The sequence below is a fragment of the Collinsella sp. LCP19S3_A7 genome (assembly GCF_052121995.1).
In the GTDB taxonomy this organism is placed as follows: domain Bacteria; phylum Actinomycetota; class Coriobacteriia; order Coriobacteriales; family Coriobacteriaceae; genus Collinsella.
This window is the reverse complement of the sequence record NZ_JBQKDE010000015.1, coordinates 1-49543: the sequence shown is the minus strand read 5'-3', so window position 1 is coordinate 49543 and position 49543 is coordinate 1. Positions and strand designations below refer to the sequence as shown.

Below are 49543 nucleotides of genomic sequence, written 5' to 3'. Positions count from 1 at the left end.
GCTAAGCCCCATCGCGCCGAGAGTACTGCGGGGCCAGCCCGTGGGAGGCCAGGGCGCCGCTGACCGGTGGACGGCACCGAGCCGTGCGCTTGGACTGAGAAGGGGGAGGCCTCGCGGCCTCCCCCTTTTTCGTTTGGGCGTTGTAAACCTAAAGCCCCTACGGCTTAATTGTCTTTTCTATTTGAAGAAAATAAAACGAATGACCAGCGCGATTGCCGCGATGGCAATGATCAAGAGCGCGATTTGGAGTCGTTGCTGTTTGCGTCGTCTGTTAGACGATATAAATATCGATTTTCCTTGCTTCGGAGTCTCTAAATAGCGGGCAGAATGCGTTAGGGTCTGCTTAGGGCGAGGCTCTCTTCGTTGTTGCTTAGCGGGTGTTTGGGCCTGCTCCTGGTTGCATGCGCTGTTTTTGGATAAGGGGGCATCTTTGAGATGCGCCGATTCGCTCGGTGCGACGCCCATATGTTTGCGACCTGATTGAGATTCTTCAAGGGTTTGATAACGATTGCGAGTTACATATTCAGGCTCTGTATCGTCAATAGGCTCTTGGGAAATATGGGGACGATGGTAGCGTATGGTCTGCGGATAGGTTGATTTATCGTTCTGCATCTGATCATACGAATTGTCGGAGGCTTGATCGTCCATGATGCCCTTAGGTTGTCATTAATATTGTGTATACGCTCATTGTAAGCCCCAGCTTTTTTTAGCTAGGGCACATTTGGTATTTAAGGCACGGTTCAAAGAACCTTGACCTCATTAAACCTTAGTCACATAGACTTAGATATGCTTATAGATAGAGACTCAAAAAACTTTATATCAAAATGTATATATAAGAAATGGATGGGCATATATTAAAGCGTCAAAAGAAGTCCCTGCCACCTAGAAGATGGCTCGGCAGTCCCTTAAAGGAGTGGTAGTCATGGCAAGCATGGTTCCTTATCGTTCGGTTTTTGGTGTTCGTCCCTCTGCTAGCTCGTTGTTCGATCTGTTTGATGATATGACCGATCTGGCAAACAACTCGATCGCCTCCAAGGCGTTTCCCGTTGATGTTGAGGACAAGGGCGACGGTTACGAGGTTAAGGCCTATTTGACCGGCGTTGCAAAGGACGACATAGACGTTGAGCTCAATGAGGGTCGTCTTTCCATTAGCGTGAATGTTGAGGAGAGCGAAGAGAACAAGGACAAGAACTACCTGCAGAAGGAGTTTTGCTCTTACAGCGCGACGCGCGGTGTGTACCTGAAGGATGCTTCGAGCGAGGGCCTTTCTGCAAAGTATGCTGACGGCATCCTTACCGTTACGGTTCCTAAGATTGTCGAGAAGAAGAACGTTACGAAGATTTTCATCGACTAACGTTATCGGCCATTAACATCGGTGCCTGAGCTAAGGGGGCTGGGAAGCGATTCCCGGCCCCCTTTTCTATTTGAGACGGCCTACTGAATGGTCATGGGCCGATATTGCCCGGCGGGACGTATTGTGAGTTTATGTGGCCCCTCAACGCGGGTGGCGGTGCTACCAAGCTCGTTGTCGAGTGTTGCCCCAAGTGAGCTTGCGTAGCTTTTGACGGTAAGGCTTGGGCGATTGTTGTCTTGGCTAATGTGCATCGCGATAAGCTGCTCGGTGCGATCGGTTACCAGCGCGCGTGCGGCATCGGCGGCCTGATCGTTGGAGAGATGCCCTTTTGCAGACAGGATGCGTTCCTGAAGAAAGCGAGGATAGTCTCCTTGACGCAGCATGGCTACATCGTGGTTGCTTTCGAGCGCGAGAACGCGACAGTCCCTGAGCGTATCGATGGCATGCTTCGACAACTCGCCGGTGTCGGTGGCAAAGCCAACCGAATCACCCTGGGCATCAAAACGGTAGCCGACAGGATTGACAACGTCGTGCGATGTCGAATACGTTTGAATGTGGACCCCAGCAATAGAGAGGGCGTCACCTGGGTCGAATTCCTCAACAGACAGATGTGCAAGGCTTTCCTTTGATGCGAGCGTGCCCCTGCTGGAAAAGACCGGTCCGTTCCAATGTTTGCACCACACCTCAAGCCCCTTAATGTGGTCGCTGTGCTCATGGGTGACAACAAGGGCGGACACGTCGTCTGCCGAAAGGCCGAGCTCAGCCATGCGTTTGAGCGTTTCGCGGCGGGACAGTCCGTCATCGACCATGATGAGCCCCTGCGGGCCCTCGATGAGTGCGCAGTTGCCTTTAGAGCCGCTGCCGAGGATATGAAGGTGCAGGCGAGACATAAGATTCCAAAGGATACAATGAGTGCTGACGAATAGAGGAGGAAGCGAATGCCAACGGTATCACAGCATTACGGACACCATGCCGTACCCGGGGCAGTCGATGAGACCCGGACGAGGCAGCAGGCTGCTCCTGTGGTGCTCATGGTATCAGGCGGTGCGGACTCGACGGCACTGCTTCTTATGGCGTGCACATCAAAGCTGGATATCCAAGATGGACGCGGCGTTGCCCCCATTGCTCGCGAGCGCCTACATGTGCTTCATGTAAACCATCACCTGCGAGGCAAGGCGTCCGACGGCGACGAGGCCTTTGTGCGCGAGCTCTGCGCACAATATGGCTTGCCGCTGTGTGTGGAGCACGCCTATTTTGATGGGGAGTCGGGCAATATCGAGGCGGCTGCGCGCGAGGTGCGTTATGCCGCGGCGCGAAGGTATGTTCGTGAGCTTTGTGCCAAGATGGGGGCGCCGAGAACGGCGGCGCGCATCTGTACTGCCCATACCTCTTCAGACCGCGCGGAAACATTTTTGATGAACGCCATTAAGGGGTCGGGCCCTGCTGGGCTCTCGAGCATTCCCCGCCGAAGGAATATTGTGGTACGCCCCTTGCTCGACCTAACTCATGGCGAGCTTGTGGGCTATCTGCAGGTGCATGGTCAGCCGTGGCGCGAGGACGAGACCAACGAAGATATCTCGTATCTGCGAAACTACGTTCGCCACCGGGTAATGCCAGTGCTGGCGCAGCGTAATGCGAGCGTGTGCAAGACGATTGGTGCCGCCTGTGAGATCTTGGGTGATGAGGATGCGTTTCTATCCCAGTTGTCGGCACAGGCGTTTCGAAGCTGCCTGCGCAAAGAGGCAGCGGGCGCGCTGGTGCTTGATGCCAGACGCCTTGCTGCGGCCGAGGTGGTAATCGCGCGGCGCATCGTGCGACTGGCGATTAAACGCATCGATCCGGACGCTCGCCCAGAGATGCGCCATGTGGAGCGAGTCCTCTCCTGTGTTGCCGAGGGTGCGGGTTCGGTTACGCTTCCGGCGGGGATTGACGCACGTGTTGAGTTTGGCATGCTGGCGTTTAAGGCGCCGGCGGCTCGTGAGGGCTTGGTTGCGGACTGGATTACCATACCCGGCCGTATGTCGTTGGGCGGGGGACGTATGCTGGTCACAGAAGCGATATCCGTTGAGCCGGGATGCGATATCGTGCGCCGCGCCCGTGAGTTTGCGGCTGCTGGGGAAGTGGCAGCTTTGGTGGACGCGGCTGCCCTGGGTTTTGCCAACAGCGATAGCGAGCGGATCTTGGCGGGCTCGCGCGGCGAGGTTCCTGCCGAGGGGCGATTGGCGCGCCTGTGGGTGGACGGTCCCGCACCGGGAGACGTGATGTGCCCGTTAGGCATGAGTGGCCGAAGCAAGAAGGTATCCGACTTGTTGTGCGAGGCTCGTATTCCCGTTTCCGAGCGTACCGGCGTGCCCATGGTAAGGACGGCACCGGGGGGTGTCGTGGTGTGGGTCGCCGGAGTTCGCGCGGACGAACGCTTTAAGTGCACGGCGGCGACGCGTGTGGCCTATCTGCTTCGCGTGGTTGACGCGGATTAGCCCCTCGCACCAGTTTTTCTGTGCGGCGTTGACGGTATTCCCGCGCTGATGGTGCACGGGCTGGAAAATATACCCCGTGCGCTGCTAGAATGTGTAGTTCGCGTCCATACGGCGGTGTGTGGGCGATTAAGCACAAGAAAGGGTTGTCATGGCTTCTCAACATCCGGATATCGAGAAGGTTCTGTTTACGCAGGAGGATATCGACAGTATCGTCTCTCGCCTGGGCGAGGAGATTACGCGCGACTACGCGGGTAAGGATCTGGTGCTGATTGCGGTCTTGCGCGGCGCCGTGGTCTTTATGGGCGACCTGATGCGAAAGATCGAGCTGCCGACCAATATCGATTTCATGGCCGTTTCGAGCTATGGCGACGGTGTGAAGTCCTCGGGCATCGTGCGTATCATCAAAGACCTTGATATCGATATCCGCGGTCGTGACGTGCTGATCGTTGAAGACATTCTGGACTCGGGCCTGACGCTCAAGTATCTGATGAAGAACCTCGAGAGCCGCAAGCCCGCTTCTCTGGAGGTCGCCGCCTTCCTGTGGAAGGACGTTGAGGACCGCATCTCGGCCATTACGCCCAAGTATGTTGGAACCCATTGCCCCGATGCCTTTGTGGTGGGCTACGGCCTCGACTATGCCGAGCGCTATCGTAACCTTCCGTATCTGGGCATTTTGAAACCGGAGGTTTATTCGTAAGATGCCCGACGACCGTAACGACTACAATTCCCAGACACCCCGGGACCCTAAGATTCCGGGGATGCCCGGAGGCAAGAAACCCACACGTACGGGCTGGCTGTATTTTCTTTTGGCTTGCGCACTTCTGGGCTATGCCTTCTTTAATATGGGTTCCGGCTTTGCCAGCTCCAGCAATACCGTTAAGCTCGCGACGAGCGAGATGGTGAGCGCCATCAAGCAGGATCGCGTCGAAGATCTGACCTATACGGTTCAAGACGGAAGCGTGACGGGTCATTACTGGAAGGCGAAAAAGGACAAGGGCGACACGAGTGAGCTCAAGAGCTTTTCCTCGACCTATGTCGGCTCCGATTCGCTTGCCGAGCTCATGGCGGAGCATCCCGACACTAAGTACATCGTCAACACCAACGACCCCGATTTTTGGGGCGACTTGGCGATGAGCGTACTGCCGACGATTGCCCTGATCGCCATCATGTTCTACTTTATGCGCCAGATGATGGGCGCCAATAATAGGAACATGCAGTTTGGCAAGACCAACGCCAAGACCAACGAGGCTACGCGTCCCAAGGTCAAGTTCGAAGACGTTGCCGGCGTGGACGAGGCTGTTGAGGAGCTCGAAGAGATTCGCGATTTCTTGAGCGATCCGGACCGTTATCGCAAGCTGGGTGCCAAGATCCCGCGCGGCGTTTTGCTGGTGGGCCCTCCGGGTACCGGTAAGACGCTACTGGCCAAGGCCGTTGCCGGAGAGGCCGGTGTCCCGTTCTTTAGCATCTCGGGCTCTGACTTTGTCGAGATGTTCGTGGGCGTCGGCGCCAGCCGCGTGCGCGACCTCTTTAAGGAGGCCAAGTCTCAGGCTCCGTCGATCATCTTCATTGACGAGATTGATGCCGTGGGACGTCAGCGCGGAGCCGGTCTGGGCGGCGGTCACGACGAGCGCGAGCAGACGCTCAACCAGCTGCTGGTCGAAATGGACGGTTTTGAGGAAAGCGAATCGGTCATCCTGATCGCCGCGACCAACCGCCCCGATATTCTGGATCCGGCATTGCTGCGCCCCGGTCGTTTTGACCGCCAGGTTACGGTCGACCGCCCGGATGTGAAGGGGCGCGAGCAGATCTTGCGCGTGCATGCCGAGAACAAGCCAATGGATGAGGACGTTAAGTTTGAGAAGCTCGCCCAGATGACCGTTGGCTTTACCGGTGCCGATCTGGCAAACCTGCTCAACGAGTCCGCACTGCTTGCCGCTCGCCGTCATCGCTCTGTGATCTCGATGGACGAGGTCGAAGAATCGATGGAGCGCGTGATTGCAGGACCGCAGCGCAAGGGGCGCGTGATGACCGAAGCCGAGCGCACCACGATTGCCTACCACGAGAGCGGTCATGCTCTGGTGGGTCACATCCTGGAGCACTCCGATCCGGTTCACAAGATTTCGATTGTCAGCCGCGGTCAGGCTCTGGGCTATACGCTGCAGCTTCCGCAGGAGGATCACTTCCTCAAGACCAAGAACGAGATGCTCGACGAGCTTGCCGTGTTCTTGGGCGGTCGCGTTGCCGAGGAGCTCATGTGCGATGACATTACATCGGGCGCGAGCAACGATCTGGAGCGCGCGACCAAGATGGCGCGCGAGATGGTTACGCGTTTGGGCATGAGCGAGGAGCTGGGCACGCAAGTGTTTGGCGAGGCGCAGCATCAGGTGTTCCTTGGTCGCGATTATGCCGATCACCAGGATTACTCCGAGGAGACGGCGCGCCGCATCGATATCGAGGTTCAGCGCATCATGCGTGAGGCCCATCGCCGTGCTGTTGAGATTTTGGATGCCCGTCGCGATCAGCTCGATCTGATGGCGAAGGTGCTGCTTGAGCGCGAGACCGTCGAAGGCGACGCCGTGAACGCCCTGCTCGACAACGACTGGGATGCCTACCTTGAGCGCGAGGGCGACATTCTGGCAGCCAAGGAGGAGCGCAACGCCAAGGCGGGCGGCGTGCCGACCAAAAAGCGCACGCCTCGTATGAGCGAGGAGGAGCTGGCAGCTGATGCCGCAGCTTTTGCGCAGGCGGCCATGCAGGAAGATGCCGAAGTCGCATCCGATAGCGCTGACGATGTCGAGGCTGCTGACACAAAAAAGGCCGATGGCGACACCGAGGCCGACGAGTAGTCTTTGTCGCGAGAGCCTCCGCGGGGAAAACCTGCGGAGGCTTTTTCTTTTGAGCGATATGGGGCCATCTGTTGATTGGGGACAGACTTAAATGAGCGTTTTCACGCATTTAAGTCTGTCCCCAATTAACATTGCTGCGGTACTTTGCTTGACTAAAGCGTACAATACCGCCTATGCGAAAGGGGAACAGATGATCAACGAAACCATGTTTGCTCGCGGCGCGGAAAGCTCTATCATCCGCGAGATCTTTAGCTATGGACTTGAACGCAAGGCACAGATCGGTGCGGAGAACGTATTCGATTTTTCGCTGGGCAACCCGAGTGTTCCGGCGCCCGCTGCCGTGGCGGAGTCCATCAAAAAGGCCTTGGAGCTGCCGAGCGACCAACTGCACGGATACACGCCCGCACCAGGCCTGCCGCAATGTCGTGTCGCTGTGGCCGAGTCGCTCAACCGTCGTTTTGGCACGAGCTATGAGGGTAAAGATGTCTTTATGACCGTGGGTGCGGCGGCTTCGCTCACCTGCACGCTCAACGCTGTTACCAATCCCGGTGACGAGGTCATTGTTATCGCCCCGTACTTTCCGGAGTATCGCGTGTGGATTGAGAAGGCCGGCTGTACGTGTGTCGAGGCACCCGCCGATGAAGACACGTTCCAGCTGAGCGTGGGCAACGTGCTCAAGGCGATTACTGATAAGACGGCGGCCGTCATTATCGACTCGCCCAACAACCCGACCGGTGCCGTATATACGCGCGACACGCTGACGCGACTGGCCAATGTTCTGCGCGAGGTCAATGCCAAGCGTGATCCCGAGAATCCGATTATGCTCATCTCGGATGAGCCGTACCGCGAGATCGTGTACGGTGCCGAGGTGCCCTGGGTACCCTCAATCTACGAGAACACCGTCGTGTGCTATTCGTATTCCAAGTCGCTGTCGCTGCCGGGTGAGCGTGTGGGTTGGATTTTGGTTCCCAACACCAATCCGCAGGCTGCTCGCCTTATGCCGGCCGTCGCCGGTGCCGCCCGTACACTGGGTTTTGTGTGCGCACCGGCGCTCTTCCAGCGCGTGATTATCGACTGCATCGATGAGCCGAGTGATGTCGAAGCCTATGCTCGCAACCGAATGGCGCTCACCGACGCATTGGCGGAGTACGGCTACACCTACGTTGAGCCGGACGGCGCTTTCTATCTGTGGGTGAAGGCGCTCGAGCCCGACGCAAACGCTTTTTGCGAGCGTGCAAAGAAGTACGAGTTGCTCGCGGTGCCTTCGGATAGCTTTGGCATGCCGGGTTGGTTCCGCTTGGGTTATTGCGTGAGTTACGAAACGATTATCAATTCGCTACCAGCTTGGAAACAGTTGGCGGACGAGTATCGTTAAAAGCAGAGCGCTCTGCCTACAATGTTTTACGTGAAACGGGGTTTGGTGTTAAACCGGACCCCGTTGTCATGGACGTTGTGTCTTTGGGATGGAGCGGTTTTACGACTATCGAAGGCTATGCGTACAATGAATATACGCGACGGCCATACCAGATAAGGAGACCTGATGCCCTACCTGCTTTCCTGTGACATTCATACCCATACGATGTTCTCTGCGCATGCATATTCGACCATTGAGGAGAATGTGTACTGGGCGGCAGAGCGTGGCCTGCAGGTGCTTGGATCTGCCGACCATCTGAGCTCTATGGTTACGGCTTGCCCCAATGACCTGCGCAGTTACCAGTTCTTTATCAACCAGGATATATGGCCGCGCATTTGGAGCGGCGTGTTGGTGCTGCGTGGCGCCGAGGCCGATATCGTTTCGCTGGACGGAAGTCTGTTTGGCGAGGACACTCCTGTCACGCTCGATATTGCCGGCGATTCGTACAGCCGTCAGCATTCGCTGTTCGATCGGGTTACGCGTAATTTGGATTATTTGGTTGCAAGCGTGCATAATCCGCAGTTCGCTGAAGGCGCGACGCTGGCCCAGACGACCGAGATGTATATCAATGCTCTGGAGCACCCCAAGGTGTTTATGCTGGGGCATACGGGTCGATCGGGCGTGCCGTTCGATATCGACGAGGTGTTGCTTGCTGCTAAGGCTAAGCACAAGATCATTGAGATCAACAATCACAGTCTTGAGCATGGCGCGGATGCCGAGCATTGGGACGTGTGCCGCAAGATTGCCGAGCGGTGCGCCGAGCTGGGCGTGGGGATTGGCGTCTCGACCGATGCGCACATTGGTATGGCAATTGGTAAGCTCGACCAAGCGCGCAAGATGCTCGACGAGATTCACTTTCCGCTGGATTTGATCGTGACGCGCGACCGTGAGACGCTACTGCGCGAGATGGCGGCAGCCGGCGTGTGTGACCTGCGCAAGAGGATGTAGCGGAGTTCATAAACCAAGTAAGGGGGCGGCCCAGACGGGTCGCCCCCTTCTTGTACCGGTGGATTAGCGGCGCTCGAGGACCGCTACAGTTTCGGTGTGGTCGGTATGGGGGAACATGTCGACGGGCGTGATCTTGAGCAGGCGATAGCCACCGTCGAGGAGCTGGTGCAGGTCACGCTCTTGGGTCACAGGGTTGCAGCTGATATAGGTGATGCGGCGAGGTCTAAGCGCGCAGGCGGCTGCGAGGAACTCGGGGGTAGAGCCGGCACGCGGCGGATCGATGGAAAGGACGTCGATGCGCTCGTTGTTGTCGGCGGCATCTAGGATGTAGTCGGTGGCATCGTCGGCCATAAACCAGGCGCTGCGGGTAAGACCGTTGAGCTCGGCGTTGCGGCGTGCGTCGGCAATGCCCGCCGGGTTGCGCTCCACGCCAAGTAACATGATGCCGATGCCCTTGTTCTGAGCTTCTTTAGCTGCGCAAAGACCGATGGTGCCGCTGCCGCAGTAGGCATCCATGAGAACATCGCCCTGGTGCAGATCCATACCGTCGATAGCGAGCTGGTAGAGCAGCTCGGTCTGCTGCGGGTTGGTCTGGTAGAACGCAGTGGGGGAGATATCGAACTCGCAGCCGAGTAGCTGGTCGCGCATGCATTCAGCGCCATACACGATGTGGGTTTCCTCACCCAGGATGGCGTTGCCAGGGCGTCCGTTGATGTTTTGGGCGACGGTGACGATACGCGGATCGAGTGCGGCGATGGCCTCAAAGAATTCCTGCGCATGCGGCAGGTCGCGCTGGGCGGTAACGAGGGTGATCATGATCTGGTCGGTGCGCCAGCCGCAGCGAACGACGGCATAGCGAAGCAGGCCCAGATGCTTGTCCTCGTTAAAGGCGGGAATGTGCAGGCGCTCGGCCTCACGCGCAATGCCGTTAAGAATCTGACGGGCTCCCGGTGCCTCGACGGGGCATTCGGGAACAGCGACGATTCTGTGCGTGCCGCGCTCAAAAAAGCCGCAGCGGACAGCGCCCCCTTTGCCGGGGGCAAAGGGAGTGGCGGCCTTATGGCGAAAACCACGCGGCGCAGGATATTTGCCCGGGTCGCCCAGAGTAACGTCCATACCGCGAATGGGATCGACGGTTATGCCCTCACGCTCGCAAAGAGCAGCAAAAAGTTCATCCATAGCAGCCTGCTTGGCCGCCAGCTGCTTCTTATAAGGCCTGTTGAGCGCCGTGCATCCACCGCAAGCTTTCATGATGGAACAGGGCGACTTGGGATCAACGGCCTTATGAGCGGACCGGGACGACTCTTTATGCGAGCGCTTGGAACGAGCTTGAGGCGCCTTATCCTCGCCCCGACGAAAGCTGGGGCGCTTGGCCTTAGCCTTGCCTTTGGCTGGCCTGCCCTTCGCATCCTGAGACGACTTGGATTTCTTGGAAGATTTTTTCTCCTCCGACCCCTCAGCCGCCTCGATCAAAGCACGGCGAGCCTTACGCTCTGCACGAGATTCTGCCATGAAGTAACCCCACTAATTTATAAATTGAAATCTGAAAGCATTGTACCGTACCAAGCTAGCAGACGATATACAAGCGTCCACTTCACGTTAGTGATAAGTCCAACGACGTTTGCCCGGCGCGGGCGGGGAGCGGCGCGCAATTAAGTTTATCGCGAGTTCCGCACGCAAAGGAAAGCACTTAATGTGCTTTCCGTCTTGCGCAGGACTGTAGAGCAGGAAACTTAATTACGCGCCGCTCCCCGCCCGCGCTGGGCAACTTCTCCCTTGTACTCTATCAAGGTAAAGTGTATGATTCTGGACGTTACATGAATCACTTTACTTAACTAAAGTGCCATCAAGGGGGAATACCATGAATACCGATATGTCTCGTCGTCAGTTTGTTGGTCTAGCCGGCTCGCTCGCCACGGTGCTTGGCCTTGGTCTTGTCGGCTGCGGCGGTGGTGCCGACAAGGGTTCCACTGCCGGCTCTGCTGCGGCAAAGGACGCCAAGGGCGCTGTGGAGTCTAAGAAGCTCGTGGTGGGCTTTGACAAGTCCTATCCTCCGTATGGCTTTGTGGGTGACGATGGCGAGTACACCGGCTTTGATCTCGATTTGGCCAAGGCAGTTGCCGATAAGCAGGGCTGGGAGGTCAAGTACGAGGCCATCGACTGGGACGCCAAGGATACGCTGCTCAACTCGGGCGCCATCAACTGCATCTGGAACGGCTTTACCATGGAGGGCCGCGAGGACGACTACACGTTCTCCGAGCCGTACATGCTCAATGAGCAGGTGCTGGTGGTCAAGAAGGATGCGGGCATCAAGAGTTGGGACGACCTTGCCGGCAAGACCGTGATTACCCAGACCGATTCTGCCGCACAGGATGTGCTAGAAGGTGACCAGAAGGATCTGGCGGCGACGTTTGCCACGCTCGATACCATCGGCGAGTACAACACGGCTTTTATGCAGCTCGAGAGCGGCGCGGTCGATGCGGTGGCTTGCGACCTTTCGATCGCCCAGTATCAGCTTGCCGCCAAGCCCGATGCCTATACGCAACTTGACAAGCCGCTGTCCAGCGAGCACTACGCCGTTGGCTTTAAAAAGGGCGACACCAAGTCGGCCGACGCCGTGACCGAGTCGCTCAAGGCGCTCTATGAGGACGGTACAGTCAAGGACCTGTGCGACAAGTATGCGAGCTATGGTCTGTCCTTCGATAACTGGGTTTTGAAATAGCCACAGCACCCAACCTTGCGGCTCCAACCCTCCTCGCGTACCAAAGTACGCTTCGTCGGGCTTGTCGCTCGCAATCTTGGGCACTGTGCCTATTTCAATTAACACCTGGTGTTCTGTTGCTGTGAAAGAGAGCTTGGGTTGTCTATTCAGGTCATGATGCAGATGCTTGGCCAGGGTTTCTTGGTCAGTTTGCAGTTGTTTTTGCTCACGCTGTTGGGCTCGATTCCCTTGGGAATTCCCGTGGTGTTCATGCGTATGAGCAAAATCGCGCCGCTGCGTTGGATTGCGCGCATCTACATTTCGGTCATGCGCGGTACGCCGCTCATGCTGCAGATGTTTGCCATCTACTTTGCTCCCTATTATGTCTTTGGTATTTCGCTCACGCCCGATTCCAAGTGGACAGCGTGCGTTGTGGCATTCATCATCAACTATGCCGGCTACTTTGCCGAGATCTATCGCTCGGGTTTGCAGTCTATCCCGCGTGGTCAATATGAGGCCGCCGAGGTGCTGGGTTACTCACGCCTGCAGACGTTTTTGTACATTGTGATGCCGCAGGTCGCCAAGCGCATTTTGCCGGCGATGGGCAACGAGATCATCACACTGGTCAAGGACACGTCGCTGGCGTTTGCCATCGGCGTGGGGGAGATGTTCTCGACGGCCAAGGCACTGGTTGCCTCGCAAGTGAGCATGGTGCCGTTTGCGATTGCGGCACTGATCTACTGGGTCTTTAACTTTGTGGTCGAGATGCTGCTGGGCGCCGCCGAAAAGCGACTTGACTACTACCACGACTAGCCTGTTCCGTCGTGCTTTTCAAACACATGGAGGTTCCCGTGTCCGGAACGGTAATGAATATAACGAGCGCGCGCAAGGCGTTTGGCGGCAATGAGGTGCTCAAGGATATCTCGCTCGAGGTAAAGCGTGGCGAGGTCGTGGCGATTATCGGACCTTCGGGCGGCGGTAAGTCAACGCTGTTGCGCTGCGCCACGCTGCTCGAGACGCTTGACGGCGGCTCGCTTTCGTTTGGTGATCTAGCCGTTGCGACGGATGCGGGATCGGGCACGGTGTATGCGAAAGGCGATGTGCCCAAGCAGGCGCGCTCGCGCTTTGGCCTGGTGTTTCAGAACTATAATTTGTTCCCGCACTATACCGTGATGAAAAACATTACCGACGCTCCGATCCGCGTGCTCAAGCGCCCGCGCGAGCAGGTCGAAGCACGTGCGCGTGAGTTGATCGCGCAGATGGGGCTTACGGGCAACGAGAACAAGGTGCCATGCGAGCTTTCGGGCGGTCAGCAGCAACGTGTGAGTATTGCGCGCGCCTTGGCGCTCGATCCAGAGATCTTGTTCTTCGATGAGCCGACCTCGGCACTCGATCCCGAGCTAACGGCCGAGGTGCTGCGTGTCATTAAAGACCTTGCCGCGCAGAATATGACGATGGTGATCGTGACCCATGCGATGCAGTTTGCGCGCGATGTTGCCGATCGCGTGGTCTTTATGGACGGCGGTCGCATCGTAGAGGAGGGTCCTGCCGAGCAGGTTATCGGCCATCCGCGCGAACGGCGCACGCGCGAGTTCCTGAGCCGTATCGAGGGCTAGGCTCAAGTAGACATTGAGGCGAAACCGCTGCAGGTCTTATGGCCTGCGGCGGTTTTTATTTGCGCCGATGGGGCTTAATAACCGCCTCAGGCGTTTGCCCCCTCCTCTCGCCGCCCGTATTCATACGTGCGCCGAAAGGTGTGCATGGACAGTCGCCCGCGAGGGTAGGGTGGTGGCATAGGACATTTGGAGGGTGAGCCGGATCGGCTGCCGACCATGCTGCTCCCGGGACGGCATCGACCGCGAACTCTCCCCGTTGGCGTCGCGCATTGCGCGCGGCCCTGCAAGGAGGTCATCATGGGTGCTCCCAAGACCGGTAATGTAAGGAACGTGGTGCTCGTAGGCCAAGGTGGGGTGGGCAAGACTTCACTCGCCGAGGCCATGCTCCACCTTTCCGGCAAGACCGCCCGCCTGGGCGGCCACGACGGCACCAAGCCCACGCTCGACTATGACCCCGAAGAGGTCAAGCGTGCGTTTTCCATCTCGACGACCATTGCGCCGATCGACTGGAAGGGTGCGCGCATCAATGTGCTCGATGCCCCGTGCTACCCCGATTTTATCGGCGACGCCTTTGCCGCGATGAGCGTCTGCGAGACGGCTCTGTTTGTGGTCGACGCCGAGGCCGGCCCGCAGCCTACGACGGTTAAGCTCTGGTATGCCGCCGAGGACCTGCGTCTGGCGCGTGCGGTGTTCGTAAACCGCCTGTCGCGCTCCGAGGCCAGCTTTGCGACCACGATGGACCTGCTGCAGGAGCGCTTTGGCACGCGCCTGGGCGCCGTGACCCTTCCCTGGGGCGAGGGCGAGGACTTTGACGGTATCATTGACCTGGTGCGCATGAAGGCGCGCCATTGCAACGGCGCCGAAGCCGTTGAGTCGGAGATTCCCGAGGAGTATCGTGCCCAGGCCGAGGAGGCCCATGACCATCTGTGCGAGCTGGTGTCCGAGGCTGACGACGAACTGATGATGAAGTACTTGGAAGGCGAGGAGACGCTGACGCAGGAGGAGCTTGAAGGCCTGCTGTCGAAGGCGATCGCCGAGCGCATCTTTGTGCCGGTCTTTGCGGGCGATTGCATTAAGGAGCAGGGCGTCAACTCGCTGATGGACGACATCGCCACGTACTTCCCGGCGCCGACCGACTATGGTGAAATGCCGCTCATCGACGGTGATTCGCTCAAGATCTCGAGCGACGATGACCGCCCGGTGGCGTTTGTGTTTAAGACCCTGGCCGATCCTCAGCAGGGTCGCATCAGCTTCATCAAGGTGCTGACGGGCACGCTTGAGCCGGGCCTTGAGCTGATCAACGCGCGCACCCGCAAGAGCGATCGTCTGGCTCACCTGTATGTGATGTGCGGCCGCGACATGACCGAGGTCGGTCACGCCTATGCCGGCGATATCATCGTGGCGCCCAAGCTGGCGGCCGAGACGGGCGATACGCTCTCGATTACCGGCAAGGTCGAGGCTGCGGCGTTTAAGTTCCCCAACTCGCAGTACCGCATCGCCATCGAGGCCGAGAATCGCGGCGACGAAGAGAAGCTCTACACGTTTATCGAGAAGGCATGCAAGGCCGATCCGACCATGAGCATCGACCGCGACGAGGAGACCGGCCAGACCATCATTTCGGCGGTGGGCGAGGCGCAGGTTTCGGTCCTGCTTAATCGTCTTGAGGACCGTACCAAGGTCGCGGCCAAGAGCGTGCCGATTCGCATCCCGTATCGCGAGACCATTCGTCGCACGGCAAGTGCCCAGGGCCGCCACAAGAAGCAGACCGGCGGTGCCGGCCAGTATGGTGACTGCTGGCTGCGCGTAGAGCCGCTCATTGGGCCCGACGGTACGAGCGACGGCTATGAGTTTGTGGACGAGGTCGTAGGCGGCCGTATTCCGCGCTCGCTGATCCCTGCCGTGGACAAGGGCGTCCAGGAGACCATGAAGGACGGCATCATTGCCGGCTATCCGCTCACGGGCATTCGCGTCGCGGTGTACGACGGTTCGTACCACAGCGTCGACTCCAACGAGATGGCATTTCGCGCGGCGGCTCGCATCGGCCTGCGCAAGGCATGCGCCGATGCCGACCCGGTGGTGCTGGAGCCCATCGAGGAAATCACGGTGACTATTCCCGAGAGCTACGCCGGCGCCGTGATGGGCGACATCTCGGCCTCGCGCGGTCGCGTGACGGGCATGGAGACCGATGAGCGCGGAGACACCGTGGTCATCGCTCAGGCGCCTCTCGCCGAGCTGACGGATTACTCGACGCGTCTGCGCTCCATCACGCGCGGCACGGGCGACTTTACCATGAAGCCCGCCGGCTACGAGCAGGTGCCTTATGACGTTCAGGCCAAGCTGGTCGAGCTGTACAACGCGGGAAGGTAGCAAGCCCGCGTGTAGCGTCGCGCGACATAACCCCAATTTGGGTTGGGGGCGGTTGTGGCCCGCTCCGGACAAGGTTCCGGAGCGGGCTTTTCTTCTGCGACGAGCCGTTTGTCTAACGCTGTATCATTCGGCGCGCGATGCGAGCCGGGCGCTCGGAGCCTGCCCACCTCCCCGGTGACAAAAGCGACGCAATTGGGGCACGCGGGTGACTCTTGGGCGTATGAGGGGCTCGGACGTGCACACCGCGGGTGACAAAGCGCCCGTTAAGCGGTTTGCCCATACCTCCTAAACTAAAAGGCGTAGAGAAACGACAACAAACGAGAGGAGGCAGACATGGCACTGTTCGATTCGACACACACGCTCGATGCCGTCGACGCCGCCGACCAGAACGCCGTCTTCGAGGCCCTCGCCGCGAAGGCCGTGGAACTGGGCGTCGCCGCCGATGCGTCCGCTATCGTCTCCGACCTTCATGAGCGCGAGGCCGAGGCTTCTACGGGCTTTGGCAACGGCGTGGCTGTCCCGCATACCAAGAGCGCCAACGTCAGTACCCCCGCCATTCTCTTCGCGCGCCTGACCGCGCCCGTCGAGTGGCGCGCGCTCGACGACGCTCCCGTCGACACGGTCATCAACATCCTTGTCCCCGAGAGTGGCAGCGACACCCATCTGCAGCTGCTCGCCAAACTGGCGCGTCGCCTCGTGCACAAGGATTTCGTCGACCATCTCAAGGGCGACTCCATCGAAGACGTGTGCGCCCTCATCCAGGGCGTCGTCGGATAGCAGGTAATGTTCAACCCCGTGTGAAAGGAAAGAGGGGAGAAGCATATGGCAAAGTCAATCGTGGCCGTCACCAACTGCCCGGCCGGCATTGCACACACCTACATGGTGGCCGAGGCGATCAAGACGAAGGGCATCGAGCTGGGTTATGAGGTTCACGTCGAGACCCAGGGTGCCAGCGGCGTCGAGAACAAGCTTACGCCCGAGCAGATCAAGGAGGCCGACTACGTCGTCCTCGCGCTCGGTCGCGGCATGAACGATGACGATCGTGTTCGCTTCGACGGCAAGAAGGTCGTTGAAGTGCCCGTTTCCGAGGCCCTCAAGCGCATCGACAGCCTTATGGGCAACCTTGAGAGTGAAGCCAAGGTCTTCCAGGCTTCCGCGGTCAAGCTCGGCGCCAAGCAGGAAAGCGTCACCACCGGCATCATGAGCTACCTCATGGCCGGCGTCTCCGCGGCCCTGCCATTTGTCATCGGCGGCGGCGTACTCATGGCCATCGGCTCCATCATGGCCCAGTTCGGCGCGCCCAATGTAGCCCCTGGCGACGGCCAGATGGCTTCGCTCGCCTGGGTGCTCAATACCATCGGCGGCCTGGGCTTCACGTTCATGATTCCGATGATGGGCGCCTTCATCGCCAACGCCATCGGTGATAAGCCTGCCATCATGCCGGCCTTCATCTGCAGCTACCTCGCCAACAGCACCGACTTGCTCGGCACCGAGGTCGGCGCTGGCTTCCTTGGCGCCTGCGTAATTGGCCTTGCGATCGGCTACTTCGTCAAGGCGATGAAAAAGATCAACCTGGGCAAGAACTTCCAGTCCCTGCTCGGCTTCCTGATCATCCCGGTCGTGACGCTCTTTATCTTTGGCCTGGGCACGTACTATATCATCGGCCCGGCCATGTCCTGGCTTATGAACGCCTTCGTCGGCCTGTTGAGCTCTATCCCGAGCTCGATGAAGCTCGTCGCCGCCTTCCTGGTAGGCGCCATGCTCGCCTTCGACATGGGCGGCCCGGTTAACAAGGCCGCTTGGTTCTTCTCCTTCTCCCTGCTGGGCTCCGGCGTATACGACTGGTACGGCATCGTGGGCGTCGTGACGATCCTCCCGCCGATGGCCGCCGCCATCGCCACTTGGATCCGCCCGAAGCTCTTCACGCAGGCCGAGCGCGACTCCGCAATCCCTGCGCTCATTGTCGGCGCAACTGTCGCCACCGAGCCGGCCATCCCCTATGCCCTGGCCGCGCCTCTGCCCATGATTTCCGCGAACGTCATCGCTGGCGGCGTCGCCGGTGCTATCTCCATGGCCCTTGGCGTTCAGCGTATCGCTCCGGGCATCGGCATCTTCGATCCGTTCCTGGGCCTCATCTACCCAGCGACCAGCTACTACATCGCCGTCGCCGTGGGTCTGGTCCTGAACATCGCTCTCATCATCGTCTTTAAGTCCGCTTGGATGAAGAAGCGCGAGGCTCAGAACGCCTAAGTCTCGATAGAATAATTAGTCCTGCGGGGTCGCCGGTCTGTTCGGCGGCTCCGCAGGTTTCAATGAAAGGAATGGGGAAATGCGCTACGACTTCGATCGCGTCATCGACAGAATGGGTACCTACAGCACCCAATGGGACTATGCGGCCGACCGGTTTGGCAGCGCAGACGTGCTTCCCTTTTCCATCTCGGACACCGATTTCGCCGTGCCCGACGAGGTCATGGATGCCCTCCGCGCCCGCATGGAACACCCCATCTTTGGCTATACCCGCTGGAACCATAGTGACTACAAGGGTAGTGTTGCCGGCTGGTTTGCCAGGGACGGGGCGTCCCACGTGGACATGGACTGGGTCGTGTACAGCCCGAGCGTCATCTTCTCGGCCGCGACGGTCATTCGTCTGGTGAGCGAGCCGAATGACGCCGTGGTGACGCTCACTCCCATGTACGACGCCTTCTACGGCCTGATTGAGGGCAACGGGCGCGAGCTTGTGGCCGTTGCTCAGGCGAGCGCCATGGACGGCTACGGTCTCGATTGGGATGCCCTCGAGGTGGCGCTTGCCCGCCCCGAGGCAAAGGTTATGCTGCTCACCAACCCGCATAACCCCACAGGCAAGGTCTTCACGGCAGGCGAGCTTGCTCGTATTGTGGAGCTCTGCCATGCCAACGGGGTCTTTCTCATTTCGGATGACATCCATCGCGATATGATTCTGGGCGGAACTCCCTACACACCCGTGACGAACATCACGCGCGAGGGCGTGGCGCTGCTGTGTTCGGCCTCCAAGACGTTCAACACGCCCGGGCTCATCGGGTCCTATGCGCTCATCCCCGACGATGACCTGCGCGAACGCTTCCTGTTTGAGCTCAAGCAAAAAAACGCCCTGTCGAGCGTGAGTATCTTGGGGATGACTGCCCAGATGGCGGCGTATCGCTCGTGCTCCGAGTATGTGGACGAGCTTGTGGCCTATATTCGCGGCAACATGCAGGCGCTCAAGGATTTCCTTGCCGCCAATCTGCCCGAGATCCGCTTTGCGGTGCCGCAGGGGACCTATCTTGCCTGGATGGATGCCTCGGGCCTGGGGTTGGATGCGGCCGAGCTCCAGCGCCGGCTCGTTGAGGTGGGCCATGTGGGCATCATGTCGGGCGAGACGTACGGCGGTGCCGGGTACCTGCGCATGAATCTCGCCTGTTCGCACTCGAAGGTCGAAAGGGGGATGGAGCGGATGCTCGCCGGCATCCGCTCGTAGCGGCATGATCAGCAAGAGACAGAGACAGCTTCTGCGGGCGCTCGACGACGGTCCACGCTCCGGCGCCGAGCTCGCCGAGGCACTCGGCGTCTCCCGCCGTACCGTGGTGCGCGAAGTGGCGAGTGTGAGCGCGTGGCTCGAGTCCGTGGGCGCCGGCACCATCTCGAGCGATCCCAACTACCATCTGATGGTCACATCCGAGGATGCGATTGCCTCCATCCTGTCGCAGGACCTCACCGACGAGGCGCGCGTCCTCATGTGCGTGCTCTCCCGGCCGGGGATCTCGACGGCGCAGATCTCAGGGGAGACCTATCTCTCGGTACGCTCCGTGCGCGCAGCGATGGATGAGATCAACGTCCGGCTGCGCGGGGTCGTCGCGCTCGAGGCGCGCGTGGGCTACGGGATCGATGCGGACTTTAGCGGCATGGGACCGGCGGACCTCTTGGCGGCGCTCGCCATCGACAATGCCGGTATTGCCGCCGAGCTCGAGCGCTCATGCGGCTGGGACTCCCTGATGCGCCTGATCGGCGAACGGGGCGAGGAATACCGCCTGCTCATGGAGCCGTATCTGTCGCAGCGCCAGCTGAGGATGCAGACGCTCGCCGCCGTCTGGTGCAGCGCGTGGCTCGTGCCCGACGCCCCGGGCGGGGCAGATGCCGGTGCGCGTGCCGTCACCGAGTTCCAGCAGCGCAAGAAGGACCTGCTCTACCGCCTGGTCACGTGCCGTGCGGCCATTCTGGCGCGCATCAGCGAGGTGCTCGTCTCGCACGGCATTAAGTCGACGCGCGAGGACCTCGGTAGTCTTATCTTCGACCATGTGCTGCGCTGCGCCCTCTTTCCCACGCTCATGTCGGCGGAAATCCAAAAGCAGATGCGAGGGATCCGTATGGAGCACCCGTTCGAGTTCGACTTTGGCGCCGATCTCTCCGAGTGCCTGCGCGCATTTGACGAGCATCTGTTTGTAGAGCCCGACTTCCTCTCGCTCTACGTGTTGGCCTCGCTGGAGCACTTTACGCGCCATCCCGTGAGTCTACTTCTGGTCTGCGGGCGCCCTTCTGTGGCGACCATCAACAAATCCCTGATCGAGCGCGGCGTCGACGGCGTCGAGGTCGAGCTCGTGGACAGCGAGCCGCTCGCCCGGCACGCGCTTGAGGACGGATCGTTTGACCTGGTGGTGGGCGACGCCGCGGCAGCGCGAAACTTTAAGGCCGCACGTGAATGGGACCTCTCGTTTTCGGGCGTGCTCTCGGCCTACGAGGTCGACCGCATCCGCCAGATGGCGCTGCGCGTGCTCTACGAGCGCGATATCGCGAGCCTGCTGCCGCGCGCGAGCTATCTTGAGCTGCATGTTGGGGCCGGCGACTACCTCGATGAGCTGTCGCGCGCCCTCGGCGGGCTGGTGGCAGCGCATGCAATCTCGGCAGATGAGGCGGCCCTCATCATGGATCGCGAGCGTCAGGGCGACCGTCTGCAGCTGGGACATGTCGCGTTCCCGCATACCATCACGCCGGTCGCGGCCTCGACGTTTCGTCTGCTCGCCATCATGCCCGACGCGCCTCTTCGCGACGGCGACGAGCAGATCGACCTGGTGGTGGTGACGCTTGCGAGTCAGCGCCTGGCCGACAAGAGCAGCATGTTCAACTATCTGTTCTCCGTGCTGCACGATGCCGAGCGCGCCCACGTGCGCCTGCCGCGCACCTATGAGGAGACCGTCGCGTTCTTAGGGCGCGACTTTGGCTATGCCGAGGAGAAGAGCGATGAGTGATGAGGCGATGGAGGCGCGCGGGGTGTTTGCGGCCGCATGTGGCGTGGCGGGCGCTGCTGGATCGACAATGGGGACCGAGCTGACGCCGGCTGCCGAGATTCGCGCCTATGTGGATGAGGTCTGGCCGAGCTTTCTTGATGATCTTGAGGCGCTCGTGGTCGTGCCGAGCGTGGTCGACGAGTCGCGCGCCGTGGCGGGCGCCCCGTGGGGCCTGGAATGTCATCGGGCGCTTTGCGTTGCGATGGATGTGGCGCGCCGCCAGGGGCTTTCGATCGTTGACTGCGACGGGTACGTCGCGTATGGCGAGCTTGCCGGTGAGACGCCCGAACAGGTGGCAACGATTGCCCATGTGGACGTGGTTCCAGCGGGTGAGGGCTGGACGGTCGAACCCTATGCTTTAACGCGTCGCGAGGGCGTGCTTATGGGCCGCGGCGTGCTCGATGACAAGGGCGCGGCGCTGGCCTCGATCTATGCTGCTGGTTTTTTGGCGCGCCGCGTGCGCAACGGCTGGAAGCCGCAGCGGACGCTCCGCTGCATCTTGGGCGCCTCGGAGGAGGCGGGCATGATGGACGTGCGTCGCTACCTAGCAGATCACGAACCGCCGGCATTTTTGTTCACACCCGATGCCGAGTTTGCCGTCTGCTGCGGGGAGAAGGGCTGCGTCAACGCCGAGGTCTCTCGCGCGGTCGACAGCGCCGGGGCGATCATCGAGCTTACGGGCGGCGTGGCGAGAAACGCGGTGCCCGCGCGTGCCGAAGCGCTCGTGTGCATGGACGCCTGCGTGGATGGGTTACCCCGCGCCGAGGGGATCGATGTGGAGCCCGCCGGCGACGGCACTGCCCGCATTGTGGCCCACGGCGTCGCCGGGCATGCCGCCGAACCGGCGGGTACGGTGAACGCCATCGGCGTGTTGGCGGCCTATCTGGCCGCATGCGGTGTCTGCAGCGCGGCCGAGCGCGAGTTTCTCGGCTTTTGCAAGCGGGCCCTTGGTGTATGGGACGGCTCCGGCTTGGGAATCGATGTCGCAGACGAGCTGTTCGGCGGCCTCACGTGTATCGGCGGAACTATACGCACCCAGGCGGGGAGCTTTGTGCTCACGCTCGATGCGCGCCTTCCGGGTGCGGCCGATGTCGAGCAGGTGGGCCGTCGCATCGAGGACGTTGCGCGCGAGTGCGGCTGCGAGGCGCGTATCACCCATGTGCGGGAGCCGTTCACCATGGACCCCCAATCGCCCGAGGTCATGGCGCTCCGTCGTGCCTACGAGGAGTTCGCGGGCCGGCCCGCGGTGCCGTTTGCTATCGGCGGGGGCACGTATGCACATCACTTTCCGCGTGCCGTGGGGTTCGGTCCGCTCGACCGCGCTGAGCCGCTGCCCGATTGGGTCGGCCCCGAGCACGGCCCCGACGAGGGTATCTGGGAGCACCAGCTCAAGCGCGCCCTCGCCATCTACATCCGTAGCCTCGAATCCCTCCTCAACCCTAAAGTGAGGATAGACCCAAAATTGGGGTAATGGTGTCGCATGGGTAGCATAGTCCCAATTTGGGGTTAGTCTCCATTTTGGGATTAGTCGCCGTTGGCCTGGTTGCGGCCGGTGGCATAGTCGATCTGCACGTGCGGCTGCAGGTTGTAGCAATATACGTGGAAGCAGAGGGTCTTGCCGTGGTCCTCGACCGATTGTGCCTCAAGGCGCACGCCACGGCAGACAAGTTCCTCTTCGTTATACATGGGCGTGACGCGGTAGAGCACATGGTTGCCCGTATCGCGAATATAGTTGAGAACCTGCTCTTCAAACGGTAGCATGCCCGTCTCGTTGAGATAGCGCGTGCCGGTGAGGAGGTTCTTGCGGTTGGCGTTTTCGCCGCAGAGCGACCAAGCGATGAGATGGCAGCGGTTGTAGAGGCTCTGGCCTGGAATAAAGTCGTAGCGTTGCTGGTGCCAGCCGGCAGGATGGATGCGCGAGATATCGCCGCGCTCGCCTTGACCGAGTGACTCGGGGCCCACGCAGGCGAGCGCCTTGCGAGTGCGACCCAGGCTGTCGAGCTTGGAGAACTTCTTAAAACAGCCCTCTTCTGTAGCGCGCTCGTATTCATCGAGCGTGAACGATGGTGTGCCGAGCGGGTGCGTGCTGTCGGCGCGCAGGGCAACATAGGGGTTACCCGCGTAGTCAGGAATGCTGCTGAGATAAACACCGCGGGCGCGGTCGAGATCGGGGTTTTCCACCCCGTCGATGGGGGTGGCGGGGCTGTCTGTGGAAGTGTCGTCACCGGTGCCGGTTGCGGCGGATTCAGAGCCATCGCCAGCGTCCTGGCTATTTTGAGAGTCCGAGGAGCTCGCTGTTCCCGATTCGAGCCGGGCAACCAGGTCTGCCTCGTCGTCGGTGCGGCTGGGACTCTCGTTTTGTTTTTCGGCCAGAGCTGCCGCCTGTTCATCGCTTTGCGGCGACAGCAGCTTGGGAGCTCCGTCGAGCGATCCCGTAAACAGCGCAAATCCCAGCACCACAGCGGTGCCGATGGAAAGTACTTGCTTGTAGGCGGATTTGCGCGACATGGTGACTCCTGGACGGACGGTTGGGAGTCTACCAGTCTAGCAGGAGCCGCCGAGGGCCGTTCTATCGAACAAATACTTAAGATTTGGGACAAACGCTGCTGGTTCATTTGCCTCATATGGAGCTGCAGCGGTTATGCATGTGGGGCTATTCGGAGTTTCCCCAGATAAAACCTACCAAAATAAACCTGTCCCTTTTTGGCAGGCTAATCGTGAGTTATTTCACCGCAACTTAGGGCACGGTTAGGAAGTGTGCACCTTAAAGAGTGGAGCCCTTGATTAGAGAGATTGCGCTCGTCTCTCTAAATATCTCTTTAAAGAGAAGGTCAGTTAAAGAGATAACATTAGGAAATCTAGCAGTGAATTTGATGCATCTCTCTAAATTTCTCTCTAAAATAAGATGCCTATCTCTCTAAAGTTAGAGAGATATACTATACTTTAGAGAGATAAATCTATCGTTTTAGAGAGACGGAATGCCAATGCTGCTGGATGAACCTCTTGGCCTTATTGTTGAGCGTCTTCGCAGGCGGGGGACTGATGACGCATCGGTAGAAGTTAAAGCCTGCACGAATAAATTGAGCGCAGATGTATGGGAGACAGTGAGCGCTTTTGCGAACACTGCGGGTGGGCTCATTATTTTGGGCCTGAACGAAGCCGAAGGATTTGTTCCTTCGGCTCACTTTGCTATCGATAGGGTGCGCGATCAGTTTGTTTCGGGTATCGGAGACGGAGGCTCAGCGGCGGTGGTGACCCATGCGCCGCGGTACGAGCTTGATCGAGGCGAGGTCGACGGGCTCCAGGTGCTTCTGGTGCGCATCTTTGAACTTGAGCTTAAAGCGAAGCCTTGCTATATCGGCGCGCGCGGCGTGCAGAACGGTAGCTACAAGCGCGTGGATGATAAAGATATCAAGATGTCACCCGCTGAGCTATATGAGCTGCAGAGCGCGTTGCTTCCGAGCGATGCAGACGGTACGGTGGTTTCGGAGGCAACGGTCGAGGATTTGGATCCAGATGTCGTGCGGTCTATTATCGCAAATCGCCGGCTGCAGACCCCGCGCGTTTTGCGCGGGGCCGATACGCTGGAAAAGCAGCTGGTCAGACTCAATATCACTACAAAGGATGGCGCCGTGAAGCTCGCGGGGCTTCTGTCGGCGGGAATTTACCCCCAGCAGTTCTATCCCAAACTGATGATCGATGTCGCCGTTCATTCCGATGTGGAAAAATCTGCACCCGGGCAACCCCGGTTTATTGACCGCCAGTTGTGCGATGGCCCGATTCCGGCTTGCATCGAAGATGCCCTTGCCGCGATTGGACGAAACTTGCGCAAAGCGACGATAGTGCAAGGCGCTGGCAGAAGGGAGGATTGGGAAGTTCCCCAGGAGGTTTTGCGCGAGGCCTTGGCAAATGCCTGCATCCATCGAGAATATTCGCCCATGTTTGTGGGGCAGGCCGTGAGTGTCGATATCTATCCAGACAGAATAGAGATCAAAAACCCCGGTGGGCTTTGGGGCGGAAAGACGGTGGACAATCTTGCAGACGGGGAATCGCGCTGCCGAAACCCAAAGCTCATGAGCCTAATGGGGGCGACGCCGTTAGAGCATGCCGAGGGGGCCGTTGCAGAAAGCCAGGGATCTGGTATCCCGGCTATGATTCGCGAGATGGAGTCTCGTTCGCTTGGAAGGCCGAAATTTATCGTTAAGGCCGATTCGTTTACGGTGCTGCTTTCCCGGCACGGGGCGGAGCTTGCTGAAAACCGCACGTGGATTCAGAGCCATGTGGGCACCGAGCTGACGGATCGCGAGGAAACATTGCTCATGTTTATGCGGGAGCATGGGTGCGTATGCGATGTTCAAAAAATACGAGAGGCCCTGAAGTGGGATTCGGATGACATTCGCCTGATCTGCGGGGATCTTGTCGATAAACATGTCCTGTCAAAATGTGGCAAAGACACGTTTGAGATTATCGATATGAGCAGAGAACCGTCAGCTTCGACGGCGGATAGGATCCTGGAGGCTCTCAGCGCCGAAGTGGATATGACGGCGCGAGAAATAGCGGTTGCATCGGGGGTCAAAATTTCGTCCGTCCGCTACCATCTGCCAAAAATGGCGGATAAAGGGCTCATCGAAGTAATGGGTTCATCGACGAGCCGCAACCGCCGCTATCGGAAGAAGTAGATGCAGCCGAATTGCCCCTCTATCGTCTCTCGAAGTTTGATGGGTGCTAGAGGGGCGACTGCCTCGCGATATTTTCCCCAGATAAAACCTGCCAAAACAAACCTGTCCCTTATTGGCAGGTCTGCGGGTTAATGCCCGCCAAACGAAGTTGCGGTGGAATAGTTCCTGTTTGGGCCCGATAGGCCGCAAAACAGGAACTATTCCACCGCAATTCTTCGGGATGCGCTATTGGTTCATGTTGCCGTGGATGTAGGGGGTGACCTCGGGGGAGATGTGGCCGCAGCCCAGCTCGCGCAGCGCGGACTCGATGGCGGCGGGCAGCGGGGTCTTGCCCTCGGCATTGACGGTAGCACCGCCGAGGGCGGCAATTTTGGCGACATCTGCGTGAGCGGCCTCGATACGCATGCGGCCGCCGACCAAGCGCGCGCGTACCTGCGACAGACCAAGATCGTGCAGGTAGTCCTCGCAGGCGCGGATTAAATCGACCTTCTCGTGCGTAAGCTCCTCGCCTGTGGGGACGCGCGTGGCAAGACAGGCTCCCGCCGGCAGGTTCCAAACGGGATAGCCCCATGCGCGCAGCAGCTCGCGCTCTTCGTCCTTGGTAAAGCCGACCTCCATAAGAGGGGAGCGTACGCCGAGCTCTTTGGCAGCGCGCATGCCGGGACGGTAGTCACCGCGATCGCTTGCATTGCTGCCATCGATGACGGTGGGAAAGCCGAGCGACTTAGCGTGGTTGACGATGGCGGTAAAGCCGGCGTGCTTGCAGTGGTAGCAACGGTTGGCGTCGTTGCAGGCTACTTGGGGGAGCTGCAGCTGATCGACCGAAAGATTGAGCACGGGGAGCTTAAAATGCGGTCCCTCATTGGTTTGCCTGTCAACGGATCGCTCAAACGAGGTCTGTTCGGGCGTGCCGATGAGCGGCGTGGTGAGGTGAACGAGAAGCGTGCTGGCAGGCATGATGCGGGCGCAGACCGCGGCCAAAAAGCTGCTGTCGACGCCACCGGAAAAGCCGATGGCGACGCGTCCGTATGCCAAAAGCAGCTGTTCGAGCGCCGCGAGTTTGTCCTGAAGCTCCTTTGCAGGTGCGGTAGTGTCTGAAAGCATAAAACAATCCTTACCATTGAGTACTCGGTCGAAAACTATAATCCTATCGGACTGCTCGTCATATGACTTTTGCCTATGTAACGATAGTGCAATATGCTATATACGTTATATACAAGTTTGTAAAGTGCGCTAGAGTGGCCGTAATGCAATCCGGTGAGGGGACCGATATGATCAAGACTGTAATTTTTGACATGGACGGAACGCTGGTCGATACCGAGCGTTTGGGCATCAAGGCATGGAAGGCGGGCGCTGCCGAGCTGGGGGTCGCGATTGATGATGCGCTGATCCATCAGTTTATCGGCCGCACTCTGCCCGATGTCATGGACATCCTTGATAAGCATTACGGCAGCCATGAAACCACCGAGGCGATCTATGTTCGCCACAAGGAGATTCGCGACGAGATGGTCAAGACCGATTTGGAGCTTAAGGCCGGTGCCGCCGAGTGCATAGGCGAGCTGCTGGCTGCGGGCTATCACGTGGGTCTAGCGACGTCGTCGCGCCTCGCTACGGCCGAGCGCAACCTTAAGATGGTCGGCCTTTTTGACAAGTTTGAGACGGTGACCTGCGGCGAGGACGTCGTGCACGGCAAGCCCGACCCCGAGATGTATCTGCTTGCCTGCGAGCGCGCGGGCTTTGCTCCCGAGGAATGCGCTGTGGTCGAGGATTCACGCAACGGCTGCGTCTCTGGCATCACGGCCGGCTGCCATGTCTTTGCCGTCCCCGACATTGTGCCGCTGCCGCAGGACGTGGTGGATGGCTGCGAGGCCGTGCTCGATACGCTGTTCGACCTGACGGCGGCGGTCAAGGCTGTGCGCTAGACAGCTGCGGCGTTGAAACGGGCAATTGCCCACATTTACGCTTAAGCATAAGGGGTCCGGCAATGGCCGAGCCTCTTTTGCTTAAGCTGCGTTTTGGCATACTGGTCGACGTGCTATAGATACGCGCCCAGGTTGATGGCGGTGGCTTCGGCTTGGCTGCTTGCCTGGGTACTGGCGCGCTCTAAGAGGAACGGCCGCACGAGTTCCTGACGGTTGATGTCCTCGGCGGCTGTGACCTCGGTGACGGTGCGTGCGGCGGAGCCGATACGGACGCGTTTGGTTTTTGTCGGCGCCTTGTTCTCGATTTGCTCCACGAGCAGCTGCACGCCCTTGCGGCCAATTTCGTAACCCGGCGGTGCCACTGTGGTGAGAGGGACCGACCCGCTCCATGCAAGCGGGTTGCCGTCGCAGCCGGCCACGCGAACCTGCTTGGGGACGGAGATGCCTTTGTCGATCAACGCCGAGATAACACCCGAGGCCAATACGTCGGTTAGGCCGATGACAAAATCCGGACGCTCATCGGTGGAACGCTCGGCAATCTGGGCGCCGATGCCGTAACCGTCGGCAGCGGTATTCCATTCTCCGGCGTCAATGACCTCAATTTTGATGTCGGGATGAAGGGCGAGGGCCTTGTGAACGCCAAGCACGCGCAGGGTGAGCTGCATAAATGCCGCTCTGCCCACAACGGTGATATGGCGTGCGCCGCGGGCGATGGCGAGCTCGGCGATAATGCGCCCCTGTGCCTCGTTGTCGGCGGCCACGTAGTAACCGGGCTCGGAACAGTGGATGTCCAGATGGACAATCGGCACGGGCATCTTGGTCATGGCGGGGTGCCAATCGGGGGATGCCATGGGCTGAACCATGACGCCGGACATCTGCGTGCCCATAAAATAGCGCAGGTAGTGGTCTTCGAGGATGTCGTCGTTATCGGCGTTGGCGATAAGCAGGTCGTAACCGTGCTTGCGGGCCTCGTTATGGGCGCCGCTGGCAATTTGGAGCGAGAAGCCGTGGTCGAGACGGGGGAGGACCAGGCCAAAGGACTTGGTGGTGCCTCCTGCGAGCTGGCGGGCGCTTTGGTTGGGCAGGTAGCCAAGGCGATTGATGGTCTCATTGATGAGTTTGAGGGTCTCGGGGCGCAGCTTTTCGGGATGGTTGAGCGCGTTGGATACCGTGCCCAGCGAGACCCCTGCCTCGCGCGCGACGTCGCTGATTTTTACCTTTGCCATAGCGGCCCCTTTGATGCGTTTCAAGTACAAGCCAGATTGTAGCATCGCCCGTCCCTAGGGTGTCAAAACCTGCCAATTAGGGACAGGTTTATTTTGGCAGGTTTTATCTGGGGAAACGCTATTGCCAGCGCGACCACCACGAAGGGGACAGGCACCTTTGTGGCGGTTTGGACCGGCTGAACGTGTGTGCATCGGGTGGTATCTAAGTTGAGATACCACTTCTGGTATATCAGCTTGCGCTTGCGTGAGTACAATACTCGAACGTTATACGTCTCAGCGCCCCTTGTGCGTGGACGTTTTGCAGTCACGCGAGCGAAGGGATTTATCCTATGTGCGGAATTGTCGGCTACACCGGCTCTGATATTGCAAAGAACATCCTTGTCACGGGCCTTAAGCGCATGGAATATCGCGGCTATGACTCCTCGGGCGTCGCACTCGAGGTGGGCGAGGGCACGGCGGCTCACCTCGACGTCATTCGCCGCGTGGGCAAGGTCGCGGGCCTGGAGAGCGAACTTACCAATGTCGACAGCGACGCCACCTGCGGCATCGGCCACACCCGCTGGGCTACCCACGGCAAGCCCTCCGTTGTCAACGCCCATCCCCACACCAGCTGCGACGGTCGCATCGCCATCGTCCACAACGGCATCATCGAGAACTTCGCCGAACTGCGTGAGGAGCTGGAGGGCCGCGGCCATCACTTTAAGAGCGAGACCGACACCGAGGTCTTTGCGCACTTGATCGAAGAGGCCTATGCCGAGACACACGACCTGATGGCTTCTGTGCGCGAGGCCTGCACCCACGTGGTGGGCGCCTATGGTTTGGCCGCCGTTTCTGCCGATGAGCCCGGCGTGATCGCCGTGGCCCGCAAGGACTCCCCGATTGTGGTCGGTGTCGGCGAAACCGGCTCCTACGTTGCCTCCGACGTGATCGCGCTTATCGATGCCACCCGCGATGTCGTGGTGCTCGAAGACGGTCAGTTTGCCAAGCTTACGCCCGCAGGCGTCGAGTATACCGACGAGGCTGGCAACGTGATTGAGCCCAAGCTTACCCATATCGACTGGGACCTGGATATGGCCGAAAAGGGCGGTTATCCCGACTTTATGCTTAAGGAGATCCATGAGCAGCCTCGCGTCGTGCGTGATACCCTGGTGGGCCGCATGACCCCCGCCGGTGAGCTCGATATCGACGAGCTGGGCCTTTCGCTCGAGGAGCTCAACGATATCGACCGCGTGTATGTGATTGCCTGCGGCACCAGCTACCATGCCGGACTTATCGCCAAGAACCTTATTGAGGGTTGGGCTCGTATTCCTACCGAGGTCGAGGCGGCAAGCGAGTTCCGCTATCGCAACCCCATCATCACGCCGACGACGCTTGTCGTGGCCGTGTCCCAGTCGGGCGAGACGGCCGACACCCTTGCCGCCATTCGCGATGCACGCATCAAGGGTGCCAAGGTCTTTGGCATCACCAACGTGCTGGGCAGCCCGGTGGCGCGCGAGAGCGACGGCGTTATCTACACCAAGGCCAACAAGGAGATTGCAGTTGCCTCGACCAAGAGCTTCATCGGTCAGGTCGTGAGCCTTACGCTTTTGGCCCTGCTGCTGGCGCAGGTTAAGTACCGTCTGACCACCAAGCAGGCGCGCATGCTGTTCCGCGAGCTTTCCGATACGGCCGAGCAGATCCAGTGGATCCTGGATACGCAGACCGAGGCCGTGCACGAGGCCGCGCTTGTCTGCAAGGACGCGCAGTCTGCACTGTTCGTGGGTCGCGGCATGGGCGCCGCCATTTCCTACGAGGGCGCGCTCAAGCTCAAGGAGGTCAGCTACCTGCATGCCGAGGCATATGCTGCCGGCGAGATGAAGCACGGCCCTATCGCGCTGATCGACCCGGGTTTCCCCGTTATCGCGGTTGCAACCAAGAGCGCAACATACGACAAGACGGTGTCGAACCTCATGGAGTGCAAGGCGCGCGGCGCCAAGGTCATCGTCGTTGCTACCGAGGGCGACGAGGAAATCAACAAGATCGCCGACTGCGTCATTCGCGTGCCGTCCGTCCGTGACGTATTCAGCCCCATCACGGCGAGCGTTCCGCTGCAGCTGCTCGCCCGCGAGGTTGCCATCCTGCGCGGTTGCGACGTTGACCAGCCCCGCAACCTGGCCAAGAGTGTCACAGTAGAGTAATCGAGTTCCTACGTCCTAACAACTAAGGCCCGGCTCCGTTGCGGCGGAGCCGGGCCTTGTTGCATCTGACCAGATAAAACCTGCCAAAATAAACCTGTCCCTTTTTGGCAGGTTAGCGGAGCTTGCTGGTCTCGAAGTACTCGGGATATTGGTCCAGGACTTCGGTCTGGTTGCGGAACATCATATGCAGGTGCTTGCTGACCAAAAAGCTTGCCTCGATAGGATCGCGACCGGCGATGGCGCGGCGGATTTGCTTGTGCTCGTTAACAATCTCCTGATTGTCGAGCGCCTGCGTAGCGGCGCGCAGCCAGCGGAAGCGCTCCAGGTCGGCATTGGTCGCCTCGAGCCACGACCACACGGTGCTGCGGCACGCGATGCTAAAGATCATGCGGTGCATGAGGTTGTCGCTTAAAAAGAAGCCGATGCGGTCCTCTTCGGCCATGGCTTTTTCCTGCAGCGCGATGGCTCGGTCGAGCTGCTCGATGGCTACCGAGGTGGCACGGGCGCAGCACTCCACAATCACCTGCTTTTCCAGGTGTTCGCGAATGTAGCAGGCACTCTCGGCAAGGGTGAGGTTGATGGGCGAGACATAGGTGCCGCTTTGGGGCACGGTGCGCACTAGGCCCTCTTGCGCCAGACGCACCAGTGCCTCGCGCACAGGGGTGCGCCCCATATCTAGGTCGTCGCAAAGCTGCTTGACGCCCAGCTTTTCGCCCGGCTTGTAGTCCAGGTAGACTATTTTACGTCGAATGGTGTGGTAGGACTGGTCCTGTAGGCTCGTTTCCTGCTCGCCGACGTGCATCGATTCTTCCATAGTGCCTCGCAACTGTTCTATCACACTCATATGTCAGTTGTTAATTATGCCGCGAATCAGCTCTCCGCGCTGGATAATTCGGTTGTTGCCCGAGAACTATTGTGGCATCTTAGTCTGTTTTTGCGTATGGCTGTGCTCGATGTTGCCGTATCATAAGCCGTCGCAAACGTGAAATAGAAAGAAGGAATCCCATATGCAACTGGTAAATATCGTACGCGAGCGCTGGAAGGGTGTCTTGTTCTGCCTGATCATCGCCATCCCTGCGTCGTTGCTCGGCAAACAGATTGAGGTGGTCGGTGGGCCGGTATTTGCCATCCTCTTTGGCATGGTTCTGGCGCTCGTCTTTCCCAAGAATCGTCGCGAACAGCTCGCCGCCGGCGTCACCTATACGTCTAAAAAAGTCTTGCAGTACGCGGTTATCCTGCTTGGCTTTGGCATGAACCTCTCGCAGATTCTGTCCAAAGGCGCCCAGTCGTTGCCGATTATCGTGGCTACGATCTTGACCTCGCTCGTCATCGCCTTTGTGCTCTGCCGCGTTATGAACGTGCCGGGCAAGATCGCGACGCTTGTGGGTGTGGGTTCGTCGATTTGCGGCGGTTCCGCCATCGCCGCGACCGCGCCTGTCATCGATGCCGACGATCGCGAGATTGCCCAGGCTATTTCGGTCATCTTCCTGTTTAACGTTATCGCGGCGCTCGTGTTTCCAACGCTTGGAGGCATGCTTGGGCTGACCAACGAGGGCTTTGGCCTGTTTGCCGGTACCGCTATCAACGACACCTCGTCTGTAACGGCTGCGGCGAGCGCCTGGGACAGTATGCATCCTGGCGCCAATGTGCTCGAGAGCGCTACGGTAGTCAAGCTCACCAGGACGCTGGCTATTATTCCCATCACGTTGGTCCTCGCATGCTGGCAGATGCATCTGGCGCGCAAGGCCGGCGGCGACGCCAAAAGCACGTTTTCCCTTAAGCGCGCGTTTCCCATGTTTGTGCTGTTCTTTGTGCTGGCGAGTGTGGTCACCACAGTGTTTCAGCTTCCCGCGTCCGTTACGGCGCCCATCAAGGAGCTGTCGAAGTTCTTTATCGTGATGGCCATGGCGGCTATTGGCTTTAATACCGATATCGTCGAGCTGGTCAAAAAAGGCGGCAAGCCCATCGCATTGGGCTTTTGCTGCTGGATTGGCATTGCGTGCATGGGTTTGGGAATGCAGCACGTGCTGGGAATCTGGTAGAGAAGTAGCCCATTTACGTGCTGGTTGCTGGTGGCCGCATCCTCGCGGTGGAGCGATAGGAGCTCTTGCGGGTATGGCTTGTCCGCAGGTTAATAGATCCCGAAGAGCTCTTATCGCCCCGCCAGGATGGCGATGCGGGGCAACACCTATACTCGCAGGACGGCGCTTTCTGCCCTATAGTGTTTGGTGAGCAATATCGTTCAATTTTGAAACACTCGGTCGTGCGACCGTCGGCGGTTGTACGTCGCAGCGGACAGGGGCAAATCATGGATAGCGATGCCAAGCTGAAGATCTTGAGCGATGCCCTAGCTGCTGCCGGGGCCTCGGCATTGGCAATCGATGCGCGTGGGGACGTCGCGATCTCGACCATGAATGACGCGGCGCTTGAGCGGGATGTGGCGGCTTTTGTCGCTGAGCGCCTCGACCGCATAGGAGACGGCGCGCGTCTGGTTATGGGGCGTGCGGGTACGCGCCTGAGCCTGACCGTTCGCCCCACCGATAAAGAGGGCGGGGGCCTTTGGGTCATCGTGGTCCGCGAGGTGCGCGCCGCCGCGGCGCATGCGGGCATCGAGTGGCTCAACGCCGACGAAGTTGAGGCCCGCTACGAATCGAGCGCGTACGGCATCGTCGAAGACGCGGCAGCGGTCGCTGCCCCCGTACGGGAGAGCTATGCGCGCGGAGTGCCCCTTATGCTCGAGGGCGAGCTGGGCGCGGGACAGGATCAGATTGCAAAACGCCTGTACCTGGATGGACCCTATGCCGATCAGCCCTTTGTGTCCGTTGCGCTCGATGAGCTTACGGATCGCGGTTGGCGCCATCTGCTCAAAAGTTCCGAATCGCCGCTATTCCAAACAGGGCTGACACTTTGCATGGGCGGCTGGCATGCCGTTGGCCCCCAACGCCTGCGCGAGCTCGTGTCCGCAATGATCGACACGGCGCTCGCAACTCGTTGCCATGTGGTGTTGACGGCAAACGACATGCCAGGCGGCGGCGAAAGCGATCAGGCTGCTTTTGTAACCGAGCGTCTGGCCTGTGCAGTGAGTGTGGCGCCGGCGATTGCCGAGCAGGGCGGCGCGTCGGAAAAGGTTGCACGCTATCTGGAGTATCTGGCAGATATGTTTGAGACGGCAACACCCGCTTTGTCGTCCGGGGCGGCAAAGACACTCGATGCCTATCGATGGCCCCGTAACTATCTACAGCTTCGTGAGGTTTCGGAACGACTTTATATATTAGTGAGGACGGGTGCAGCCGAGCGGGCGGTGGCGGAGGAGGTGCTCGCCCAGGAGGACGTTATCAAGACCGCGACCTTTGGTGCCCCGACGCTCGATAGCGATCTGTATATCTTGCGCCCACTGGCCGATACCGAGCGCGATATCGCACGGCTGGTCGTAGGCCACCTTCACGGCAACAGGACCCGAGCTGCCGAAGTGCTAGGCATAAGCCGTACGACCCTGTGGCGCCTGCTGAAGGACGACGACCGTTAAGCGAGGCGCCCGTGACCGCGCGCGGCGCGTGTGATACAGTCCAAAGCAGTATTGTTTCGACTGTGTTACGGCGTGCGGGGAGTATGGCGGAGACTTCAAAAACAAATCGGGTTCGAAAGCCCGCGGCGCCGGTCAACCGTCGCACGACTTCGCGGACGTGGGGCAAAAGCGCCTCGGGGTTTGATGGCTCGTTCAAGCGCGCTAAATATGGCTATCCTTCGGCAAGCGCCCGCTTGGCCATGCAGGCCGAGTCCTCGTTGTGGGGACGAAGGCGCGTGGTGGGCTCAAAGCTCAGGCACGATGGCACACTTGGCTACATTAGCCGCGGGGCGGCTCGCCGCAGCGGGCTCAATCCGGCTGGTTGGCATCGTTATGTTCCGATTGCGGTCGTCGTTGCAGTGATTGTCATCGCACTCGCTGCGCTTGGCTACGCCGGCGGCGGTGCGAGCCTGGACGCGATGTTCAAATCGTCCGAACTTGCACATGTTGGCACGGAGCTTGTAGAGGGTGCACAAGACCAGACGGGCGTCGCGCCCCAGCGCGGTATCGTTGCGGCGGCCTCCACCATCGCCGATGCGCAAAAGGACGAGGGCGAACAAGGCGATGGCGCCAAAGCGACTCGAACGAATGAAACGACGACAAATCCATCGGCAAGATAAGTTGCGAGTGGGGTAGCAAATTTGGGACGGGGCCTTTTAGCTGCCCAAGTGTCGAATGCCATCAGCAGCTCATTCGATGTCAGTCGCCAACAGCGAGCGGGCCGCATTTGCGCCAAGGTGACGTGAAATGAGAGGGCGTTGACCTTCTGGTCGCGCCCTCGAAATCGAACGTCAGATTGGCGTGAATACGGCTCGCGCAGCGTCAGCAGGTCCGCCGTTCGGTAGAACGGCGGAACAAATTACCTAACGTACACCACGTTGTCGCGGCGCGGCTTTGCCTCGGGTAGCGTGTCCTCGGCATAGCCCAGAATGCAGTTACCGACACCGCGCAGGCTGCCGTCGGCGGGCAGGCCCCAGCTGGCCAGCAGTTCCAGGCCCTCGGGCGAGTCAAAGACCTCATGCGCGCGATGAATCCAGCACGAATCGACACCCAGTGCATAGGCGGCGTTGAGCAAGTTGCCCATGGCGAGCGAGCCGTCTTCCAGATGTGTGGGCACGCTGCGGTCAACCAGCACCACCACAACGGTCTTGGCGCCATAGAAGGGGTCGCTGTTGCTGCCCATGACCTGGGCGTTGAGCTGTGAGAGACGCTCGACGGTCGCGGGGTCGGTGACGGCGACAAACGTCACCGGCTGGCGGCCCATGCCGCTCGGTGCATATTGGCCGGCTTCGATAATACGTGCAAGCTTTTCGGCCTCGACGGGACGATCGCTGTATTTGCGGCAGCTGCGGCGGTGAATGAGCGCTTCGATAGTCTCCATGGTGTCTCCTTGCGGTGGCGTTGCAGATGCCCCGTTCATACCCGTCGGGCTCAACGATAGACGGTCAATTGCCCGGCAAATGGATAGATTTCAATTGGGAAAGTAGGTTTGCATAAAAGTACCTTCAAAATGTGACAAACCAATGGGATGGTTAAACGTTTTATCCCGTCTGCCCTGCGGTTTTTACCACTTGCCTAAATGACGAACGCATAACCTCTGATAAAGGTTTTACTAAAGGAGTACCAACGTTTATCAACGCGCCGTGGTGCGCTGGGCCAGGAGGTAACTATCATGTTCCAGGCTGGAGATGTCGTCGAGACCGATTTCGAAGGATTTCTGAAGCTGCTGCGTTCCAAGACGCGCGCTTTTGTGACGATTGACGATCACGAGTACTACATCACGCACACCGATGGCTATTGGCGTGTTCAGGATTGCGAGGCCCTCAACGATAAGGGCCACTTTACTGACTGCTCCGAGCTGGTCAACACGCTCTGCGAGGTCGTCGAGCTGCCTTGGATCAGCGGCAAAAGCCTGCACGATAGCTTCTCGGGCGCTACGGTCTACGAGGCTGTTACCGCTTAACAGGCAATAAAACCCGATTTTCACGTGACCGCTGGCGCCGCCCCCGCGCCGGCGGTCTTTTTCTGCCGATAGGCCATAAAAGCGTAGGCATTTGCGGAGAACCTGTTGACGATAGTCAAAGCTCGGACTAATCTAGAGACACGAAATTGGTCAAAAATCGGACAATCGAATGGTGGGATAGATGAATAGTGCGGTTACGCCGGTCGACTTCGACCGGTTGCTCAATAGACTCGACCATATCTATTCGGAGTTCTCGCGCGCCTGCGGCCTTTCGGACTGCGCTTACTGGATGCTCGTCGATACCAGCACGGCAGGCGGCAGTATTGCCGTAAGCCGTCTGACAAGCGAATGGTTCTACAGCAAGCAGACCATCAACTCGGCAATTAAAACCTTGACGGCGCGGGGCTTCGCAACGTTGGAGTTTGCCGAAGGCAGCCGTAAGAACAAGGTTGTGCGTTTGACCGAAGCGGGCATGCGGTTTGCCGAGCAATATGCGCTGCCGGCGCAAGAAGCCGAGCAACAGGCTTTCGAAGTGCTCGAGCCCTGGGAACAGCGCGAAATCATGCGCCTAATCGAAAAATTTTCCCATGCGCTCGGCGATGAGTGCGATGTCTTTAAGCAGCATATCGCTGCCGAGAATCAAGGTGAGGGTGAGTCGTGCGACTGTTAATGAGGTTTTTGAAGCCCTATCGAGGGCTTGTCGCAGTGACGCTGCTGGCGCTGCTGGTGGATAACGTCGGTACGCTGTTGGTTCCCACGATGCTGGCGAACATGGTCAACACCGGCATTACCACGGGCGATGTCGACTACATCTTATGCAACGGCCTATACATGTTTATCGCGACGAGCATGGCTAGCGGCGGCACGGTGCTGGGCTGCTATCTTTCGGCGCGTCTGGCGGCTAACGTGGCCTGCGACATCCGCAATGCCGTCTACGACAAATCACTCGAGCTGTCTGCCAGCGATTTTGAGCGCTTTGGCACCGGATCGATGATCACGCGCTCACTCAACGACATCAACGTGATTCAACAGGCTGTCCTTCAGACGATTCAGCTGGTGCTGCCGGTGCCGTTCCTGGCGGTGGCGGGCATCATCTTCGCCTGGTTTATCGATCCGGCTATGGGCGTGCTTCTGGGCGTCGTGGTTGCGATCGTGCTGGTTGCGGCGGTCTTTACGGTTGCCAATGCGGCACCGATTTTTATGCGCCTACAGGGCTTTATCGACCGCATGAACGTGGTGCTGCGCGAGAATATTGTGGGCGTGCGCGTTATTCGTGCTTTTAATAAAGAGCATCACGAGGAGCGGCGCCTGGACGAGGTGTTTAGCGACTACGCCGCCAACGCCATAAAGGTCAACCACCTGTTTGTGGGCCTTGACAGCTCCAGCTTCTTTTTGATGAACATCGCCGAGGTGGCGGTGCTGTGGGTGGGCGGTAACCGGGTGGGCGCCCACGCCATGCAGATTGCGAGTATCTCGGCGGTGCTGGAGTATGCAATTCTGATCCTGTTCTTTGTGATGATGGCCCAGATGGTGGTGCTGACGCTTCCGCGTGCTGCCGCGTGCCTGAACCGTGCGCAGCAGGTGTTGGAGATTGAGCCGAGCATCGTGGACGGCGAGCGTACGCTGGGTGACGGGACGCCTGCCTCCGAGGACGATGCGGATGCTGTTGCCGTGTTCGACCACATGTCGTTTCGCTTTGACGACGCCGACGAGGACACCCTGTGCGACCTGAGCTTTGCCTGTCGTCGCGGTCAGACGACCGCGATTGTGGGCTCGACGGGCTCGGGCAAGTCGACGGTGGCAAAGCTTCTGCTGCGCTTCCACGATGCCACCAAGGGCGCCATTCGCCTGGACGGCATCGATCTGCGCGAGCTTTCGCAAGATGAGATTCGCGGGCGCATCGCCTATGTGCCGCAGAAGGCGTGGCTGTTCTCGGGCACCGTGGCAAGCAATCTGCGCTTTGGCAACGAGGACGCGACCGAGGCGGACATGCTTCATGCGCTGCAGGTTGCCCAGAGCACCTTTGTGCTCGATCAGCCGCAGGGGCTCGATACTCCGGTTGCCCAGGGCGGTACGAACTTTTCGGGCGGCCAGCGCCAGCGTCTGGCAATCGCCCGTGCGCTCATGAAGCATGCCGATCTGTATATCTTCGATGACAGCTTTTCGGCCCTGGACTTTAAAACCGATGCGGCCTTGCGCCATGCGCTGCAGGACGAGACGCGCGACGCCGCGGTGCTCATCATCGCGCAGCGCATCTCGACGATTTTGCATGCCGACCAGATTGTCGTGCTCAAGGATGGCGAGGTCGTGGGCCTGGGCGCGCACGAGGAACTTATGGAAACCTGCGAGGTGTACCGCGCCATCGCGGAATCGCAGATGAAGGGAGGTGAGTAGCATGACCGAGGAGCTCAAGAAGCAAGGCGGCGTTGATGACGACGCTGCCGCGGGGCTGGTCGAGGAAACGGCTGCCGCGTCGACCGAGCTGGATGCCGCCGCCAGGGCCGCGGCCGAGCGCGAGGCTCGTCGCCAGGCGCTGTACGAGGAAAACGAGCGTGCCGAGGACGAGCGCGCCCGTGCCGAGGCAGAGCGTATGCGCGACGTGGACGACGAAGAAGAGGACGAGACGCCCCGGGATACCTGGGCGACGGTGCGCCGCTTGTGGAGCGAGGCCGCCGGCGACCATTGGCGCTTCTATATTGTATTCGCGAGCATTGTGTTCTACGCCATCTTTAACACCGCCGCGCCGGCATATAGCGCTCATGTTATCGACGAGCTGTGGGGCCATATACAGGTGGCGTTTGCCAGCGGAACTACCTTCAGCATCACCTGGGACCAGTGCGGTAAGACCATCTTTGTCTACTTTTTGATCTGGACGGCCGCCGGATCGTTCTATGCGCTGCAGAGTTTTTTGATGTCGAGCGTCGCCGAGCGACTCAACCTGCGTCTGCGCAACCGCATCGCGCAGAAGCTCAGCCGCCTGCCGCTCGCCTACTTTGACGCGCATCGACCCGGCGAAGTGGTCAGCCGCGCGACCAACGACTTGGACAAGATGTCCGAGAGTATGCAGCGCGGATTGCTGCAGCTGCTGGTATCAATCGGTACCGTGACGGGTGCCATCATCATGATGTTCGTCTATAGCGTCAAGCTCACGTTGGTCTTTTTGGGCTTTACGGCGGTATCGCTGCTGGTGACCAAGGTGGTTTCGCGCCGAACGCATGATGTGACGGGCGAGCGTCAGGAGTGGGTGTCCAAAATCACGAGCGCGGTCGAGGAAGGCTATTCGGGCCGTTTGGTGATTCGCGCATTCAACCGCGAGCATCAGAGCTCTGCCGAGGTGCACGAGGCCTCGAGGGAGCTAGCGCGCGTGAGTACCAAGGCCGACTTTATGATCAATGCCGTCGGCCCTGCGGTTCGCTTTATCGGCCGTTTGGCGCAGATCGTGATCGCACTGGTGGGCTGCAGCATGCTGGTCGCCGGCCACATGACCGTCGGCGTGTTCCAGGCGTTCTTCCAGTTTATCTACGAGGCGTCCGAGCCCATGACGCAGCTGTCGTTTACCTTCAACTCGCTACAGAGCGCGCTGGCGAGTGCGGAGCGCGTGTTCGACCTGCTCGATGAGCCCGAGATGGAAGCCGATCCGCTGCCGGGCGAGGCCGCCAAGCTACCGGGTCGCGTGGAGGGCCGCGTCGCCTTTGAGCATGTGCGCTTTGGCTATTCGCCCGACAAGCCGCTCATGCGCGACGTGTCGTTTACCGCCGAGCCGGGTCAGAAGATCGCTGTGGTGGGAACCACGGGCGCGGGCAAGACCACGCTCATCAACCTGCTCATGCGCTTCTACGAGATCGACGGCGGGCGCATTACGCTCGACGGCGTGGACACGAGCTGTATGGACCGCGGCGAGCTGCGCCAGCAGTTTGGCATGGTGCTGCAGGACGCCTGGCTGTTTGACGGCACGATTGCCGAAAACATCGCCTACGGCTGTCCCGAGGCGACGCGCGACGAGATCGTGGCGGCTGCGCGCGCCGCGCAGGTCGACTTCTTTGTGCGCACCATGCCGCAGGGTTATGACACGCGGGTGGCAAACGATGCCGAGAGCATTAGCCAAGGGCAGCGTCAACTGCTGACCATCGCACGCGTGCTGCTCAACAACCCGGCGATTCTCATCCTGGACGAGGCGACGTCGAGCGTGGACACGCGTACCGAGCTCGCCATCGGCCGTGCTATGGATGCGCTTATGCGCGGGCGCACGAGTTTTGTGATCGCGCATCGCCTGTCGACGATCGTGGACGCCGACCTGATCTTGGTCATGGATCACGGCAACATTATCGAGCAGGGCACGCATAAGGAGTTGCTGGCTGCCGAGGGCGCCTACGCCGACCTCTATCTGAGCCAGTTCGCATAATGCGACATGGGGACGGCCCCCTTGTCGCATCGGAAATAAGGCGCGCCGGGGATAGATTCCCTGGCGCGCCTTTGCGCTGGCGTGAATGTTGTCATTGGCCGTCCGTGTCTAGCGTTCGTCCACAAGTTTGGCAACGAGGGCTTTGAGCTCGGCTACCTCTTGCTCGAGTTCTTTGACGCGGCGGGCGTTCTCGGTGATGCCCTGACGGTTGAGGGCGGACTGCTCGGCGGCATCGTCAGGCATGTACTCGCGGTGCTGCTTGGCGTCGAAGCTCTCCTCGAACACGCGGCAGCCGTTGCGCTTGATGATGCGTCCCGGTACGCCCACGACGGTGCAGTTGTCGGGCACGTCCTTGACGACAACCGAGTTGCCGCCGATTTTGACGTTGTTGCCGATGCGAATGTTGCCGAGCACCTTGGCGCCCGTGCCCACGGTGACGTTGTTGCCCAGGGTGGGGTGGCGCTTACCGGTTTCGTTGCCGGTGCCGCCAAGCGTGACGCCCTGGTAGAGCACGCAGTTGTCGCCCACGATGGTGGTTTCGCCGATGACGACGCCCATGGCGTGGTCGATAAAGAAATGCTTGCCGATCTGTGCAGCGGGATGAATCTCGACCCCGGTGATGTGGCGGGTGATTTGCGAGAGCACACGGGCGAGCGAGCGATGACCGTGCTCCCACAGCCAGTGCTCGGGCACGTGGTTCCACTTGGCGTGCAGGCCAGGATAGGAAAGGAAGATGACCAGACCGTTTTGCGCGGCGGGGTCCTGTGCCTGGACGGTCTTGATGTCCTCGCGAATGGTATTGATAAAGCTCACCGGCCGCCCTCCCTAAGCGCCATGGCAATGCGATTCAATAAAGTATAGCGATTCGCTAGGGATTAGGAAGAATAATCTTGGCGTCTTTGCATGACAGGTGTCAGTTATGCAAACTTGCTGGTAATGGAGTCATGCTTTTGTGGGGTTGCGCACGAGGGGGTACCGCAACCGTATACTGGTCAACTTGGACGTATCCGCGCCCACAACTGAGAGGTTTTACTTCATGGGTTTCATCAATTTTATCGCCGAGCTACTCAAAGACCCGCGCACCGCGATTGCCAGCTGGATCGCCGCCGGCCCGCTTATGGCCTACGGCTGCGTGTTCCTCATTATCTTCGTTGAGACAGGCGTGGTGTTCTTCCCGTTCCTTCCCGGCGATTCACTGCTGTTTGCTTCGGGCTTCTTTGCCCATAACGGTGGCTTTAACATCGTGGCCCTGCTGGCCGTAGCATGGGCCGCTGCCATCCTGGGAGACCAGTGCAACTTTATGATCGGTCACTTCTTTGGCAAAAAGATCATCGCTTCGGGCAAGGTCAAGGCCATGACGCCCGAGCGTATCAAAAAGTCCGAGGACTTCTTGGACAAGTGGGGTCACCTGGCCATCTTCCTCGGCCGCTTCTTCCCGTTTATCCGCACCTTTGTGCCCTTCATTGCCGGCATGGGCGGCATGCACTGGCGCAACTTTGTCATCTACAACGTGCTGGGCGGCATTACCTGGTCGACGGTCTTTACACTGCTGGGCTACTTCTTTGGCGGCATCCCCTTTGTGCAGGAGCACTTTGAGTTGCTGATCATTGGCATCGTAGCCGTGTCGATCATCCCGACTGTAGTCGGCCTGGTTAAGGCTAAGCTGGGCAAACAGAACGCGTAGGCGTCTAAAACCGATTGGTGCAAAAAGACCCGCCACTTGGATGACGGGTCTTTTTTGTTGTGGGAGCGATATGTGGCGTTGAGTGCGAGGCTATTGGACCTCGCTCAACTTCTGCAGCACACGCCCTTGTACCTCAAGGTAATAGGCCTGGTCCTCGGCGGAAAGCGAGCTTTCATCGACGCTGTCAAATTTCTGCGACCACTCGCTGTACTGCTGCATCATCGATCCGTAGTCGGCAAGCATCGATGCGGTGTCGTCTGAATTCTCGTACTTTTTCATGAACTCGACGTAGCTGTTCATAAACTGCTCGTAGCCGTCCATCATGGCACGGAAATCGGACGAGGATGTGGCTGGGGCGGATTCGGCCTGTGACCCAGTGGCTACCGCATCGGTGTCGTCGGCCGCGTCTGCCTGTTCGCTGTTGTCCTGCGGCTTCTCGAGCTCGATGTCGAGGGACTTTGAGCTGCTGTAGTAGGACAAGGTCAGTTTTGCTCCGCTGGGTGCCGTTGCCTCAAAATCATCGGTGCCTTCGCCCGAGAAATCGGTATAGCCAGCTTCTTTGCAAGCTTCGACGTAGCTATCGTAGTCTGCTTGTGAGACCTCTTTCAGCGTTGCCGAGAAAGATTCGGAGCTGTTCTCGTATATCTCGCCCTTGTTTGTCTTGGGCTTGGGCAGTTCGGTCGCGAGACCGCTGCTGGGCCAGGTGAATGTTTCGACGGTTTTTGAGGGGCTCGAAGAACTGCAGCCGCCCACACACGAGCTGATACGTGCCACGATAATCAGGATAACAAGCACCGCCAGAACGATCGGCCATTTCTTCTTGCCTTTGGGCGGCTTGCCGTCAGGCGCCGACACCGTTTGGGGGACGCCATTATCCCTGCTGCCCGAAGCTTCCCAATCCATAGTATTTCCTTCCCTTGATATGGATGACACTGCTTCGAATTGTGGCTGTGGGCTGCGGGGATTTCATCAGCTGCCAACTGAATCTGGTGAGAAATTCAGTTGGCAGCTGATGAAATTATTTGCCCGGTGTTTAGGATGGGAGGAAAACGTTGGACGGGGGATGGCGGCGTGGACGAGTACAATCTGGCACCCGGCGAACTCATCATCATGCAGACCTCGAATGTACGCTTGGGCGTTGGCTCTGGTAGCGAGGCTCTCGATGAGATCGTGCTTACAAATATGAATCTAATCTTGGTCGCAACGGTCTCCGAGGGGCTGTTTAAAACCCGGCGCTACCTCAAGCGCTGCCCGCTCGATTCGATTCTGTGCTCGACGGATGTCCCCCAGGCTATCGCCGCACGCGTGAATAGTACGCCGGTGCTGCGAGTCGCATTTTCGGAGGAGACCGTTACGGTGAGCTTTCCCGAAGGCGGCAAGCGCCTTGCCGACCGTTGGGCCGAAAGCGTGCGCCGCGCGGCGGCGGGCAACATCGATGCCATTGATACCTCGGAGCTTCCCTCGGGCACTGCGGCAGAGATTGCAGATTTTGTAGACGGTGCCGTGGGCGTTGTCGGGGCAGTTGGCGACTCCATTGGCAGTGCCTTGGGTGCTTCTCTGAAGGTGCAAAAGCCTCATGCCGAGAAGATGGCCGCAAAGGTGACAGCAAAGTGTCCCGGATGCCATGCGCCCGTCGCGGGACGCAAAGGCCAAGGCGTTGTTTGTTCGTACTGCGATACCAAGTTTGTGCTGTAGGGTGAGGTAATCGTGGGTATTGTAAATGTTGCGATTGACTCGCTTGGCGGCGTCCTTGCCGATCAATGGAAAGATATTGTCACTGCCAGTCATTTTGACGAGCACGTTGTTGTCGCTCCGGGGGTGCGTAAGGTTGGGCAAAACGGGCGTGGCGGAAACTACGGATCGAGTGATGTTCTGTCCAACGGCTCGCTCATTTTTGTTCCCGAGAACACCGCGGCGTTTATTTTTAGTCAGGCGGGCATCGAGCAAGTTATAACGGAACCGGGCGGTTTTGAGTATCGCGACGGCGAAGCGTCGCTTTTTGATGACCACGACCGTGAGGAGCAAGGCGTCCTCAAAATGGTCCTCGGACAGGCGGCGCGTCGTGTCGGCTATGCGGGTATGTCACCTTCGCAGAAGCGTGTGGCGTTTGTCAATCTGCGCGAAATCCGCGGCATCAGGTTTGGCACGCGTGGACCGCTTGCGTATAACGACTTGTTTTACGGCGCGGATCTTGAGGTCTTCGCGTATGGTCAGCTGTCGCTGCAGGTAGTGGATGCCGAGCGTTTTATCAGGAATTTTCTTCCTGCGAACGTCTATAGCTATTCGTTTGACGACCCGCGCGCACGGAGCATGCTGATTGCAGAGTTTCTGGCTTCGCTCATCGTGGCCACGAATGCCTTGTCGTCCGAGGTCCGAATTTCGCAGCTGCCGTCACACGTCAACGAAATTCGCCATATGATCCTGGACGAGGGCGATAACGCGGGGTCATGGCAAGATCGCTTTGGCATCAAGCTTGTGCAAGTCGCCATCGAAAACATTGAATTCTCCGATGAGTCGCGCGAGCTTATCAAGAGCTATGCGAAAAAGAAGCTGGATGTTAGCGCTTACGAGGGGGTTTCTAAGCAGGCAGCCGATGTGGCGGCTCAGCAGATGATTGCCGAGGGCGTACGCGAGAACGGGTTTGGCGCCGCGGGCGGCATGGTGCTCGGCATGGGGCTGGCGGGAATGCTCAACCCCCGCAACGCTTCTGTAGAAGGCGGCGCGGGCGCGGTCTGTACGCCGGATACGACGGAGCCCAAGGAGGCGCCAGGGGGTGGTGCCGAGTCCGCGCGGACGCTTGAGGATCAAATAGAGGCCGTTAAGAAATTCAAAGAGCTTCTCGATGCCGGGATTTTGACGCAAGAGGAGTTTGATGCCAAGAAGCGTGAGATTTTAGGGCTGTAGAAGTATGGAAGGGCCGGCGCGATGCCGGTCCTTCTTTGTGCTGCGGAATTATTCGAGGTGCCCTCCGGTTCTACCACTGGGCGGCGTAGATATCGCAGCTTGCGTGCGTGGGCGGATTGTGGACATCGACCGAAACGGGGGTCGTGGAACCGACGGCGGGGCAGTCGGAAAAGTTGTTATAGCCAGCAACGATGTTGCCCTGCTTGTCGCGCAGGATGGCCGATAGGAACACCTGGGTCTTATCAAAGCCGCTCGGGGCGCTTTGGAGTTTGAGCTTTGCCAAGAATGACTGCATGCCGTCTGTCCCAGCGGATTCGGTACTATCGAAAATTTCGTACACCGGCGCTTCGGTGGCGGTGGCAAGCGCAACGCCGCTGGGTGTGACTGCCTCGAACTCAACGCGCGCGGGAGCGGTGCCATTTCCCGTCTGATCGCCAAAGTAGACGGTCTGGCCGGGCTCGATGGCGCTGTAGGTTTTCTCATCCGTAAAGATCAGGTTATCGTCCGCATCGTATCCGGAGACCTTAATGGTGGGAAATGCGATAGCGGCAGGGCCGTCGGAGTTTTTAAGGCCGATGCCAAAATGGACGTACCCGTGCCCATCAACCGACCAGCCTGATTCCGCGATCGAGAGCTCGGCGGATAAACGGTTGGCATTGCTTGCCGTATTTGCTTTTTTGGATGTCGAAACGCCATCAGACTGGCCGGCTTGCGATGGGGACGTGGGCCCGTTGTTGCTTTCTCGGTCGGCGTGGAATGTCGAGATGGCAATCGCGCCGACTGCCATCAGCCCGGCAAGCATCGCGGTGACGAGTGTCAGTTTTAGCAACAGGCCGCCAAAGGTCCGCGTCCTGCTTTTGCCTGGGTTGCGCTTAGGCGCATGCGTACCCGCCGCCATTTGGGCATGGTCGACCTGCCCATCTGTGCCAGAAGATGCCCTGTCGTTTCCCGGTCGAGACGAGCCGGCGAGCACTTCTGCCATCTCGGTCGCAGACTGAAATCGCGCGCTTGGCTCAAACGAGCAGGCACGCGTGATGGCATGGGCGAGCGTCGCGGGTGCATTATCAAGATTCTTCTTAAGAATTTGCTCGTAAGCCTCGTCATCGGGACGGACACCCGTAAGCGCAAAGCCAAGAACGCGTCCGATGGAGTAGACATCACTTCGCGCATCGGTCTGGGCAAAGCCGTATTGTTCGGGCGAGGCGAACCCCCAAGTTCCGAGGGAAGTCGTGTCCTTGCTTGCCCCTTCGACGCGCATGCGGGCAATACCGAGGTCGATGAGGTGCGCGCCGTTCGCGGCAACCACGATATTGTTGGGGGAAATGTCACGGTGGACGATGCCATGTCTGTGGAGCTCCTCGGCCGCCTCGCAAAGCTCGATGCCAAGCGATGTCGTCTCTTCCGGCGTCAACGGCCCATCGGTTTCGATAACTTTGGAAAGCGACCGACCCGGCACAAAGTCGTAGACGACAACAAAGTGCTCGGGTAGTTCGTAGGTCGCCTCGACGCGGGGAAGGCGGGGCGAGCTGCATTCTGTGAGTGCCGACCATACATTGCGGCGGGCAAGCTCCTGTCGAATCTTCTTTCGCACGAAGGGACCGGCTCCGTCAATCGTGACGAGTTCGGTAATGCCGTCTTCGCCGCGTGCGAGCACCTGCTCGACGCGATAGGTGTCGTCAAGGCTCATGGCATGCATGAGCTGGTTGTCGTTCAAGCCGTCCTCCCTTCATGGTAGCTGGGCAAATGCCCCAAAAATAATATGCCAACGATTGTTCTGTTTGTTCAGTTGGCAACTGAATCGCGTATGGAGCCGATAGAGCCGCGGGGCTCGCTCGGACGTGGGCGTCTATTTGAGCGGGTTGGTTCCCAGAAGCGTTTTTTCACCCAGGCGGTAGAGCTCGTCGTCGGTGCACGCTCGGCTCATGCCGCGTTCGATGCACCAGATGACGATGGCGTCGCGGCGATCCTTGCACCAAAGCTCGGCGACGCTATCGAGTCTCAGAAGGCGCTGCGTCTCTCGAAGCGTGCAGCCGATACCGAGTGCCAACATGATGGCGTGGTCGCGGCCGGGGCGGCTTTTGCCGGCAAAGATGTCGTACACAACGGTCGGGTTAAGGCCCGAGTTGCGTGCGACGTCCGAGCGCTTGATGCGGCGCTCGTCGATGAGGCAGCGCAAGTACGAGGGAAGCGTTTGGTCGACGGTTTCGCCTTCGTCCAGATAGGCGTCGATGCTCGAACTGGCCAACAGCCGCTTGAGCAGGTCTTCCGTCAAGTGTTCGCGTTTGTTCTGAGTTGCCAAGGGGGCTCCAATCATCGTCTCGACTTAGAGTATATCGATAGGGCGGTCGCGGGGCGCATGGGGCGAGTGGACGCCGCGGCTTGGAGGACGCCTATTTACCCTGGTGAATTCCGAAGCAAATGAAAATACTTTACTTAGTTAAAGAAAAACGTTTTATCCGACGCGCGCGGGGAGTACAATCTCGTCCATGCGAATCGACGTGCCATCGGCTTCGATGTTGCCCGCGTGTCCCGTCCGGCTCTACGCTCCGGGCGTGCGACGTTGCGACACGGTCGGCCTCGGTCCTTGCGTGCGGGTTCGCGAGTATGCAACTGTGTATGTAAGGAGCGACATATGACTGTCGAGAAGAAGGATATCGATTGGGGTAGCCTCGGCTTTGGCTACATGAAGACCGATTACAGCTACGAGGCTCATTGGAAGGATGGCGAGTGGGACGAGGGCGGCCTGACCACCGACCACACCATGCATGTCTCCGAGTGCGGCGGCATCTTCCATTACTGCCAGGAGGTCTTTGAGGGCCTGAAGGCCTACACCGCCGAGGATGGCAGCATCGTCTGCTTCCGTCCCGACATGAACGCTGAGCGCATGTATAACTCTGCCCAGCGCCTCGAGATGCCCCCGTTCCCCAAGGACAAGTTCGTTGAGGCCGTCAAGCAGGTCGTTTCTGCCAATGCTGCCTGGGTTCCGCCTTTCGGCTCCGGTGCGACCCTGTACGTGCGTCCGTTTATGATTGGCTCTGGTGACGTGATTGGCGTGGCTCCTGCTCCTGAGTACACGTTCCGCATTCTCGTGACTCCGGTCGGTCCGTACTTTAAGGGCGGCCTTAAGCCCGTTAAGCTGCGCGTTTCCGAGTATGACCGTGCAGCCCCGCATGGCACCGGCAACATCAAGGCCGGCCTGAACTACGCCATGTCCCTTAAGCCCACGATGGAGGCCCATCGCGAGGGCTATGCCGAGAACCTGTATCTTGACTCCGAGTCTCGCACCTATGTCGAGGAGACCGGTGGCGCCAACGTCCTGTTCGTGAAAGAGGACGGCACCCTCGTCGTTCCGCAGTCGCACACCGACTCGATCCTGCCCTCCATCACCCGGCGCTCGCTCGTTCAGGTTGCTCAGGACCTGGGCATGACCGTTGATCAGCGTCCCGTCGAGTGGGCCGAGGTCAAGGCCGGCACCTTTGTCGAGTGCGGTCTGTGCGGCACCGCTGCTGTTATCTCCCCGGTCGGCGAGATTGACAACAAGGTTTATGGTGCCGACGAGACCGTGACCTTCCCGGCTGGCTGCACCGAGATCGGCCCTGTTATGAAGAAACTTCGCGAGACCCTGACTGGTATTCAGTCTGGTGCTGTTGAGGATAAGCACAACTGGGTTTACACTGTCGCGTAAGCTGTCTTGTATGTTCGGCCCGAGGGCGACCTTCCTTTCCGGCGCGTCCTCGGACATGAAAGAACCCCCGCTACGCACTACGTGAACTGCCTCCCATTTCTTGGACACGAGAAATGGGAGGCTTTTTATGCGAGTCGACTTGAGGGTGAAGCACGACATCGAGGCCAGGAAGGCGGCGATCGGGCTCTTCGAGCGAGGCCACGGTTCCGAGTCGGCGGCGAAGGCGCTGTCGGTCCCGCGCGACACCGTGAGACAATGGCTCTACGTATACCGGTCGTTCGGAAGCGAGGTGCTGCTATCCATGGACGGCAAGCAG

General features: G+C 59.3%; 42 protein-coding genes. 30 read left to right on the top strand and 12 right to left on the bottom strand.

Annotated elements, in window-relative coordinates; genetic code table 11:
* Positions 1 to 177: 177 nt before the first annotated feature.
* Positions 178 to 648 carry a hypothetical protein gene (locus ACTQV3_RS07485; RefSeq protein WP_441067945.1) on the bottom strand — a complete coding sequence of 157 codons (471 nt, stop codon included), beginning with the start codon at positions 646 to 648 and terminating at the stop codon, positions 178 to 180.
* A 274-nt stretch (positions 649 to 922) separates the two neighbouring features.
* On the opposite strand from ACTQV3_RS07485, the gene ACTQV3_RS07480 reads away from it, so the two are divergent.
* Positions 923 to 1354 carry an Hsp20 family protein gene (locus ACTQV3_RS07480; RefSeq protein WP_427728790.1) on the top strand — a complete coding sequence of 144 codons (432 nt, stop codon included), beginning with the start codon at positions 923 to 925 and terminating at the stop codon, positions 1352 to 1354.
* A gap of 80 nt (positions 1355 to 1434) precedes the next feature.
* Here ACTQV3_RS07480 and ACTQV3_RS07475 read toward each other — a convergent pair whose 3' ends face one another.
* Positions 1435 to 2244 carry an MBL fold metallo-hydrolase gene (locus ACTQV3_RS07475; protein ID WP_427728791.1) on the bottom strand — a complete coding sequence of 270 codons (810 nt, stop codon included), beginning with the start codon at positions 2242 to 2244 and terminating at the stop codon, positions 1435 to 1437.
* A gap of 48 nt (positions 2245 to 2292) precedes the next feature.
* On the opposite strand from ACTQV3_RS07475, the gene tilS reads away from it, so the two are divergent.
* The 5 genes from tilS (at position 2293) to ACTQV3_RS07450 (ending at position 9039) form a co-directional block, all read left to right on the top strand.
* Positions 2293 to 3831 carry a tRNA lysidine(34) synthetase TilS gene (gene tilS, locus ACTQV3_RS07470; protein WP_427728793.1) on the top strand — a complete coding sequence of 513 codons (1539 nt, stop codon included), beginning with the start codon at positions 2293 to 2295 and terminating at the stop codon, positions 3829 to 3831.
* Between the two features lie 148 nt (positions 3832 to 3979).
* A complete protein-coding gene (gene hpt / locus ACTQV3_RS07465) occupies positions 3980 to 4528 on the top strand; it encodes a hypoxanthine phosphoribosyltransferase (RefSeq protein ID WP_441067943.1) in 549 nt (182 codons plus the stop codon).
* Between the two features lies 1 nt (position 4529).
* A complete protein-coding gene (gene ftsH, locus ACTQV3_RS07460; protein WP_441049310.1) occupies positions 4530 to 6677 on the top strand; it encodes an ATP-dependent zinc metalloprotease FtsH in 2148 nt (715 codons plus the stop codon).
* Between the two features lie 190 nt (positions 6678 to 6867).
* Positions 6868 to 8052: a pyridoxal phosphate-dependent aminotransferase gene (locus ACTQV3_RS07455; protein ID WP_441535848.1), complete on the top strand. Its 1185-nt coding sequence runs from the start codon at positions 6868 to 6870 to the stop codon at positions 8050 to 8052.
* Between the two features lie 165 nt (positions 8053 to 8217).
* Positions 8218 to 9039, top strand: a complete 822-nt coding sequence (locus ACTQV3_RS07450) for a phosphatase (protein ID WP_154517764.1) — start codon at positions 8218 to 8220, stop codon at positions 9037 to 9039.
* Positions 9040 to 9102: 63 nt separating this feature from the next.
* Here the strand turns inward: ACTQV3_RS07450 and rlmD are convergent, their stop codons facing one another.
* Positions 9103 to 10551: a 23S rRNA (uracil(1939)-C(5))-methyltransferase RlmD gene (rlmD, locus tag ACTQV3_RS07445; RefSeq protein ID WP_441067939.1), complete on the bottom strand. Its 1449-nt coding sequence runs from the start codon at positions 10549 to 10551 to the stop codon at positions 9103 to 9105.
* 349 nt (positions 10552 to 10900) lie between these two features.
* Here rlmD and ACTQV3_RS07440 point away from each other — a divergent pair, with 349 nt between their 5' ends.
* The 9 genes from ACTQV3_RS07440 (at position 10901) to ACTQV3_RS07400 (ending at position 22491) form a co-directional block, all read left to right on the top strand.
* Positions 10901 to 11761: a transporter substrate-binding domain-containing protein gene (locus ACTQV3_RS07440; protein ID WP_441048882.1), complete on the top strand. Its 861-nt coding sequence runs from the start codon at positions 10901 to 10903 to the stop codon at positions 11759 to 11761.
* 138 nt (positions 11762 to 11899) lie between these two features.
* Positions 11900 to 12553: an amino acid ABC transporter permease gene (locus tag ACTQV3_RS07435; RefSeq protein WP_441067937.1), complete on the top strand. Its 654-nt coding sequence runs from the start codon at positions 11900 to 11902 to the stop codon at positions 12551 to 12553.
* 53 nt (positions 12554 to 12606) lie between these two features.
* Positions 12607 to 13356, top strand: coding sequence for an amino acid ABC transporter ATP-binding protein (locus ACTQV3_RS07430; protein WP_195838601.1), 750 nt, complete (start codon positions 12607 to 12609; stop codon positions 13354 to 13356).
* Positions 13357 to 13653: 297 nt separating this feature from the next.
* A complete protein-coding gene (locus ACTQV3_RS07425) occupies positions 13654 to 15723 on the top strand; it encodes an elongation factor G (protein ID WP_441067935.1) in 2070 nt (689 codons plus the stop codon).
* Between the two features lie 333 nt (positions 15724 to 16056).
* A complete protein-coding gene (locus ACTQV3_RS07420; RefSeq protein ID WP_441067933.1) occupies positions 16057 to 16500 on the top strand; it encodes a fructose PTS transporter subunit IIA in 444 nt (147 codons plus the stop codon).
* 45 nt (positions 16501 to 16545) lie between these two features.
* The gene (locus ACTQV3_RS07415) at positions 16546 to 17973 is read left to right on the top strand and encodes a fructose-specific PTS transporter subunit EIIC (RefSeq protein ID WP_441067931.1); all 1428 of its coding nucleotides are present in this window, start codon (positions 16546 to 16548) and stop codon (positions 17971 to 17973) included.
* A 79-nt stretch (positions 17974 to 18052) separates the two neighbouring features.
* The gene (locus ACTQV3_RS07410) at positions 18053 to 19216 is read left to right on the top strand and encodes a MalY/PatB family protein (RefSeq protein ID WP_441535849.1); all 1164 of its coding nucleotides are present in this window, start codon (positions 18053 to 18055) and stop codon (positions 19214 to 19216) included.
* A gap of 4 nt (positions 19217 to 19220) precedes the next feature.
* Complete coding sequence (locus ACTQV3_RS07405) at positions 19221 to 20981, top strand: HTH domain-containing protein (RefSeq protein ID WP_441067927.1); 1761 nt, start codon at positions 19221 to 19223, stop codon at positions 20979 to 20981.
* Positions 20974 to 22491 carry a Sapep family Mn(2+)-dependent dipeptidase gene (locus ACTQV3_RS07400; RefSeq protein WP_441067925.1) on the top strand — a complete coding sequence of 506 codons (1518 nt, stop codon included), beginning with the start codon at positions 20974 to 20976 and terminating at the stop codon, positions 22489 to 22491. The genes ACTQV3_RS07405 and ACTQV3_RS07400 overlap by 8 nt, the downstream gene beginning before the upstream one ends.
* A 53-nt stretch (positions 22492 to 22544) precedes the next feature.
* Here ACTQV3_RS07400 and ACTQV3_RS07395 read toward each other — a convergent pair whose 3' ends face one another.
* Entirely contained in the window at positions 22545 to 23528 is a 984-nt protein-coding gene (locus ACTQV3_RS07395) for a DNA/RNA non-specific endonuclease (RefSeq protein WP_441067923.1), read from the bottom strand.
* A gap of 476 nt (positions 23529 to 24004) precedes the next feature.
* Here ACTQV3_RS07395 and ACTQV3_RS07390 point away from each other — a divergent pair, with 476 nt between their 5' ends.
* Positions 24005 to 25699, top strand: a complete 1695-nt coding sequence (locus ACTQV3_RS07390) for an ATP-binding protein (protein WP_441041374.1) — start codon at positions 24005 to 24007, stop codon at positions 25697 to 25699.
* Between the two features lie 225 nt (positions 25700 to 25924).
* Here the strand turns inward: ACTQV3_RS07390 and ACTQV3_RS07385 are convergent, their stop codons facing one another.
* Positions 25925 to 26803: a hypothetical protein gene (locus ACTQV3_RS07385; protein ID WP_441067921.1), complete on the bottom strand. Its 879-nt coding sequence runs from the start codon at positions 26801 to 26803 to the stop codon at positions 25925 to 25927.
* 167 nt (positions 26804 to 26970) lie between these two features.
* Here ACTQV3_RS07385 and ACTQV3_RS07380 point away from each other — a divergent pair, with 167 nt between their 5' ends.
* A complete protein-coding gene (locus ACTQV3_RS07380; RefSeq protein ID WP_441064075.1) occupies positions 26971 to 27621 on the top strand; it encodes an HAD family hydrolase in 651 nt (216 codons plus the stop codon).
* A gap of 113 nt (positions 27622 to 27734) precedes the next feature.
* On the opposite strand, the gene ACTQV3_RS07375 is transcribed toward ACTQV3_RS07380, so the two are convergent.
* Positions 27735 to 28847 (bottom strand): LacI family DNA-binding transcriptional regulator, encoded by a 1113-nt coding sequence (locus ACTQV3_RS07375; RefSeq protein ID WP_441067919.1) that lies wholly within the window; start codon positions 28845 to 28847, stop codon positions 27735 to 27737.
* 329 nt (positions 28848 to 29176) lie between these two features.
* Here ACTQV3_RS07375 and glmS point away from each other — a divergent pair, with 329 nt between their 5' ends.
* Entirely contained in the window at positions 29177 to 31024 is a 1848-nt protein-coding gene (gene glmS / locus ACTQV3_RS07370) for a glutamine--fructose-6-phosphate transaminase (isomerizing) (RefSeq protein WP_441016615.1), read from the top strand.
* Between the two features lie 112 nt (positions 31025 to 31136).
* On the opposite strand, the gene ACTQV3_RS07365 is transcribed toward glmS, so the two are convergent.
* A complete protein-coding gene (locus tag ACTQV3_RS07365; protein ID WP_441016618.1) occupies positions 31137 to 31838 on the bottom strand; it encodes a GntR family transcriptional regulator in 702 nt (233 codons plus the stop codon).
* Positions 31839 to 32031: 193 nt separating this feature from the next.
* Here ACTQV3_RS07365 and ACTQV3_RS07360 point away from each other — a divergent pair, with 193 nt between their 5' ends.
* The 3 genes from ACTQV3_RS07360 to ACTQV3_RS07350 all read left to right on the top strand — a co-directional run bounded on the left by ACTQV3_RS07360 (position 32032) and on the right by ACTQV3_RS07350 (position 35209).
* A complete protein-coding gene (locus tag ACTQV3_RS07360) occupies positions 32032 to 33066 on the top strand; it encodes a YeiH family protein (protein ID WP_427719780.1) in 1035 nt (344 codons plus the stop codon).
* A 266-nt stretch (positions 33067 to 33332) separates the two neighbouring features.
* The gene (locus ACTQV3_RS07355) at positions 33333 to 34550 is read left to right on the top strand and encodes a helix-turn-helix domain-containing protein (protein WP_441067917.1); all 1218 of its coding nucleotides are present in this window, start codon (positions 33333 to 33335) and stop codon (positions 34548 to 34550) included.
* Positions 34551 to 34633: 83 nt separating this feature from the next.
* Positions 34634 to 35209 carry a hypothetical protein gene (locus ACTQV3_RS07350; protein ID WP_441067915.1) on the top strand — a complete coding sequence of 192 codons (576 nt, stop codon included), beginning with the start codon at positions 34634 to 34636 and terminating at the stop codon, positions 35207 to 35209.
* A 239-nt stretch (positions 35210 to 35448) separates the two neighbouring features.
* Here the strand turns inward: ACTQV3_RS07350 and ACTQV3_RS07345 are convergent, their stop codons facing one another.
* Positions 35449 to 35970 (bottom strand): nitroreductase family protein, encoded by a 522-nt coding sequence (locus ACTQV3_RS07345; RefSeq protein ID WP_441016630.1) that lies wholly within the window; start codon positions 35968 to 35970, stop codon positions 35449 to 35451.
* A gap of 291 nt (positions 35971 to 36261) precedes the next feature.
* Here ACTQV3_RS07345 and ACTQV3_RS07340 point away from each other — a divergent pair, with 291 nt between their 5' ends.
* From ACTQV3_RS07340 to ACTQV3_RS07325, 4 genes are all read left to right on the top strand, one after another.
* Positions 36262 to 36552, top strand: coding sequence for a CDP-alcohol phosphatidyltransferase (locus ACTQV3_RS07340; protein ID WP_441067913.1), 291 nt, complete (start codon positions 36262 to 36264; stop codon positions 36550 to 36552).
* Between the two features lie 181 nt (positions 36553 to 36733).
* On the top strand, positions 36734 to 37222 hold the full coding sequence (locus tag ACTQV3_RS07335) for a MarR family winged helix-turn-helix transcriptional regulator (RefSeq protein WP_441041392.1): 489 nt from the start codon (positions 36734 to 36736) through the stop codon (positions 37220 to 37222).
* Positions 37222 to 38946, top strand: a complete 1725-nt coding sequence (locus ACTQV3_RS07330) for an ABC transporter ATP-binding protein (protein ID WP_427728840.1) — start codon at positions 37222 to 37224, stop codon at positions 38944 to 38946. Before ACTQV3_RS07335 ends, ACTQV3_RS07330 begins: the two co-directional genes overlap by 1 nt.
* Before the next feature lies 1 nt (position 38947).
* Positions 38948 to 40954 (top strand): ABC transporter ATP-binding protein, encoded by a 2007-nt coding sequence (locus ACTQV3_RS07325; RefSeq protein ID WP_441067911.1) that lies wholly within the window; start codon positions 38948 to 38950, stop codon positions 40952 to 40954.
* 108 nt (positions 40955 to 41062) lie between these two features.
* Here the strand turns inward: ACTQV3_RS07325 and cysE are convergent, their stop codons facing one another.
* Positions 41063 to 41767, bottom strand: a complete 705-nt coding sequence (cysE, locus tag ACTQV3_RS07320; protein ID WP_441016642.1) for a serine O-acetyltransferase — start codon at positions 41765 to 41767, stop codon at positions 41063 to 41065.
* A gap of 223 nt (positions 41768 to 41990) precedes the next feature.
* Between cysE and ACTQV3_RS07315 the strand changes: the two genes are divergently transcribed.
* Complete coding sequence (locus ACTQV3_RS07315) at positions 41991 to 42638, top strand: VTT domain-containing protein (protein ID WP_154517831.1); 648 nt, start codon at positions 41991 to 41993, stop codon at positions 42636 to 42638.
* A 90-nt stretch (positions 42639 to 42728) separates the two neighbouring features.
* On the opposite strand, the gene ACTQV3_RS07310 is transcribed toward ACTQV3_RS07315, so the two are convergent.
* The gene (locus tag ACTQV3_RS07310) at positions 42729 to 43541 is read right to left on the bottom strand and encodes a DUF6591 domain-containing protein (RefSeq protein WP_441067909.1); all 813 of its coding nucleotides are present in this window, start codon (positions 43539 to 43541) and stop codon (positions 42729 to 42731) included.
* Between the two features lie 168 nt (positions 43542 to 43709).
* Here ACTQV3_RS07310 and ACTQV3_RS07305 point away from each other — a divergent pair, with 168 nt between their 5' ends.
* Both ACTQV3_RS07305 and ACTQV3_RS07300 read left to right on the top strand, forming a co-directional pair.
* Complete coding sequence (locus ACTQV3_RS07305; protein ID WP_441067907.1) at positions 43710 to 44333, top strand: hypothetical protein; 624 nt, start codon at positions 43710 to 43712, stop codon at positions 44331 to 44333.
* 12 nt (positions 44334 to 44345) lie between these two features.
* Positions 44346 to 45542: an SPFH domain-containing protein gene (locus tag ACTQV3_RS07300; RefSeq protein ID WP_441067905.1), complete on the top strand. Its 1197-nt coding sequence runs from the start codon at positions 44346 to 44348 to the stop codon at positions 45540 to 45542.
* Between the two features lie 70 nt (positions 45543 to 45612).
* Here the strand turns inward: ACTQV3_RS07300 and ACTQV3_RS07295 are convergent, their stop codons facing one another.
* Both ACTQV3_RS07295 and ACTQV3_RS07290 read right to left on the bottom strand, forming a co-directional pair.
* On the bottom strand, positions 45613 to 47256 hold the full coding sequence (locus tag ACTQV3_RS07295; protein ID WP_441067903.1) for a serine/threonine-protein kinase: 1644 nt from the start codon (positions 47254 to 47256) through the stop codon (positions 45613 to 45615).
* 132 nt (positions 47257 to 47388) lie between these two features.
* Positions 47389 to 47841: a helix-turn-helix domain-containing protein gene (locus ACTQV3_RS07290; protein ID WP_138340479.1), complete on the bottom strand. Its 453-nt coding sequence runs from the start codon at positions 47839 to 47841 to the stop codon at positions 47389 to 47391.
* Between the two features lie 333 nt (positions 47842 to 48174).
* Between ACTQV3_RS07290 and ACTQV3_RS07285 the strand changes: the two genes are divergently transcribed.
* Positions 48175 to 49227: a branched-chain amino acid aminotransferase gene (locus ACTQV3_RS07285; protein ID WP_427728837.1), complete on the top strand. Its 1053-nt coding sequence runs from the start codon at positions 48175 to 48177 to the stop codon at positions 49225 to 49227.
* A gap of 127 nt (positions 49228 to 49354) precedes the next feature.
* A partial coding sequence (locus tag ACTQV3_RS07280; RefSeq protein ID WP_441549896.1) for a helix-turn-helix domain-containing protein occupies positions 49355 to 49543 on the top strand: 189 nt, incomplete at its 3' end.

Coding starts and splice junctions, on each gene's coding strand:
- ACTQV3_RS07420 (WP_441067933.1), top strand. CDS start 16,057: ATGGCACTGTTCGATTCGACACACACGCTCGATGCCGTCGACGCCGCC.
- ACTQV3_RS07285 (WP_427728837.1), top strand. CDS start 48,175: ATGACTGTCGAGAAGAAGGATATCGATTGGGGTAGCCTCGGCTTTGGC.
- ACTQV3_RS07385 (WP_441067921.1), bottom strand. CDS start 26,803: ATGCTTTCAGACACTACCGCACCTGCAAAGGAGCTTCAGGACAAACTC.
- ACTQV3_RS07455 (WP_441535848.1), top strand. CDS start 6,868: ATGATCAACGAAACCATGTTTGCTCGCGGCGCGGAAAGCTCTATCATC.
- ACTQV3_RS07355 (WP_441067917.1), top strand. CDS start 33,333: ATGGATAGCGATGCCAAGCTGAAGATCTTGAGCGATGCCCTAGCTGCT.
- ACTQV3_RS07400 (WP_441067925.1), top strand. CDS start 20,974: ATGAGTGATGAGGCGATGGAGGCGCGCGGGGTGTTTGCGGCCGCATGT.
- ACTQV3_RS07425 (WP_441067935.1), top strand. CDS start 13,654: ATGGGTGCTCCCAAGACCGGTAATGTAAGGAACGTGGTGCTCGTAGGC.
- ACTQV3_RS07375 (WP_441067919.1), bottom strand. CDS start 28,847: ATGGCAAAGGTAAAAATCAGCGACGTCGCGCGCGAGGCAGGGGTCTCG.
- ACTQV3_RS07430 (WP_195838601.1), top strand. CDS start 12,607: ATGAATATAACGAGCGCGCGCAAGGCGTTTGGCGGCAATGAGGTGCTC.
- ACTQV3_RS07480 (WP_427728790.1), top strand. CDS start 923: ATGGCAAGCATGGTTCCTTATCGTTCGGTTTTTGGTGTTCGTCCCTCT.
- ACTQV3_RS07390 (WP_441041374.1), top strand. CDS start 24,005: ATGCTGCTGGATGAACCTCTTGGCCTTATTGTTGAGCGTCTTCGCAGG.
- ACTQV3_RS07475 (WP_427728791.1), bottom strand. CDS start 2,244: ATGTCTCGCCTGCACCTTCATATCCTCGGCAGCGGCTCTAAAGGCAAC.
- hpt (WP_441067943.1), top strand. CDS start 3,980: ATGGCTTCTCAACATCCGGATATCGAGAAGGTTCTGTTTACGCAGGAG.
- ACTQV3_RS07380 (WP_441064075.1), top strand. CDS start 26,971: ATGATCAAGACTGTAATTTTTGACATGGACGGAACGCTGGTCGATACC.
- ACTQV3_RS07335 (WP_441041392.1), top strand. CDS start 36,734: ATGAATAGTGCGGTTACGCCGGTCGACTTCGACCGGTTGCTCAATAGA.
- tilS (WP_427728793.1), top strand. CDS start 2,293: ATGCCAACGGTATCACAGCATTACGGACACCATGCCGTACCCGGGGCA.
- ACTQV3_RS07440 (WP_441048882.1), top strand. CDS start 10,901: ATGAATACCGATATGTCTCGTCGTCAGTTTGTTGGTCTAGCCGGCTCG.
- ACTQV3_RS07330 (WP_427728840.1), top strand. CDS start 37,222: ATGAGGTTTTTGAAGCCCTATCGAGGGCTTGTCGCAGTGACGCTGCTG.
- ACTQV3_RS07365 (WP_441016618.1), bottom strand. CDS start 31,838: ATGGAAGAATCGATGCACGTCGGCGAGCAGGAAACGAGCCTACAGGAC.
- ACTQV3_RS07350 (WP_441067915.1), top strand. CDS start 34,634: ATGGCGGAGACTTCAAAAACAAATCGGGTTCGAAAGCCCGCGGCGCCG.
- ACTQV3_RS07360 (WP_427719780.1), top strand. CDS start 32,032: ATGCAACTGGTAAATATCGTACGCGAGCGCTGGAAGGGTGTCTTGTTC.
- ACTQV3_RS07450 (WP_154517764.1), top strand. CDS start 8,218: ATGCCCTACCTGCTTTCCTGTGACATTCATACCCATACGATGTTCTCT.
- ACTQV3_RS07340 (WP_441067913.1), top strand. CDS start 36,262: ATGTTCCAGGCTGGAGATGTCGTCGAGACCGATTTCGAAGGATTTCTG.
- ACTQV3_RS07315 (WP_154517831.1), top strand. CDS start 41,991: ATGGGTTTCATCAATTTTATCGCCGAGCTACTCAAAGACCCGCGCACC.
- ACTQV3_RS07485 (WP_441067945.1), bottom strand. CDS start 648: ATGGACGATCAAGCCTCCGACAATTCGTATGATCAGATGCAGAACGAT.
- ACTQV3_RS07310 (WP_441067909.1), bottom strand. CDS start 43,541: ATGGATTGGGAAGCTTCGGGCAGCAGGGATAATGGCGTCCCCCAAACG.
- ACTQV3_RS07345 (WP_441016630.1), bottom strand. CDS start 35,970: ATGGAGACTATCGAAGCGCTCATTCACCGCCGCAGCTGCCGCAAATAC.
- ACTQV3_RS07325 (WP_441067911.1), top strand. CDS start 38,948: ATGACCGAGGAGCTCAAGAAGCAAGGCGGCGTTGATGACGACGCTGCC.
- ACTQV3_RS07410 (WP_441535849.1), top strand. CDS start 18,053: ATGCGCTACGACTTCGATCGCGTCATCGACAGAATGGGTACCTACAGC.
- ACTQV3_RS07415 (WP_441067931.1), top strand. CDS start 16,546: ATGGCAAAGTCAATCGTGGCCGTCACCAACTGCCCGGCCGGCATTGCA.
- ftsH (WP_441049310.1), top strand. CDS start 4,530: ATGCCCGACGACCGTAACGACTACAATTCCCAGACACCCCGGGACCCT.
- rlmD (WP_441067939.1), bottom strand. CDS start 10,551: ATGGCAGAATCTCGTGCAGAGCGTAAGGCTCGCCGTGCTTTGATCGAG.
- ACTQV3_RS07405 (WP_441067927.1), top strand. CDS start 19,221: ATGATCAGCAAGAGACAGAGACAGCTTCTGCGGGCGCTCGACGACGGT.
- ACTQV3_RS07395 (WP_441067923.1), bottom strand. CDS start 23,528: ATGTCGCGCAAATCCGCCTACAAGCAAGTACTTTCCATCGGCACCGCT.
- glmS (WP_441016615.1), top strand. CDS start 29,177: ATGTGCGGAATTGTCGGCTACACCGGCTCTGATATTGCAAAGAACATC.